This is a genomic window from Pseudomonas sp. NFR16 (assembly GCF_900108875.1).
Lineage (GTDB): Bacteria > Pseudomonadota > Gammaproteobacteria > Pseudomonadales > Pseudomonadaceae > Aquipseudomonas.
The window spans coordinates 169,350-225,644 of the sequence record NZ_FNYJ01000001.1; the positions used below are offsets into that span (position 1 = coordinate 169,350).

Below are 56,295 nucleotides of genomic sequence, written 5' to 3' on the forward strand. Positions count from 1 at the left end.
CCAGGGTGCCCAGCACGCGGTACCCGGTTTCAGTGATGACCACGGTTTCGCTGACGCCCACGGTGAACTCGCCGTAGATGCGCAGGGCAGGGGGAATGTGGAAACTCATGCCCGGCTGCAGCTCGGTTTTCACACCGCTGTACAGGCTCAGAATCGAGCCTTCGCCCCAGTCTGGCGCGAACGAAATACCCACCGAGTAGCCCGTGCGTTTCTTGAACGCATCAGTAAAGCCTGCACGGTCGATCACCGCCTGGCAGGCGATGTGCGACGCCTCGCAGGGCTCGCCCGGGCGCAGTGCATCCAGCGCGGCCTGCAACGCTTCCTGACAGACCTTTTCCATTTCGGCGGCGATGGCCGGCGGCTTGCCGAGCCAGGCGCACCGCATCAGCGCGGCGTGATAGCGATCGTGGCTGGCGGCCATTTCAAGAAATGCCGGTTCGCCGGCCTGCAGCACACGACGGCGCCAGGTGCCGTGGGGCACCCCGGTGCGAGGTCCGCTCGACACCAGCGGCTCCATGCCCATGTACTCGGAGCCCGCGGCAATCGAGGCCTGAAGCATGGCGGCAACCAGATCGTTTTCACTGGCGCCTTCGCGTACTGCGTTCATGCCTGCGCGCATGCCGGCATCGACATAACGGGCGGCGAACTCGAGCTTTTCGACCTCGGCGGCAGACTTCACCGCGCGCAACTTCTCGACCACGCCGGCGGCGTCATGAATGGCGCCGAGTTTGCCCTGCAGCGCTTCGTACACCGCAATCGGCAGGAACCAGCCGCGTTTGTCGATGGCAATACGGCGATTGCTCCAGCCCTTGCGCTCGATGGCCGCGACCAGAAAGCTCACCGGATCGTCGCCGTCCAGGTACACCGACGCGTCGCTGATGAAAGTGTTGGCAATGAAGTTGAAATACTCCAGCTGGCGGATGACGAACATCGGTTCGCCGTCCACCGGCAACACCAGCGCCTGGAAGGTGTAGTAACCCGGGGTTTGCTGACCGGTCAGGTAGAAAATGTTTTCCGGGCCGGTGACGATCATCACGTCGATGCCGGCGTTGGCCAGATTGGTCCGGGCGCGACGGATGCGCTCGTCGTATTCGGCCGCCGGGAAGGCGGACTCGCTGCCTTGACGGACGTTGGTTGGAGGCGTTGGGTTCATCAGAAACTCCGAATCAATTGAGTTTTTCCAGGATCAAGGGTGATCCCCAGTCCATGTCCTGCCGGCACCTGCACGGTGCCGTTGGCATACAGCAGTGGGCCGATGGGGTCATCGCTCAGGCCGTCGGCGCCATACAGCTCCGCGAAGCGCGGGTTGCTGGCGCACGCGACGTGCAGGGCGGCCGCCGTGGCCGCGGCGCCTTCGTTCATTTGTCCGATCATGCAGGGCACGCCCGCGCTTGCCAGCTGCCGCGCAGCCGCGAGACACGGCGCAATGCCGCCGACCTTGACGAGCTTGAGGTGCGCCCAGAGCTTGCCGCCCAGTGCGCAGAGGCGATCGACGTCGGCACGGCCGGCCAGACCTTCGTCGATCATCAACGGCACCAAGCTGTGCCGCGCCAGTTCCTCGATCGCCTGCCAGTCACCAGCGGCGATGGGCTGTTCCACATACGTCAGATCGAAAGCGGACAAGGCCTCCAGGTTCTTCGCCGCGGCCTCGCGGGTCCATTGACCGTTGGCATCCACGGCAATCTTGATGCGGGTGCCGAAGCATTCGCGCAGAGCCCGCAGACGCAGCAGATCCTCCTCAAAGGTGCTGACGGCGATGCGCACTTTCAGGTCGCGGAAGCCGCGGTCGACATAGGCTTGAGCCTGCGCGAGGAAGACGTCCATGGGCGACCAGAACAAGGTCTGGTTGCTGGCGTAACGGATGTCTGCTGCCGCAGCGCCCAGCCATTGCGCCAACGGCAATGCCGCTCGGCGCGCCAGAAGGTCGTGCAGCGCACAGTCGATCAGGGTGCGCACCGGCATGCTCAGGTTCGCGGCGCCTGTCGAGATCCGCGCCAGCATCTGCGCCGGGTCCTCTTCCAGGTTCAGCCCGTCGATCGCCTGCAGGGCCTGGGCGATCACCTGATCCGGGGTATAGCCGTTGAGGTAGGCGATGTTGATCCGGACCTCGCCGACGCCTTGATGCTGACCGTCGTCCAGGCACAGGTACAGCGATTGCAGCTCGCCGACACTGCCGGACGACGCCGTGTGCAGTTGCACGCCATTGCCGTAATGCAGATTGGCGCGGCGCAATGAGCCTGTGAGGATCATGCGTTTTTCTTCGCCAGCATCTGCAGGGCGATATCCCGGTAGATCAGGCTTGAGGCGATGAATTCATCGATTGGCACGAACTCATCCGGCTTGTGGGCGACGGCAAGGGTGCCGGGTCCGATGACCGTGCCGGTGGTGCCCAGGCTGCGGAAATGCACCAGATCGCAACCGCCCTGGAAACCGAACGGACCGGCGTTGCCGCTGTTGTGTTCGCGACAGGCGGCAAGGCTGGCCTGGACAATGGGTTCCGACTCTGCGGTTTCCGTGGCGCCGCCGGTGGTGGCTTTGTACTCGAGCACCTCGGCGCGCACGCCGAAGCGCTCATTTGCCAGGGCCAGCAGCTGATCGATCTCGGCCTTGACCTCGTTTTCGTCCTCGCCCGGCACCATGCGCCGATCCAGCAACAGGTCGCAGGCGCCCGGCAGCACGTTGTCGGCATGCCCACCGTTGATGCGGGTGACCGTCAGACTCGCTTCACCCACCAGCGCGTGACAGTGGCACTTCACCGAATGCTCGTGATGTTCCTCGATCAGTCCCAACAGCTGGCCGGCGCGGTAGATCGCGTTCTCGCCCAGATGCGGCGTGCCGGAGTGCGCGGTCACGCCATGCACGCGCACCAAGGGGCGCAAGCTGCCTTTGTGGGCAGTGAATGCGGCGTTGGAGGTCGGCTCGCCGATCACGGCGAAGTCGATGTGCGGCGGTTGATGAGCGACGTAGTGCTTGGCACCTTCGCTGGCGATTTCCTCGTCGGCGGCAAAGACCGCCATCAGCGTTCCGGACCAGCGTTCACGGCAGGCAATCAGCATGCGCGTGGCTTCGATCATCGCCACCATCGGACCTTTGGCATCGCAGCTGCCACGGCCATACAGCTTGCCGTCGGCTTCGTGCAGCACGAAGGGGTCAGTCTTCCAGCCTTCGCCGGCGGGCACAGTGTCGATGTGGGTGTTGAACGCGAACGTCGGGCCGGGGCCATTGGCGTACGTCGCGATCACGTTGACGCGGCCAGGCTTGTATTCCGACAGCGACAGGTCGAATCCTTCAGCTTCCAGCAGGACCTTGAGGTGTTGCGCCGCTTTCAGTTCATGACCGGGCGGGTTTTCAGTGTTGATTGCGACGAGGGCGGCCAGGTCGCGCTTCATGCGGGCGAAATCAGGTTGTTCGTTCATGGCAGGGTCTCAGTGCAGGATCTGATCAAGAAAGTGGCGGGTACGCGGATTGACCGTGCCGCCGAAGAAGTCGGCGTTGCTGGCGTTTTCGATGATTTCGCCTTTTTCCATGAACACGATGCGATCAGCTGCGCGTCGGGCGAAGCCCATCTCGTGCGTCACCACCAGGCTGGTCATGCCCTCGCTGGACAGGTCGGCCATCACGTCGACGACCTCGCGGATCATCTCCGGGTCCAGCGCGGAGGTCGGCTCGTCGTAGAGCATCACTTTGGGCTTCATCGCCAGAGAGCGGGCGATGGCCACCCGCTGTTGCTGTCCGCCGGAAATCTCGTCGGGATAGGCATCGGCTTTCTCGGGAATGCGCACTTTGCCCAGCAGCTCCAGGGCGATGTCATGGGCGTCGGCGCGGCTCATGCCCAGTACATTCATCGGCGCGAGCATGATGTTTTCGACCACGGACAGATGGGAAAACAGTTCGAAGTTCTGGAACACCATGCCGATGTCGCGGCGCAGCAAGTGCACCTGGCGACGGTCGTAATCGATGCGCCGGCCTTCGAAAAACAGGTCGCCGGCATCCGCCGGTTCCAGCTGGTTGACGCATCGCAGCAAGGTGGATTTGCCCGATCCGGAAGGGCCGATGATGACCACCGTTTCGCCGGAATGGACATTCAGCGAGCAATTCTTGAGCACCTGAAAAGGGCCGAAGTGTTTGTCGATGCCGATCAGTTCAAGCAGCGGTTTGCCGTTGACCGGAGGGGAGCTGGTTTTCTGCATGATCGTGTTCTCCTAGCGAACGGTGGCGCCGCGTGACGAGCCCAGCATGCGCTCGGTCAGGCTGACGCGCGGGCCTTTGCGGCGCTGTTTCGGGTCCAGGCGGCGTTCGATCAGGGCTTGTACGCCCATGAACAGCGTGGTCAGCACCAGGTAGTAGATACCGGCAGCTGTCAGCGCCTCGAAGTAGCGGAAGTTGGAACTGGCGGTCTGATTGGCGACCAGCATCAGTTCTTCGACGGCGACCACCGACACCAGCGCGCTGAGCTTGAGCATGCCGACCATCTGGTTGCCGATGGGAGGCAGGATCATGCGCGTGGCTTGCGGAATCACCACATGGCGCAGCACGGCGAAAGGCTTCATGCCCAGGGCCAGAGCGGCTGTGCGCTGACCTTTTTTCACAGCCTGCATGCCGGAGCGAATGATTTCGGCCATGTACGCGCCTTCGTTGAGCGACAGGGCCAGCACTGCGCTGACCATCGCTGTCAGGCGTATGCCGAATGTCGGCAGGACGTTGTAGATGAAGATGATCTGAAACAGCACCGGTGTGCCGCGAAACAGCCACAGGTAAACCAGCGCGACGGTACGGCCGACTCGCGTGTTGCTGTCCTGGAGCAGGGCGATGATCACGCCGACAGCCACACCGAAGATCAGTGAGTACATGGTGATCAGCAAGGTGGTGACGGCGCCATGGAAGAACGCCGGGGAAATCAGGTATTGCAGGACCAGGTCGAACGACATGATGCTTCCTCAGTGAGCGGTGCCGGGCGCCGAATCAACACGCCGCCCGGGCTTCTGGAAATGGGCTTCAGTCGAACAGCGAAACGCTTGCAGGGAACTTCCATTTTTCGATGATTTGCTTGTAGGTACCGTCGGCGACGATTTCCTTGAGTGCGCCTTGCAAGGCATCGCTCATGGCCGTATTGCCTTTGGCAACGGCCATCCCGATCTGAGTCTGGGATTCGAATTCAGGGCCTACGGTTTTGTAGACGCCCGGCACTTCGCGCAGCATCTGGACGACGCCCGGCGTCGAATCGAACGTTGCATCGGCGCGTCCCTGACGCAGGCTCAAGGCCGAAGCCTGAGCGGTCGGCAAGGTCTGCACTTTGATCGCCGCAAGCCCGGCGCTCGTGCAGCGTTTGTCATCTTCGCGGGCGTAGGTTTCTTCGATGCCACCCAGGGTGACCGCCACGGTCTTGCCGCACAGCGAGTTGTCGCGGCCGGTGATCTTGGCCGGGTTGTCCAGGGTGACCACCACCTGATTGCCGATGCGCAGGTAAGGGACGAAATCGACCTGAGTCGCGCGAGCTTCGTTCATGTACATCGCCGAGTTGATCAGGTCGACGCGCTTGCCCTGAAGCGCCGGGATCAGGCCCTGGAACTCCATGTTCATGGCCTTGGGCGTCAATGCCAGCTTCTTGCCCAGGGCCTCGATGAGGTCGATGTCGAACCCGGTCAGTTTGCCGTTGGACTGGAACTCGAAAGGCGCGAAGGTGGCCGCCGTGCCGTAGGTCAATTCACCGGCCGAGATCACCGGAGCCGTTGCGCCGGTCGCAGCGCTGACGAAAGGAGCGACCAGGAGTGAGGACAGTACTGCGAGGGCGCGCAGGTGGGTGGAAAGTGTTCTGGTCATAGCTGTCTCCAAGGTTCAAATTTATTGCACTATTTGTATCAAGTAGTGCAAATAAGTCTAAGGTCGTAGTGAGTCTTCAGAGGGCGTACCGCACTGAAGTGGTGCATTAGGTTGTTGGTTTTAGGTGCATCAAGCAGGGGAGGCGCAGCCCAGAGGGGCGTCAATCAAATGGAGCAAGATGTGTTCCATGTTGTTATACGTGTGTCGCAATCTACCGGGTGGCCTCGTCCTCAACGACGGATGGCGGAGCACTCGACGTCATGGCTGCGCGCATGAAGTCTTCGATCAGCGGGTGCGGCTTGCCGGCGGTGGAGCACTGCTCGGGGTGGCCTTGCATGCCTTGATAGAAGACGTGGTGCGGCCAGGCCATGGCGTCGACGACCTGTCCGGTGGCGTCGGTCGCCGTGATGATCATGCCTGCTGTTTCGAGGGGGTCGACGAGGTCGGGATTGAGGAAAAAACGGTGGTTGCAGCGGATCACCGGATGGCTTTGAAAGCGCTGCTCAGTGGCTGCCACCTTGAAGCTCAGGCGACGATCGCCGAGGCGATGTTCCTCGAGGCCCGGCAAACCGGCCATCGGCACGAAGCTCTTGATGGGCGCGTCCGGCGCGGCCTCGGCCATGTTGGCCTGTTCAAGTCCCGGAAGGCTCTGGGCCAGGGCGGTCGTCATCGACTGCATGCCCAGGCACAGCCCGAGCACGGGTGTGCCCGATAGCAGGCCATGGCGGGCCGCACGGATTTGCCCTGGCACGTTGTTCATGTCCGAGCCGCCGGGCAGGACGATGCCGTCCACGTCAGCCAGCGCCTGTACGTCCAGCGATTGCGGATCGACAAAGCGGACCTGCATCTCGAGGCCGCAGGCGTCGGCGGCATCGGCCAGTGCGGCGAGGGTCGCCGGATACACGTCCTTCTGATCCGCTTCGGCGCCGACAAGCGCCACGCGCAACAGCGCCAGGTCCGACGCTGTGGACGGCCGCGAATCGACCTTCATCCAGCGTCCGGACGCGTCCCGGCTCCAGCGACCGTGAGCGGTAGGGCGGCCGTGCTGATCCTGCAGATACCATGAATCGTGATCGTCTCGGACCGTCAGATGACAGACCGAAACCCCGGCGGCCTCGGCTTGCTCGACCAGGGTCTGCAGCGTTGCACTCAACTGGTGTGCGTCATCCCAGGGGACGACCACGTCGCACTCACCGGCCCGGGCAATGATCGCCTGGGGATCGCTGGCCGCCTCGATCTGGCGGTCGGTCAGCCGTTCGTACCAGAGCAGTCCGCTTGGGACCAGCGAGCCGCTGCTCGCCACCATTTGTACGCGGTCAGCGCCTTGGGTTGAGTCGAACGCGATCGGCAGATGCATCAACACGGCATTCTGCGCACAGGCGACGGTGGCAGCCATCGCGCCATACAACGCAGGAGAACAGGGCGAATGATGAACCAGCGTCAGTGTCATTGATGACTCCTCGGAAAAACCTGACCACAACAATGCTTGCATAGACTGTAGGTTTGCCGGCATTCGAGCTAGCATGTTTTTATTGTTTCAAAAAAAAGTATTTCTTATGGACACGCGTTACCTGAGCTGTCGTGGACTGCGGGTCGATCGTCGATGCCGCCCGTACAGAAGGCGTGACAGCTGCGGCTGTCAGTCAACGGATGCAGGTACTGGAGCGTACGCTGGGCTTTGCGCTGTTGTCCCGCGTCGGGCATTCCGTGAAAGCCACCGAAGCCTGCGTTGCCCTGTTGCCGCGGGTGCGTCATATCGTCGGGCAGGTCGCGCTGCTTGCCGGCGATGCCGACGCGAGCGGGTTGACTGGATCACTGCGCATCGGCGCCATCTCCACCACGCTCGCCGGGCTTTTACCCCGGGCATTGCTGGAGCTGAGTCGTCTTGCCCCAGGCATCAAGACCTCGATCTTGCCCGGGACATCGCGCTCTTTGTACATGGCGCTGCAAAATGGCGAACTGGACGCCGCCGTGATCGTGGCGCCGCCCTTTGACCTCCCGAAAATGTTTCGCCTGGCGCCGCTGCACGTCGAAAAGCTGGTGCTGGCCTCCAAAGCCCCGCCAGGGATGAGCATTTCCGAGGCCCTGCAGAGCTTTCCCTACGTCTGCTACGAACCCACTTCCTGGGGCGGGCTGCATGCCAAACGCTATCTGGACGATAACGGTCTGGCGGTGACGCCGCTGTTCAGCCTGGACGGCCTTGAAGCGATTGCGGCCCTTGTCGCCAACGGCATCGGCGCGAGCCTGATGCCCATGTGGTCGGGACTTGAGCAGCTCGCCAAGGACTTCACCATCACGCCCGTCGGTGACGGCTACGACCGCGAAATCGTGCTGGTGACGCTCGCCCATACGGACCGGCCGCGCATGCTCGAAGTGTTGCTGCAGGCACTCGCCAAGTGATCGGTGCGTTGCGCGTGCCGCTGATCGCGACGTCTCGCCTGGATGAAGGTCACGTATTGACATATCGATAAATCTCGATACGATCGCGGCATGGACCTGATCGAAATATTCAAAGCCCTCTCGAATCCCACACGCCTTCAAATCCTGAAAGGTTTGAAAGACCCTGTGAAGAACTTCCCCCCGCAGGATGAGGGTGACGTTCACACCGTGGGCGTGTGTGTCAGCAGTATTCAGGAAGGGATCGGACTGTCTCAGTCAACGGTCTCTGGCTACCTTGCCACCCTGCAGCGCGTGGGGCTGGTCGAGGTCAGGCGGATCGGTCAGTGGACTTACTACAAGCGCAATGAAGCTACGATCAGTGCGCTTGGCGAGGTCATAGGGAAAGAGTTGTAAGTTTTTTTTACCCTAACATATCGAGATATCTCGATATCCCTCTTTGTAGATTTGAGGATTCATGATGAAAGCGATGGTGCTTAACTCATTCGGCGGGCCGGCCTCGTTCGAGCTGTGCGATGTGCCCAGGCCAGTGCCTCAGGCCGGGCAGGTGCTTGTGCGGGTCCATGCAACCTCCGTCAACCCACTGGATTATCAGGTTCGACGCGGCGATTATCCCGATCTGGTGCCGCTGCCGGCCATCACCGGGCACGACGTATCCGGCGTGGTCGAGGCGGTCGGTCCGGGCGTGACGGCGTTCGTGCCTGGCGACGAAGTCTGGTACACCCCGCAAATCTTCGACGGTGCAGGCAGCTATGCCGAATACCACGTTGCCGCTGAAAGCATCATCGCCAAGAAACCTGCTTCCCTCAGCCACCTTGAGGCGGCGAGCCTGAGCCTGGTGGGCGGTACGGCATGGGAAGCGCTGGTCGTGCGTGCGGCGCTGAAGGCAGGGGAGAGCGTTCTGATACACGGCGGCGCGGGAGGTGTGGGCCACGTGGCGATCCAGCTGGCCAAGGCCATGGGCGCCAGAGTGTTTACCACGGTGCGCCAGGCCAACGCTGAATTCGTCCGCACTGCAGGGGCGGATGTGATCATTGATTACGAGAAAGAAGATTACGTCGATGCTGTTCTGCGGGAAACCTCAGGCCACGGCGTCGATGTCGTGTTCGACACCATCGGCGGCAATACCTTGTCGCGCAGCCCCGACGCGCTCGCACAGCTGGGCCGCGTGGTCTCGATCGTGGACATCGCTCAGCCACAGAATCTGATGCAGGCGTGGGGCAAGAACGCGAGTTATCACTTCGTTTTCACCCGGCAGAATCGCGGCAAGCTCGATGAGCTGAGTGCACTGGTGGAGCGCGGCCAGCTGCGGCCCCAAGTGGGCGCGGTCTACCCGCTTGCCGACATCGCGCTCGCCCATGCCCGGTTGGAAAGCCCGAATCACGGTGTTCAAGGCAAGATCGCGATTGCTGTCGAGCCGTCGCTCATCGCGTGAATGCAGCCCTTCATCCACCTGAATCGATTCCGAGGAACACCATGATTTACGAGATCGCTTTGCTCCCCGTTCATCCTGATCGCATCGACACGTTCAGGCATGCTTTCGCCGAGGTCGCGCCGTTGCTCACGCGTGCAAAGGGCTACATCGGTCACCTGCTCGCGCAGGGGATCGAGCGCCCTGAACACTTCAACCTGATCGTGCAATGGCGGTCACTCGAGGATCACTCGCCAGGTTTCGAAGAGAGCGAAGATCATCAGCGGTTCATGCAGGGGCTGGGGCATTACTTCTCGGCGGAACCGCAGGTCTACCACATCGAAGGCGCCGCTTTTTTCAACGGGGCATAGGCTGCCCGGCAGCACCGTCTGCTTGCCTGATCCCGCCTGCGCGCGTGCAGCGCCTCAGAGTAATGAGCAAACATTGAGCAGGATCGGGATCACCCCCGCAATCACCTCGACGCCATCATTGATTGAGCAGCCAGCGCAAAGGTCGCTGGCTTTCTCTTACTTGATGGACGTCGCAGGGCGGCGCAGGGTCAGACACGATGACAGAGAAACGGGCAAATACGGTGGCGCTCGTGACGGGTGCCTCGAGCGGAATAGGTCAGGCGATTGCGCTGGCGCTTTCCGGCACCGGTGCGAGCGTGGCATTGGTGGGGCGGCGTGCCGACCGACTTGACGCGTTGGCGGGCAAGATTCGCGATGCCGGCGGCACCGCGCTCAGCATCCCGGCGGACCTCACCTCCAGCGCAGACGCCGCGCAAGTCGTCGAACGCACGATTGAGGCGTTCGGCCGGCTCGACACGCTGGTCAACGCTGCTGGCCTGATGCTCAACGGGCCGTCGATCGAGTCGCCTCTGCACGAATGGGACCAGATGATCGACATCAACTTGCGTGGCCTGGTCTACATCACCAAAGCCGCGCTGCCGCACCTGGTTGCCGCCGTCGCGACCAGCCCGCGATCAGTGGTCGACGTGATCAATATCTCGTCCGTGGCCGGACGTGTCGCCGCTGCGCAGGTGGCGGTCTACAACGCCACGAAGTTCGCGGTCACGGCGGCAACGGAGGCGTGGCGACAGGAGTTCACCCGACAGTCCGTGCGCTTCTCGGTGATCGAACCTGGCGCGACCGCCACAGAGTTGTTCGATCAGAAGTCAGGGCAGTGGGAAGGGTTTACCTCGATGTTCGGCGAGGTCGAGCGGCTGCATGCTGAAGACGTGGCCAATGCGGCGCTGTTCATCGCCACCCAGCCACGCCGGGTCGCCATCAACGAAATCGTCATCCGTCCGACCGATCAGTCCTGAGTTGGATCAGGCACAGGCCGTCACATGCGCCGGCTTGCGGGTTGCCTTCACAGGCGAGGAAAATTTGCTCGTCGCGCCGTCTCTCGGCACTCTAAAGAAAGTACCGCTTGTGAACGCCTCGGGAGACACGGGCATGACCCCACATCAGGCAACGCATTGTCAGGAGGACACGTCGGCGGTTCGCTCCCGAATCGCCGCGACCATCGTCAGTTACCTCGACGGCCAGCAAGAGCGAGACACAACTGTCTCGGGCCTGACTCTGATTCAACGCACAGCCCCGGTTCCGGTGACCTCGTTTGTCTACGAGCCCTCGCTTGCGATGATCATGCAGGGGCGCAAGCACATATTCCTGGGACAAACGACCCATTCCTACGATGAGTCATTGTTCTTTCTGACCTCGGTGGGGCTGCCGACGATGACGGAGGTGGTCGAAGCGAGCGAGGAGCGCCCCTACGTTTCGGTGCTTCTCAACCTGAACATGGCGATGATCAGGAGCGTCATCGCTGAGATCGCCATCCACGATCACTACCCCCAGGGCGGCACGGCCCAGGCTTTTGGGCCTGCCGATCGCCGGTTGTTCGAAGTCATGGAGCGGCTGATCAATATTGCCGTCGCCCCATCCGCCAATGTTTTTCTCGAAAACCTGGCCAAGCGCGAACTGTTGTATTACCTGCTGACAGGCCCTGCAAGCCAGCGCGTGCAGCAAACTGCATTGCTGGGCACGCAGGGCAACAAAGCCAGCAAGGCGGTCGAGTGGCTGCATCGACATTATGCCGCGCCACTGCGCATCGCCGAACTGGCTGAGCTTTGCTCAATGGCCGAGTCGAGCCTGCACCATCGCTTCAGGGCGCTGACCTCCATGAGCCCGTTGCAATTCCAGAAGAATCTGCGCCTGCACGAGGCCAGAAGGCTGCTACTGTCCCAGGACATCGACACGGCGACCGCCGCCTATCACGTGGGTTATGAAAGCGTGCATCAATTCAATCGCGAATATAAACGCGCATTCGGCGCGCCTCCGAGGGCCGATATTCAGTCGGTGAAGCGCCTCGGCGCGAGCTGATCGAACCGTCGTGCGCTTCGTCCCGGAAAGTGCAAGACCGATCAAATACTTGATCCCTGATTTGATAACCTCATCCCCATTGTTCATGGAGCATGGTTATGAGGAATGTGGAAAGCGCCTTGTGGTTCATCGAGCGTGAACTGGGCTCGGAGCTGGATCTGGGAAAGGTGTCTTGCCACTGTGGGATCTCTCCTTTTGCAATGTCCCGTCTTTTCGCACTATCGACGGGGTGGCCGGTCATGAAATATGTACGCGCCCGTCGCCTGACTCAGGCGGCCTTGGCATTACGCCAGGGAGCGCCCGACATCCTGCAGGTGGCACTGGATGCCGGCTATGGCTCCCATGAAGCCTTTACTCGCGCGTTCAGCGAGCTGTTCGGTATCACGCCCAAACGCGCCCGCGAGACCGGGCATGACCTTCGGCTGGTGCAGCCTTTGCGCATGAAAGAGATGAAACCGGTGACATTGTCCGAACCCCGTTTCGAAAGCAGATCAAGCTTCCTGATTGCAGGCCTGGGCGATCGGTTCACCTTTGAAAAGAACGAGGGCATCGTGGGCCTGTGGCAAGCGCTGATTCCTCATCTGGGTAACTTGGCGGGCCAAGTGGGTGGCACAAGCTACGGGCTTTGTTGTAATCCTGGCGAAGATGGAAGCTTCGAATACATCGCAGGCGTCGAAGTGTCTGCGATCGACGGTCTGCCGCCGCACTTCCGGCATTTCCGCGTCCAGGAACAGTATTACGCCGTCTTTCGTCACTTGGGCCATCTCGACGATCCATCAGACCTTTTTCACCGTCTTCAACAGTTGGCTGCCTGAATCCAGCTATATGCTCGCGGACGCGCCTGAATTCGAGCAGTACAGCCCGGATTTTGATCCCTCACAAGGAAAGGGCCACGTCGACATCTGGATTCCGCTGGTCACGGCAAGCTGAACGTCACGCGCTGGCGCCTTCATCCAGGCCTGTGAAGTTCAAGGCACGTCTTGAGTACCGTCGTCCCGTCGCAAGCCGTGGCTGCTGTTGCCGCTAGATCCGATGATGCGCCACCAGAAAATCCACGAACAACCGCACCCGCGCCGGCATCGTGGCACCCCCGACGAACACGGCATGAATGGGCTCCTGGTCGCCGGGGTTCCAGCTTTCCAGAAGCGGCAGCAGATCGCCGCGTTGCAGGTCTTCACTGACGGTGAAACGGCCGATGCGCGCAATGCCGGCGCCGACTCGCGCAAGCTGCGCGAGCGCTTCGCCACTGCTGCATTCGATGTTGCCGCTGACCTGAAGGGAAAACTCTTTTCCGTCGCGCATGAACGGCCAGTTGGGTTCGGCACGCCGGAAATTGAAGCGCAGGCAGTTGTGGCGCAGCAGGTCTTCCGGTTCTTCGGGAATGCCGTGGCGCTGCAGATACTCGGGCGATGCCACGACCACCTGGCCGGTGTCGCCGATGCGTCGCGCGGTCAGCGGGCTGTCGGGCAGATGCCCGAAGCGGACCGCCACGTCGGCCTGGCCGCCGAGAATGTCCACCACTTCATCGCCGAGTGTCAGGTCGATGACGATGTTCGGGTAGCGGGCGCTGAACGCTGCCACCAATGGAACGATCGCCATCCGGCCGTGACCCAGGGCGGCGCTGACGCGCAACCGGCCTTTTGGAACGCCTTGGTCGGCGATGGCTTCTTCGACTTCCGCCATGTCGGCAAGAATGCGCATGGCGCCGCGCAGAAAGGCTTCGCCTTCGGCGGTGAAAGTGATCGCCCGGGTCGTGCGCAGCAGGAGGCGGGTGCCGAGGCGCTGCTCGGTACGCGCGATGATCCGGCTGACGGCCGAGGGTGTCAGGCCCAGTGCGCGTGCAGCGGCGGAGAGGCTGCCTTCCTGCGCGACAGTGGCGAACACCGCCATTTCACCTGACCTGCCATTGACGTCCATTCGTGCTCCTGGCGCAAAGGTGATTGCCAAAAATGCCGTCTACCGGCTTCAAACGCTGGATCGTAGCATTGGCGGCATAGATAAGGAGCCTTCCATGCGTATCAATCCACCACTTGTCGCACTCGCCATGGGTGCCTTCGGCATCGGCGTCACCGAGTTCGCCCCCATGGGCATGTTGCCGGGCATCGCTGCCGATCTCGGCGTTTCCATTCCTGCCGCCGGGCTGCTGGTCAGCGCCTACGCCTTGGGCGTGTTGCTCGGCGCGCCGCTGATGACCCTGACCACCGGCCGGATTCCCCGGCGTTATCTGCTGATCGGACTCATGGCGATCTTTACCCTCGGAAACCTGATGTCCGCACTGGCGACCGATTACTACGGCCTCATGGTCGCCAGGGTGGTGACCTCCCTCAATCACGGCGCGTTCTTTGGCGTAGGTTCCATTGTCGCTGCCAGCGTCGTCGCCCCGGAAAAACGCGCCGGGGCGGTGGCCGCCATGTTCATGGGGCTGACCGTCGCAACCATCGGCGGGGTGCCGCTCGCCGCCTGGTTTGGCGAATGGTTCGGCTGGCGCACGGCGTTCTGGGGCATCACCGGCCTGGGCGTGATCGCGATGATCGCGTTGTGGTTCGCGCTGCCCAACCTGCGGCTGCCGCAGAGCGGCGGCGCGCTGGCTGAAATCCGTGTGCTGGGCCGCGGCCCGGTGCTGGGCGCCCTGGCCCTGACGGTGGTGGGCTCGGGGGCAATGTTTACCGTGTTCACCTACATCGCGCCGATCCTCAGCAGCGAGGCCCACGCGTCCACCGCCTTCATCACGGCGATGCTGGTGCTGTTTGGTGTGGGCTTGACGCTGGGCAACGTCTGGGGCGGCAAGGCTGCCGATCGCTCGATCGACCGGACGCTGGTCGTCTCACTGAGCGTGCTGATCCTCGTCCTGCTGGCGTTCACGGTGCTGATGCAATGGCCGCTGCCCGCCGCCGTGGCGATCCTGATCTGGGGTATCGCCAGCTTCGCACTGGTGCCGCCACTGCAGATGCGCGTCATGGAAGCGGCCAAAGACGCGCCCAGCCTGGCATCGGCGGTGAACATCGGCGCTTTCAACCTCGGCAACGCCATCGGTGCAGCGCTGGGTGGCGCCGTGATCAACGCCGGCCTGGGATACCCGGCGATCTCCCTGGCCGGCGCCGCCATGGCGGCGCTGGGACTGCTGATGGTATTGGCCTTCGCCTGGCGCTCCAGAACGGTTGCCGCAGCGATAGTGTAACGAGAGGGCACCTGCGTTCCGGAGGTATCGCCCTGCGCTCACCCTTTCAAAAAGCGTTTCGGGCGGTCGGAGGGCGGCGTGCGGCTGCTGTCGTACCTGCCGAACAGACGGTAGCGATTTAGCGCGACTTTGTCGTACATCCAGTCGCGGACCTTGCGCGGAACACATTTCGCTACCCTGAGCCAGGACCACGGCGGCGGCAAGCGAGCGAGGATTTCGAACATCGCGTCCGAGCGGACGAAGAACCGGTCGTTGCTGATCAGCACAATGGTGTTGAACTGATCGGTTGGCAGCCCCGCCCATTTGAGCAGCGCCTGGCCTTGGGACGACTGCACCGTCGCGAGGAGAATCCGGACCGGACGGTCATGTTGAATGATGAATTTCGCCCACCCGTTACACAGCTTGCAGGTGCCATCGAAGAGCACCACCGTTTCGCCGGTTTGCAGGAACGGGGCAGAGCAGGAGGGCTGGTTGATCATCGCGGGTTCCCGTGGGTTTGCCAGGCGCAGTGATCGTCATTTCGCCACCTCGCAGATTTGCCATCGTCAATCAGTGCACCATAGTCGCATAACCATGGACACGCCGCCGGGCTGGAAGCACAGGAGGCCGATGTCCCTGTGTCTCCGGCGCCGCTCCGCTGGTAATCAGGTGCGGCCTCAGCGCTTGCGCATCATGAGCAGCGCGATGACGACCGCCATCGCTGCAATCACCGTCGCGATCCAGCCCAGTGCGCCCAGGCCGAATTGGCCGATGCCCAGACCGCCGAGGATTGCGCCTAGCCCGATGCCCGCGTTTGCCGCCGAAATGTTCAGCGACGCCGCGAGCGCCTGGGCTTTCGCGCCTGCCTGCATCACCCGGACCTGGCAGATGGGGAAGAGTGCCGTGTACGCCACGCCCCATACTGCCAGCGCGCAGATCAGCCAGGGATGATTGGCTGCCAGAGGCGCGGCGGCGCTCATGCCGACGCCCAGCACGATCAGGAACAAGACCATCGCCCCAAGCGGGTAGCGATCCACCAGCGTTCCGCCCCAGTGGTTGCCGATCATGCCCACGGCGCCGAACCCCATCAGCCACCATCCCACGTGGTTTGCCGGAACGCCGGCCAGGCTTTGCAGGATGTCGGCCAGGTAGGTATAGGCCGTGAACATCGCCGTGAACGTCAGCACCGACAACAGAATGTGGGCGAGAAAGCGTGGCTGTTTGAGGATGTCGGTCTGTTTCTCGCCTTGCTGTTTCTGCGGGGACGACGGAAGCGTGGGCATGCAGAGCTGCATGAGCGCCGCGATGATCAACGAGATGACGGCAAGCACCCAGAAGCTGCCGCGCCATCCGAGGGTGTCAGCCGCAACCGTACCCAACGGCACGCCGAAGACCAGCGCGGCGGAGATGCCCAGATAAACACGCGATACGGCTTTGCCAGCGTTACCCGGACCTGCGAGTTGCCCGGCGGTCTCGCTGGCGGTTCCCCAGAAGACCGGCAAGCCGAGCGCAGGGATGAACCGGGCCAGCGCCATTACCCAGATGTTGGTCGACAACGCGGCAAGCACGTTGGATGCCGCGAAAACCAGCAGGATCAGCGTGAACAGTTTCTTGCGTTCGACGCCGGCCAGTCTGGCTGTGAGGACAGGCCCGAACAGCATCACGGTGAACGCGAAGAGCGTGACCACCTGACCGGCGACGGCCACCGAGACGTTGAGGTCGCGCGCCATCGCCGGCAACAGCCCGACGATCAGGAACTCGGTGGTGACGATGATGAAGGCGGCGACCGCCATGATGAGGATCTGAACGGCGGATCGCGCGGAAGCTGAGGGCGCTCCCACCGCTTCTGTGGTCGAAGGATGCATGAAAGGTGACGCTCCAGGAGATTTTGGCATAGCCTATTGGAGATTTGCCGTCTCATCCGGGATATAAATGACCGGTCATGCGGAACTGGATTCAGTAATCGAGAGGTGCCATGTATTCTTCGGAGCGGCTCAAAGGAATCGATGTGTTCGTCACGGTCGCCGACGTGGGCAGCTTCGCCAATGCCGCGCTACGCCTGAATCTGACGGCATCGGCGGTCAGCAAGAGCGTCGCCCGGCTGGAGCAGCGATTGGGACAGCGCGTGTTCGCCCGGACCACCCGACGGCTTTCTCTGACCGAGGCGGGCGTCAAGTATTACCGAACCTGCACCGGCGTGCTGGCTGACCTGGAGGAATCGGAGCTGGAGATCGCTTCTGACCGGCACGAGCCCCATGGTCGGGTGCGGATCGACTTGCCAGCGTCCTACGGACGCCTGCACGTGCTGCCGTTGATACTTGAATTCGGTCGAGCGTATCCGTTGCTTCACCCGCACATTTCCTTCTCGGATCGCTTCGTCGATCCGGTCCATGAGGGGATCGACATCGTGGTTCGAATCGGTGGGCCGGACGCCTGGCATTCCGGTCTTGGCCACAGGTTCATAGGCGCTCAGCGTCTGGTGTTCTGCGCGGCCCCCCGTTACCTCAGTGAGTACGGCACGCCGCGTTCAGTCACGGAACTGGAGAACCATCACTGCATTGCATACGGGCTCACGGATGGGCAAGGTTGGCCCGTGGTTTCTCAAGGGCCGTCTGCCGGGCGATCAGGAGCGACGCGTCATCCATCCCCGCATCGCGGTGGGTGACGGCGAAGGCGAAGTGTCGGCAACACTGGCGGGCTACGGCATTGCGCAGTTGCCTACCTGGCTGGTTCAGGGGCATCTCGATGAGGGGCGCCTGGTTGAGGTTCTGCCCGAGCTTGCAACGGAAGGTCTGCCGATGAACCTTGTCTGGCTCAAGACCCGGGAATCCTTGCCGAAGGTGAGCGTCCTGCTGGACTACCTGAGTGAACATCTCGCGCCCCATGGAAGCGTATGAGCCGCTGCGGCGTCGGCCGGTCTGGCGCGCAGACTGCACTGTTCGACCGCTGTCGAAGTCAGGCCGACGGCGCTACGTAATCGCGCACATGACTGGCCGTTTCCGAACACCACCGGTTCCGGCCGCCGTTCTTCGCGGCGTACAAAAATGCATCCGCCGACTTGATCAGTCCTGCGGGCGTGGTCCCGTCCCTGGCCGGCGTGCCGCAGGCGACGCCCGCGCTCGCGGTCACCCTCCCGAGCGGATGATCGGCATGTTCGATGTCCAGCGCCCGAATGGCTTGCAATATCGCCTCGGCCAACTGCCCGGCGCCGCGTACATCAGTGTCCGGCAGCAGCACCGTGAACTCTTCACCACCGTAACGCACCGCCAGATCCGCTGGCCGCTTGAGGGCTTGCCTGATAGCCGAAGCCACGTGGCGCAGACACTCGTCACCGGCAGGGTGGCCATAGCGGTCGTTGAAGCGCTTGAAATAATCGACATCCAGCATGATCAGCGCCAGAGGCGTGTCTTGGCGCCGCGCCCGTTCCAGCTCCTGTGCCAATGCGATATCCAGCTTTCGACGATTCCCCAGGCCCGTCAGGCTGTCTGTCAGCGCCATGTCGTGAACCGTCTGATGCGCGATGCGAATCTGTTCCTCCAGTTCGATGCGCGCACGCAACTGGGTCAGCACCAACACACCGAAACCGCTGAGTCCGGCGATGAGCACGAGCAGCACCATGCCGGTCTTGAACAGATCATGGCGCCAAGGCCCGACGAAAGACTCCCGCGAAAGACCGGCTTCCACAACGAGCGGATACGACGTCAGAGCCCTATAGGCATAAAGCCTGTACGTGCTGTCGATGACCGCTTTGACCTCAGCGACACCTTCGTTCGAGAACGGAAGATAGCGGGTAAAGATCTCGCTCTGCGCAAGGCTGCGGTCTGTCGCCGGGGACACGAAAGGCCGCCTGACGAGCACTTCGCCGCTGCGCATCGCCAGCACCAGCGCGCCTTTGTCGTCAATCTTGAAATCCCCGTAATAGTCGAGGAAATAGCTGACCTTGATGGTGCCCAGAAGAACGCCGGCAAACGATCCATCGGGGTTGTCCAGCCGACGGGATATGGGAATGACCAGCTCGCGCGAGGAGCGGCTTCTCACAACGGTGCCAATGCGAACCTCTCGCCCGGGATGGGTGCGGTGGAAGGTGAAATATTCACGGTCGGCATTGTTGGCCGTTTCGGGGGTGATGTACTGATTGGTGACGACCCAGTCGCCGTTCGCCGCATAAATGAACAAGCCCTGGAGCTGCGGCATGATTCTGGTCTGCTGGTCGAGCAGAGCGCGGATCCGGGGGACATCGATGTTGCCGAGTCCGTCGCCTTCCACCCGCTCGCGCAATTCGGCGGTCAGCACATCGACCTGGCGGACGGCGTCCTCGGCATGTTGCGCCGTGGCCTGGGCAAGGTTTCTGACGGAGTCCTGGGCGGAGGCATAGGCATGACGATAGTCCCTCCAGGATCTCCACCCCTCGACGGCCAGAAATGAAACCACCATGAGTAGCATGAAGCTTAACGTCAGTCGAAAGACCGCGGCGCTGTTGTCACTGTTTAACGAAAGGCTTTCGCGGCCGGGATCGGCCGACGAAGGTCTCACGGGTTTGCGTCCACGCATTATCAATCCTCACTGGAGGCTTCCAGGCCGCATCAGACTACCGACACGGGTGCGTCTCGGTAGACATCAGCACAGGCGCCAATGATCGGTGAGTGGGGCGATTTGCTCAGCATCGTCGATCACCGGCCGTTTCCTGACCGTTCGCGGTTGAAGACAGGATCATCTGATACAGGCGCTCGGCGGCCGGGGAGAGCACGCGTCCGCGGCGCTTGATCAGCCCGCTGGTGCGGTTGAGCACGGGTTTGATCAACGGCACGGCGCATGATTCCGAGCGCATCAGGTGAGGCGGAATCGCCAGTTGCGGAACCGCCGCGACGCCCAGACCGGCGGCCACCATGTCGACCACAGTCCGGACGTGCCGGGCTTCGCAGATGGCCGTGGGCAGGTCGGGAACGTCCGCCAGTGCCAGATCCAGCAGCAAACGGTTGCCGCTGGCCTTGCTCACCGCGATGCAGTCGTGCCGGGTCAGCTCCGCCCAAGTGACTGAGCGCCGGGACGCCAGCGCATGGTCACGACGGCAGGCCACCACGAATCGCTCCTTGAAGATCGGGACGAGCTCCAGATTCGCTTCCTGCACACCGATGTAGTTGATGCCGAAGTCGGCCTCGTTGCGCGCCACCGTGGAAAGCACCTCACTGGCGCCTTCGTCCAGCACGCGGACCAGAATGCGCGGGTACAGCCGTTGAGAGTTGGTCAGTACCGTCAGCAGGCAATGATGCACGGCGGTCGGCACGCAAGCGAAGCGCTCGCGCCACTGGCGGCAGCCGTTGAGCTGGACGCCTTGGGCTCAGCCGAAAATGCCAGGCCCGAGACGGTTGCGGCGCCGGACCCGGATCTGCCCGCCAACGTGCGCAGGGAAGGCTGCCGCACGCTGACGAACTGGGTCGGTGTCGCGGTCGGCGGCTCCCATCATGAAACGGTGAGCGAGCGATCGTTGCGCTGAAGCCTTTTTCGGGGCCAGAACAAGCGAGTCTGCTGGGGCGCAGCGAGCGGTTCGACATCATGAACGCGGCGTTTCTAAGATTGCCACGTTGGCGACCTCAAAGGCCTGAGCCTTCCAGCGCGGTGCCGTTTCATCTCCCATGACAATAATCGTCCCGCGTCCATCACGACGGGACACTGGCGTGGTGCCTGAAGGCGGACGCGGCATTCGCTGACCCGGCTCGGGATTCAGCGGGCATGAACCCCGATCGGACGCGGTATGGCGTGCCGGATCTACCGAGGAAACCGGTTGTTGGTGGTGCCCTTGGCAGTGTCGACGAACCAGAAACCATGGTCGTCGGCTTTCACAATGTTGCATTCCTCGCCGTAGGCCGAATACGTCACGCAAATGACGTCGCCGGTGATCTTCCATTTTCCGGTTGCTTCAGGATTGCCGCTGATCTGAATCCTGGCGTTGCCGTCTGGGGACAGGACCTCGGTGAACGTCTGTCCGCTTGAGGTCACGCTCTGATGGGGGCGGCCAATGAATTGACCGGAGATTTCGGTGCCGCTGAGTTGCCTGGCGCCGGGTGGCGGTGGCGAGTGCGCGTCCTTTACCGGATTGTGTCCGTCGGACGCGCAGCCGATCAGCAATGCCGCGAATACCGCAACGTAAGTGGCTCTCATGAGTCATCCCTCTCGTTAATGAAGGTATGAGCCATTTGCAGCGGGAAACAACGTATCAACGGCACACGACTGACATTCCTTGACGACCTGCCTTGGAATAAACAGATGTTCAGGCAACTGACTCCCATTGAATCTAGCAGGTTACGTCGGGGCTGTTAGTTGGGCGAACGCCTGACGCCGCACTTGCCGGGATCAGCGGACTGCAACAGGCATGATGATCATGCCCGGACCGCTCTGCGACGGGGTCAGACACGCTGACGCGCCGCGCGCGGCCGGCCGCCGTTGCATCGCCTGAAAATGCTGCAGGCCGCGCCGTTCAAAGCTTTGCATCCCAATTTAATGCTATGAGCGGTATTCAGAAATGCCGTCCATGGCCGATTGATAAGGCAGGCGTAATAAGCGCTTTACTGCTGTGACCAACAGCATTCTCGTGATTTCGTGAGCGCTTGAGCATCAACCATGAAGATTTCCTTTTTGCACCGACTGAGGCCGTTGATCACGGTGCAGCGCGACAATCCCCGATTACTGAAAGCTCAATACGTCGCGCTGTCCCGGCAATTGCCGATCATGTACGCGATACTGTTGATCAATACATTGGCCCTGGCTGCCACGCACTACGCCATTGCGCCGCATTGGCTCGCGCTTTATGTACCGGCTGCGCTGACACTCCTGGGCAGTGGGCGCGCATTGATGTGGTGGCGCTTGCGAAGCCTGCCTGCCACGCCCGAACGGGTTTTCAAGACACTCACGCGCACTAACCGCCTGGCGTTTTTCATCGCCCTGAGTTTCACCGCGTGGGCGTTGGCGCTGTTCCCGTACGGGGACAGTTATACCCGCTCCCACGTTGCGTTTTACATGGCGATTACAGTCATCGCCTGCATCTTCTGTCTGATGCACCTGCGCTCTGCCGCGCTGACCATCACGGTGGTGGTCAATCTGGCGTTTGTGGTGTTTTTCCTGGCAGCGGGCAATCCCACTTACACCGCCATGGCGATTAACGTGCTGCTGGTGTCGGCGGCGATGATTCTGGTGATGCACGATCAGTATCAGGACTTCACGCGGTTGGTGAACACCCAGGCCCGCTCGGAAAAACTCAGCGAAGAAAACCAGCGGCTCGCCAACGAAGACAGCCTGACCGGATTGCCGAGTCGGCGACGGTTTTTCTCGCTGCTCGATCAGGGTTTGGCGCAAGCACGGCTGGATAGCACGAAACTGGCGATCGGCCTCATCGATCTCGATGGCTTCAAGCCGGTCAACGACGTTTACGGGCACCGGGTGGGAGACAAGCTGCTGTTTCAGGTCGGGCAGCGTCTGCTGGAATTCGTGACGGCGGATGTGCAGCTCGCGCGGCTCGGCGGCGACGAGTTCGGCCTGCTGGTTCAGCACGTCCGGTCAGAAGAGCATTTGATCGCGGTGGGTGACCGGATAAGCGAAGCGCTGCGCGAGCCTTTCATCATCGGCAACATCCAGATCGCGATCAGCGCGTCATTGGGGCTGGTCATCTTTCCGGACATGGCTGGCGATGCCGTCGAAGCTTACGAATTCGCCGATTACGCGCTGTACGACAGCAAGCGCGCGGGCGCCGGAACACTGTGTCTGTTTTCGACAGCGCACTACCGCGACCTCAAGCGCGACGGTGCGACCGAGCAGGGGCTGCGACGGGCGAACATCGTCGAAGAATTCGACCTGGTGTTTCAGCCCATCGTCGACGTCCATACGGGGCGTACGGTGGCGTTCGAGGCGTTGGCGCGCTGGGTCAGCCCCGAGCTTGGGCCCGTGGCGCCAGGCCTGTTCATTCCGGTGGCCGAGCGCATCGGCTTCATCAACCGGCTGACGCTGCCGCTGCTGAAAAAAGCGCTGGCCGGTGCTTCGTCCTGGCCCGACGATGTTCGGCTTTCGTTCAACCTTTCAGCCCATGACTGCGGCTCACGAGACGCCGTGCGCAAGATCATCGACGTCATTGAACGCAGCGGTTTCGCGCCGCACCGGTTGGATTTCGAAATCACCGAGACCGCGGTCATACAGGACCTGGATCAGGCCCGTTGTGCGATCAACGCGTTTCGCCAGCTGGGCTGCGGCGTTTCCCTGGATGACTTCGGCACGGGCTATTCCAGCCTGAGTCAGCTTCATGCACTGGCGCTGACCAAACTGAAGATCGATCGCACGTTCATCAGCGGGATCGAGGGCAATGCCGCCAGCTACAAGATCGTCAAATCACTGATCGCATTGAGTGCCGATATGGCCCTCGAGTGCGTCAGCGAGGGCGTGGAGCGCTGGGAAGAGCTTGAGGTGCTCAAGGCATTGGGCTGTTCATTCGTTCAAGGCTATCTGGTCTCCAGACCCATGCCTCTGGAACAGACCGCCGAATGGCTGGGCAGGCACTGGCGCGCAGAACCTGTCCTCCGTCAACCGGCCTAGACAACCGCAACCAGTGGCCACTCCGCCAGCACGCGGTACTGGCCTTTATGAGATTCGTAAAGCGTGAAGCGGTCCGCTCGCAGAACGAATTCGCAAGGATTGTCCGCCTCCGGCACCGAGCCCTGATAGTCACGTGTCAGCGTCAGGTGGGGACGAAATTCCTTGTGTTTCTGATCGCTCGTGAAAGCCAGCATCGCCTGTTCCAGCGCATAGGACAGGCGCAGCAGCTGGGGAGGGGCATCGTCCGGCGTCAGCACCAGCACTTTGGCTTGACGCCAGGCATCCAGCCGGTCGAGGACCACCGTCAGCGGCGTTCCCGGCACTTTGATCCTGGCTGCGGCGGCGCAAATCTGCGGTATCTGCGCCGTGTCGACGGATCCCACAAAGAGCAGCGTGAGGTGAAAGTTGGCGGTGGGCACCGGCCGACCGCTGCGCAGCGACAATGATGTTCGCCATTGAGAGATCGACTTCCTCAACGCCGGCGGGCAACCCAGGGCGAAAAACAGTCGCGATTGCGGTTCATGGCTCAACGTCTTCTCTCCTCACGTTACTGCTGCGGCTCGTCCAGGCCTGTCACCCGTCGAAATGTCATGCGCATGAGATTGACCGCAAGCGGCGTAAATCGTTAACTGTATATACATACAGTTATCCTGCACAAGGCTGCAACATGAGCATCACCTTTCTTGGGCCACTTTCGGCAGGCGGCGAAAAACTGCCGCTCTACTCGTTCCACGTTCCAGCAGGCTTCCCGTCGCCGGCCGCCGACCACATCGAAAAGCATATATCGCTGGACGAGCTTTTCGACATTCGTGCGCCCCATGTGTACCTGGTGAAGATCGACGGAGACAGCATGCAAGGCGCCGGTATCTATCACGGCGACATCGTGATCGTTGATCGCAGTCTCGACGCTGAACATGGCGACATCGTCATCGCCGCACTTAACACCGAGCCGCTGTGCAAGCGGCTGCACAGGCGTGAGAACGAATTGATCCTGATGTCGGAGAATCCGAAATACCCGCCGCGCCACGTGATGGAGGGCGACGAACTGGTGATCTGGGGCGTAGTGAAATACAGCGTTCGCGATCATGACAAACCCTGAGCCGGTCTTCGCGCTGATCGACTGCAACAGTTTCTACGCCAGCTGCGAGCGGGTCTTCAGGCCTGATCTGGCGAAAACGCCCATCGTTGTGCTGTCGAACAACGACGGTTGCGTCATCGCGCGCAGCTACGACGCCAAGCCTTTCGTGAAAATGGGGCAGCCGTACTTTCAGATCAGAGACCATCTGCGTCGCAACGGCGTGGTCGCGTTCAGCAGCAACTATGCGCTCTACGGCGACATGAGCGAGCGGGTGATGACGATCATCGAATCGATGGTGCCAGCACTGGAGGTGTACAGCATCGACGAAGCCTTCGCGGACCTGACCGGCATTCCCGGGGACCTGACGGCCTTTGGACGCAAGATTCGCTCGACCATCTACAAGCGCACCGGCATTCCCGTCGGGGTGGGCATCGCCCGCACCAAGGCCCTGGCAAAGCTCGCCAATCACACGGCCAAACGTCTTCTCGACAAGACCGGCGGCGTGGTGGACATCTGCGAGGCCTTCAAGCGCGACTGGACCTTGCGCAACACCGACGTAGGGGAGGTCTGGGGTGTCGGCAGAAGGATGAAGGCTCACCTGGAGGTGATGGGGATCAAAACCGCCATGGACCTGGCGAGGGCGGACGCCTGGACGCTTCGCCAGAAGTTCAGCGTGGTGATCGAGAAAACCGCGCGGGAACTGGCGGGTACTTCCTGCCTGGAATTGGCTGAGGCAGACGTGCCCAAGCAGGAAATCTGCTGCAGCCGGATGTTCGGCGAGCGCCTGACCGAGATCGAGCCGATCAAGGAAGCGGTGGCCACTTATATGCATCGGGCGGCGGAAAAGCTCCGGGCGCAGCACTCGCTCTGCAAGACGATCCGCGTGAGCATCCGTACCGGCATGTTCAATGTGCAAGAGGCCCGGTACGCCAATGGCGCGCTGATGGAACTGCCGTACCCCACCAACGACGTTCGCCTGATGACGAAACTTGCGACCGAGGCCGTCGATCGAGTCTTCCGCCCGGGCTACAAATACAGCAAGGCCGAGGTTCTGCTCATGGATCTGCGCCAGCCCGGCGAGTTCACCGACGACCTGTTCGCCCACGTCCAGACGCAGGCTGCCAGTCGAATCATGAGTGTGCTGGACGGCATCAACGGCCGCTGGGGCCGGGGCACGCTGCGGGTCGCCAGCGTGCCTCGAGACCCGGGATGGGCATGCGCCGGGACCTGATGAGCCAAAGCTTCACCACCCGAATCGATCAGCTGTGGACGGTCAAGTCGAGATGACCGTCGAAGCAGGGCGACGGCCTTTTAAACAACGACAACGGCGCAGGCGGTGATCGCTTTTGTGCATCAATAGATGAAAATTCAGCGATTATCGAATGCGTCCGTTTCCCACAGAATCTCCAGTTACAAGCGCTTACAAACACTCTAAAAAACGCTGGAGAACACAATGCAGCAGCCAAACCTCGCTTCCAGAGGCGCGTCGAAGGCAGGCATGGTCTTTCGGGTCACGTCCGGAAACTTCCTGGAACAGTTCGACTTTTTCCTTTTCGGCTTCTACGCCACCCATATTGCCGCCGCCTTTTTTCCCGCCTCCAATGAATTCGCCTCGCTCATGATGACCTTCGCCGTGTTCGGCGCGGGGTTCCTGATGAGGCCACTCGGCGCCGTGCTGCTTGGGGCGTACATCGATGATGTCGGCCGTCGCAAGGGTTTGATCGTCACGCTGGCAATCATGGCCAGCGGTACTTTGCTCATCGTACTGGTGCCCGGTTACGCCAGCATTGGGCTGTGGGCTCCGGCGCTGGTGCTGCTGGGGCGGCTATTGCAGGGTTTCTCCGCAGGCGCAGAAATGGGCGGCGTTTCCGTTTACCTGGCGGAGATGGCGACGCCTGGCCGAAAGGGCTTCTATGCGAGCTGGCAGTCGGCGAGTCAACAGGTGGCCATCGTCGTCGCAGCCGGATTGGGCTTCGCCCTGAATCTCTGGTTGACGCCGGTCGATCTGGCGCAGTGGGGCTGGCGGATTCCGTTCGGGATCGGCTGCCTGATCATCCCGTTTATTTTCCTGTTGCGTCGCAGCCTGCAGGAGACCGAAGAGTTTGCGAATCGCACGCATCGACCGACGATGAAAGATGTGTTCGGCACGCTCTACGACAATGCCGGCATCGTGTTCCTGGGCATGTTGATGGTCGCCATGACCACAACCGCGTTTTACATGATCACCGTGTATGCGCCGACCTTCGGTAAATCGGTCCTGCAGCTTTCCACCGGCGACGCGCTGATCGTCACGCTGCTGGTGGGCGTTTCCAACTTCATCTGGCTGCCCATCGGTGGTGCCCTGAGCGACCGCTTCGGGCGCAAGCCGCTCCTGGCTGCCATGTCGTTACTGACGCTGATCACGGCGTATCCCGCGCTTTCTTTCCTGGCTCAAGCGCCTTCTTTCGCCCATATGCTTGAGGTCCTGCTCTGGTTCTCTTTCCTGTACGGGATCTACAACGGCGCAATGATTCCGGCACTCACGGAGATCATGCCAGTGGAGGTTCGGGTCGCCGGTTTCTCCCTGGCGTACAGCCTCGCGACCGCGATATTCGGCGGCTTCACGCCCGCCGTTTCAACCTGGTTGATCCACATGACGGGTGATAAGGCAGCGCCCGCGTACTGGATGATCTTCGCCGCGCTTTGCGCGTTTATCGCGACGCTGGTGTTGTACCGCCGCCTGTCTGCTCAATCTCTTGCAACTGCTTAATCCAAGGAAGTGCTCATGCCATCGTTATTCAAAACTTGCCACGCGTTGTTACTGGCTGGATGGGCGTTCAGCGCCGCTGCCCACGCCGAGGAGCTGACCGTGATGACTTCTGGCGGCTTTACGGCTGCCTATCAAGGGCTGGCTCCCGCCTATGCAAAGAGCAGCGCCAACACGTTGAACACAGTGCTCGGTCCGTCCATGGGCAAAGCGCCGGAAGCGATTCCCAACCGACTGGCGCGCGGGGAGCACGCCGATGTGGTCATCATGGTGGGCTACGCCCTGGATGAGCTGATCAAGCAGGGCAAGGTTGACCCGGACTCGCGCGTCGAACTGGCCGATTCGCGCATCGGTATGGCAGTCAAGGCTGGCGCGGATACGCCGTCCATTGCCACTGATGCTGAATTGAAAAAGGTGCTCCTCAATGCAAGGTCCGTTGCCTATTCCGACAGCGCCAGCGGGGTCTACATCGAGAAAGAATTGTTCAAGAAACTCGGGATTCAGGATCAGCTTGCGCCCAAAAGCAAGATGATCGAGCGTATCCCGGTGGGCTCGGTCGTTGCAAAGGGTGATTACGAACTCGGGTTCCAGCAAGTGGCAGAACTGCTTCCGGTACCTGGCATTACCTTTGCGGGCAAAATTCCGGAAGACGTCCAGTCCGTCACCCGGTTCGCCGGTGGTATCCCGAAAAATGCGCAGCATCCGGCTGAAGCCAGACGGCTTCTGGAGTATCTGGCATCCCCGCAAGCTCAGGCCACCGTTCGCTCCAGTGGCCTGGATTCAGTCCCTCGCTAACCGCGCAGGCAGCTCGCATATAAGCTGCTCCAGCGCCAGCGCCGCAGGCGTCAAAGTACGCCCGCGGCGCTTGAGCAATCCCATTTGCCTCATCACTTCAGGCTCTGTGAGGGCGACGCTGGCCAGAATGGGATGGGTCGCCACCGGCATGGCGATGGAAGGCACTGCCGCCAGCCCCAGGCCTGCCTCGATCAGGCCGAGGACTGTCGTCACATGACGCGCTTCGCAGACGCTTTCCCTGGCAAACCGTACCGCCGGCAACGCCCGGTCGATGACCAGTCGGTTTCCGGAGGACTTGTCCAGGGTGATGTAATCGTGCTGATAGGCTTCGGCCCAGGTGATCGAGGTTCTCGAGGCGATGGGGTGATCCTTGCGGCAGGCGATCACATAGCGTTCTTCCATCAGCAGACTGAACTCGATCTCAGGGGCCAGGTTTCCGGTAAAGCTCACGCCGAAATCTGCCTCGCCCGACGCCACCGCTGCGCTGACTTCATTGGCCGAAGCATCGATGAGCCTGATCTTGATCCTGGGGTACTGCGCATGGAAATCCCGGATTGCATGGGGCATGAAGTAGTAGGCGGCGGAGGGAACGCAGGCGATCGTCAGCGTTCCGGTACGCAGGGCCCCGCCATCACCCACACTCAACAACGCCAGATCAAGATCGTCGAGCAGTCGTTCGACTTGCGGCAAAAATGCACGTCCGACATTGGTCAGCGTGACCCGTCGCGTCGTCCGCTCGAAAAGCTTGACGCCCAGCGCTGTCTCAAGCTTTTCGATCCGACGACTGAGCGCGGACTGCGTGATGCGGATCGAGTCGGCCGCGCGCCGGAAGCTGCCTTGCTCGACAACGCCGCGAAAGGCCAACAGGTCGTTTAGATCGAAGTTGATACTCACCGCTTAACCCGCATCTGATCGAATAGATGCATCAATGTTAAAGGGTTGCCGGACAGCTCACCATCCAACAGCCGCAGCAGATCCATTGGAGGCATCACCCCGGTCGGCACATTTCTGCCTCACTGAGCCTTCTGATCGGCGTCAAGTCAGGAGTCTGCCGCTTGCCGGGCAATGCTGCGGCTGATGGATCCCGCTCGACAAACTTGCTCGAGTGTCGCCATTGCGGCGCTGCTGCCTACAGATCGGCACGGCGCTGTTCGTGGATCAGATCAATCAGCGCTCGCAGTCCGGCGGGGATGTGTCGGTGGCCTGCGTAATAAAGCGACAGGCCGGGTAATGGCTTGGCCCATTGCGCTAAAACCTCGATCAGTCGCCCCTTACGAATATCGTTTTCCACATACCAGCGTGGCAACTGCGCCAGTCCAAGGCCGTTCCTGGCCGCCTCCAGCATCATCAGCGGCGCGTCGAGAATCAACGAGCCCTGCACCTCGACGATGATCGGCCTGTCGTTCTCGCTGAACTCCCAAGGTGCGGCCATGCCACCGGGATAGCGTGCGCGAATGCACGGCAGCGCCTGCAGATCCTCGAGTCGCGCGGGCGTTGCGTGGGTCGCTAAAAAGTCAGGGGAGGCCACGACGGCGATAGGAACACTGTCGGTGATCGCGACGCGAATCATGTCCCCCGGGACGTCCGAGCTCAGGCGCAAGCCGGCGTCGAAACCGTCGGCGACGATGTCCACCCGCTTTTCTTGCGTGGCAATTTCCAGCGTCATGCCAGGGTAGCGGCTCAGAAACTGCCGAACGAGCGGCTGAAACACCATCAGCGCGGCGCCGAGCGAGCTGTTTATCCGCAAGGTGCCAGTGGGCACGGGCTTGTGTTCCTGAAGGCTCGCCATCGCCGCGTTGATGTTTGCCACAGCGGGCCGTATCTGCTCGACAAAGCGCCGTCCTGCATCGGTCAGTGCAACGCTGCGCGTGGTGCGATGAAACAGGCGTTCACCCAGTCGCGCCTCCAGCCCCCGAAGCGCATTGCTCACGCCGGTGGTGGACATGTCCAGTTCTACCGCAGCGGCGCGAAAGCTCTGCTTGTCTGCCACCGCAAGTACAACTTCAAGTTCAACAAGGCCGTGCTTATACATTGTCCCGGTTTTCCAGATGATTCATCCGTATTTGAGCGCGTTATTTCGAATCGCTTCAACTGTTAGATTCTTCGCCTTCAGGACGCCACGAGAATCACCGCATGCGCAGTTTCAATCAGGCTTATATCGATGGGGCATTTGTCCAGGTTCAGGGCAATGAAACGCTGTCGATCATCAACCCCGCTTCCGAGCAGGTGATTGGACAGGTCACCCTCGCCAATCGCGCCGATACAGTGCTTGCCATCGAGGCTGCGACGCGCGCCCAGCCCACGCTGGCCTCCACCCGCAAGGCGGAACGGATCGACATGCTGCTGGCGTTGCAGCAGGCGGTGCTGTCGAACTCGGATCGTCTTCGCGACGCGGCCATTGAAGAGTACGGCGGCGTCCTCGCGCGTACCCAGTGGGTCAGTCAGTATGCGGCACAGTGCTTCAAGAACACCGCGCACGTGCTAGACGGTTATGAATGGGTGAGAACCATCGGGGAGGCATCGGTCATCATGGAGCCGGTCGGCGTCGCCGCGCTGATCGCGCCATGGAACAGCGTGGCCGGCACGGTCTGCAGCAAGCTGGCCTGCGCCATTGCCGCGGGTTGCGCATCAGTGATCAAACCCAGCGAACTCAGCCCGATTCAGACTCACGTCCTCGCGACGGCCCTCCACGAGGCCGGCCTTCCTGATGGGGTGTTCAATATCCTGCTCGGCCGGGGGCACGACGTCGGTGACGAATTGACCACCCATCCAGGCGTCACAAAGATTTCCTTCACCGGCTCGACCTCGACGGGCAAACAGATCGCGCGGGCGAGCATCGAGACGATGAAGCGCGTCAGCCTTTCGTTGGGCGGCAAGTCGGCGACACTGCTTCTGGACGATGTCGACCTTGCCACGGCCGTGCCGCTGGCCATGAGCGCGGCGTTCATGAACAACGGACAGGCGTGCGTCGCAGGCTCGCGCTTGCTCGTGCCGCGGGCGCGGTTGGGGGAGGTCATTTCTGCCGTTCGGCGCCACGTCGACACGATGCGCATCGGTGATCCATCTGACCCGCAAACCGCCATCGGGCCGGCGGTAAGCCAGGCTCACTACGAACGTGTCCAGACCTACATTCGTCGCGGCCTGGAGCAGGGGGCGACGCTGATCGCCGGCGGCACGGGTCGACCGCAAGGGCTGGAAAAGGGGTATTACGTCAGGCCCACCGTCTTTGCCGACGTCACTGACCGGATGGACATCGCCAACGAGGAAATCTTCGGGCCTGTGCTTTCCATCATGACCTATGACTCGCTCGAGCAGGCCATCGCCATGGCCAACCGCAGCGACTACGGCTTGCAGGCTTATGTCTTTTCCAGCGATCCGGACATGGCTCGGCGGGTAGCGCTCCGGCTGGAGGCGGGAACCGTGTTGATCAACCGACACACTTCCGAACTGATGGCTCCCTTTGGCGGCAGGAAACAATCCGGGCTCGGTCGGGAATTCGGCGTATTTGGCCTCGAAGCGTTTCTGGAGGCCAAGACTGTCGTCGCTGATTGAGAGGGGCGTGCCAAGGCCGGTACGCAGAAGCATCGGTGACGCGTGCGGCATTGCATAGGCGCCGGACGACGAATAGAACCCCTTGCAGCTGTCAGGGTCTGCTCATCTATTACTCTTGGAATGCAGCCCATGTCAGCGCAACACAGTCTGGTAATTCTTGCACGGGGAGGGTATGCGGCTCGCGGCGTGCTTTACCTGATCATCGGCATCTTCGCCTTGCTGGCCGCACAGGACTCGACCAGGCCCAAGGACAGCCACAAAAGCCTGGAAGCCTTGCTGGGTCAGCCCTTCGGCTACTTTCTGGTGGGGCTCGTGGTGGCGGGCCTGCTCGCATTCGCTGCGTGGCGCGTCCTGCAAGCGACGCGGGATGTTGACCACCACGGCAAGGACCTCAAAGGCGTGGTCATACGCGCGGGGCTGCTGGCGGGAGGTCTGGTCAACGGCGCTCTGGCGTTTTTCGCATTGGGCCTGCTGGTGAGCGGTATCGGAAGCTCAGGGGATTCCGGAGGACACGCCAAAGACTGGCTGGCTCATCTGCTGTCCTGGCGATATTCAAACGTGTTGGTGTACCTGATCGCGCTCGTGCCACTGGGTGTCGGCATCGCTCATATCATCAAAGGATGGAAGGCGTCGTTCGAGAAGTATTTCGAGGCCGACGAAGAGGTCATGCGCTACGTCCGACCGGTTTCCAGATTCGGACTGATCGCCCGTGGCGTCGTGTTCATCGAGATCGCGCTGCTGCTCGCCGTCAGCGGTTCTGCCTATCAGGCCGTGAACCCGCCTGGCATGAAAGAAGCCCTCGACGCCCTGCAGAATCTCCCGGCCGGCTGGCTGTTGTTGATCATGATGGCGCTGGGCCTGATCGCCTTCTCGGTCTACAGCTTTTCCGAAGCCTTCTGGCGGAAGATCAATATGGAAATTCCGGGAGTGTCGAGGGGGTAGTGGGGCTGTTAATCCTGCGTCCCATGACAGCGCGGGGTCCTTGCCATGCTGCTCAAGGCAGCCGATTACCGTGCTTTTCTGCAAATACCCCGCCTGCTGTTGTCCGGATAGCGTTGGGATTACGGGTGCCTGGGTTCTGAACGTGCGGCGCCAATCGCCACTGCGGCCAGAATGAGGAGAGTGCTGCCAAGTGCGAGCACGCCGACAATGCTGTAGGCGTCGAGGACGAGCCCGCCGACAAAGGCACCCAGCGATATTCCGATCTGGAAGACACTGACCTGCACGGCCTGGCCTGCTTCAGGGGAATCTGGCATGGCGTTGAGCATCCAGGTCGTCAGGGACACTGGAACCAGGCCGAATGCTGCACCCCAGACCCCTGCGGATACACTGCCGGCGATCAGACCGCTGACGCCAACGGCAGATACCGTCAGGACGGCCGCAATCATCAACACTGCCGCCAGCGCCGTACCGCGAACGCTTTTGGTCACCAGACGCCCACCCATGAAGGTACCAATGAAGCCTGCAACGCCATAGATAAGCAGGACAGTGGTCACCCCTTCGGGCGAGACGCCGTAGAGTTGCTGAAACATCGGTTTAAGATAGGAGTAGGTCGCGAAGTGCCCTGACACCAGAAGCAGCGTCACGATCAAGCCTGCTCTTGCCGGCGGCTTGGCAAACGGTGCTTTCAACTCGCGGATTTTGATAGCCCGTTCCGCAGGCATGGGCGGCAGGGTAAGGATCTGCAGGATGAGCACGATGAGGGCCAGGCCAGTGATGGCGAAAAATGTCATTCGCCAACCTGCGATTTCTCCCAGTAAAGCGCCGGCAGGGACACCTGCAATGGTCGCGACAGAAATGCCGGCCATGATGTATGACATAGCGCGAGGTTGCAGGGCTTCGGGCACGAGGCGACCTGTTGCGCTGGGTGCGAACGTCCAGAAGCCGCCAACGCAGAGCCCTAAAAGCATCCTTGCGACCAGTATGGTCGCCAGGTTCGGAGCCATCGCAGCGATCACGTTGGAAAGCACCAGCAGTGTCGCCAGCAACAGCAGAACGATACGTCGATCCAGTCGTCCCGCCAGAATGATGAGCAGCGGGCCGCTAGCGGCTGCCATCAGCCCGGGCGTTGTGATCATCAGACCGGCTGCGCCTTCGCTGACGTGAAGGCTGCTGGCGATGTTGGTCAGCAATCCGACGGGAAGGAACTCGGTGGTGACGCAAGTGAACGTACTGAGCGCAAGCGCGGCAACGGCTCGCCAGGCGGGTACTGTCCCGTTATTGCTCAGCCGGGGGAGGTCCTGCTCGATGCGCTCTGCAGTGCCCGTGTCGGCTACCATGGGCGGGCCTTCCCTGAATGGAACAATATGCCGGCGGCGCCACCTCTTGGCACGCTCATCCACTGAACGCTGATCTCGGCAACCCGATGACTGCCAGTCATGAACGTGACCCTCGTTTCTGCATGGATTGTCATACCGCGTCTCCCACGTTCCTGTAACGAAGCAGTTTCTTAATGTGCTAATAAAGACAACATTTAAAGGCAAAACAAATCAGCTTTTGTTCTCCACTCCGGTCACGATGTCCGCGAGCGTCTGTTCCGCCAGGCTCTGCTCAAATGACGCCTGAGCACGATCCAGAACCAGTGCCAGGCAGCCTTTGATATTCCTGCTGACATGACATCCTTCGGTCACAGCGTAGCCATGGACGGCGAACGCCTTGGGCGCTCCGCTTGCCTTATAGATATCCAGCAGTGTGATTTCTGACGGCGGTCGAGAAAGGGTGCACGAGCCAGACTTGCCTCGAATAGTGCTCACCAACCCCGCCTTGGCAAGCTTGGAAACCACACGACGCACGAAACTGGGGTCTGCATTAACGCTGCCCGCCAGATCGTTAGAACGCACAGGCGTACCGTAATGGGCGCCCAGCGAAGCCATGATGTGGGATGCGACGGAGAACTGAACGTTGGTCTGGGACATATTGTGAATCTAATTGACATAAATTTGGGCTGTCAAGTAACGCTTTCGTGCAAGACGCCCGCGGTGTCCGAATGGATCGTTCTCATCAGGCGGCTCAGATTCGTAGAGCGAGCTCTGCAGCGAAAAAATCCGTGACCGTTCTGACTCGTGCCGGAATGAACCGACGCCGGGGCCAGATCAGGCTGATATCCCTTGACGAACTGACGAACTCGTCGAGAACTGTCACGATATCCGGATGCTGCAGGTCCCCCACCAATGAGGCTCGGTTGAACATTCCAATGCCTACACCGGCCCGCACCCCCGCCAGAATGGTTTCCACACTGTTGGAATAAAGATTGCCCTGCACCTGGACAGTGAACGATCCATCCGGACCCTGGAATGGCCATTCCGTCATGTCTCCATAGATCAGGCAGTTGTGTTGCGCCAGATCGGTCGGCACGGCAGGCGTGCCATGGCGACGGAGGTAATGACGAGCGCCGACACATACCAACTTCGTCGTTGCGACACGTTTCACCACCGAGTCAGGATCGCGTACGGGGCTGACCCTGATCGCCAGGTCGACACCGTCATCAATCAAATCCCGGACAGCGTCGGACAGGCGCACGTCCAGCGTTATATTCGGGTGGAGCTCCAGCAGTTTCGGAATCAGCGGAACAATATGAAGTCGGCCGAACGTCGACGGTGCGGCGATTCGGACTAAGCCTCTGACATCCCCGGAACTGCTCGCAAGCTCCCCGTCGGCCTCTTCGATCTCCTCAAGGAGCGGTCTGGTCCGCTCGTAGTACTGGCGGCCCTGATCGGTGAGCGTAACGCTGCGCGTGCTCCTGCTGAGAAGTGTTGCGCCCAGACGCTTCTCCAGCGCGTTAACAGACTTGCTAATCGCCGATTGCGAATCACCCAGCCGGCGGGCAGCGGCGGAGAAGCCACCCGTTTCGACGACGGTGACGAACGCTGTCAGTTCACGAAAACGATCCATGGTCATTTCCACCCTGTATCGGTCATGAAGTACCCCTAATTATTCGAAAAGAGAATAGACCCTATACCAATTCGCCGGATTATCACCAGATAGCGACCCAATTACCATTCGTTTGCTGCTGACGGTCGGTCCAACAACCTCTCGCAACCCCGTGGCAGCGTCGGCATCCCGACATTCATCATCAAATGAGGAACATCATCATGAGCAACACAGTGAGCGATCAGCATCAAGGCAGTGCCCCTTCCTTGAGTCTTCAAGGTAAAAAAGTCGTCGTCGTGGGCGGAAAAACCGGCATGGGTCTGGGCATTGCTCAAGCGGCATATGCGGGTGGTGCATCAGTAGTAGTGGCCAGTCGGCGCATTGCATCCCTGTCAGAACGGCCGGATCTCGCAAATTTCGAACAGATCATTCTGGACATACGAGACGAAGCCGCTGTTCGTCAGGCGTTCGACAGCATTGGCGCCTTTGATCATCTCGCCGTAACGGCTGCGCCCGACTTTGGGACGTGGGGCGCCTTTATGGATTCAGACATGACCGGCGTGCGCAGTTACTTCGAAGGCAAGTTTCTCGGCAGTTGGGCCTGCGCTCGCTATGCCACGCCACATCTGAGCACGGGCGGCACGATCACCTTCTTCACGGGGGGCGCCGCGGTCCGTCCAAAACCCGGATTCACCGCACCTACGGCTGCTTTTGTCGCAGTAGAGGCGTTGTCAGGTTCACTTGCGCTGGAACTTGCGCCAGTGCGGGTGAACACGATCCGCCCAGGTTTTGTGGACACGGAGATGTGGAGCATTTTGCCTGCGGACGTACGTGACGGCCTGCGAGCGAAGGTTCGCGAGAATTTCCCGGCGCGTCGAGCAGGTACCGCCGCCGATATTGCGCACGCTGCGCTGTTTTTGATGACCAATCCTTACGTGACCGGCACCGTGATCGAGGTAACGGGTGGAGAGAATCTGGTGCCTAGCGTGATGTAAAAGGTGATGCGAAGTTTTGCAGAGACGACGACGCTGGTTTCCGGCGCCCCGAAGAGGCCATGTTTGTCGGCATCCTGACCGGCGCTCATCGACCGCTTCTGACGGGCGCCGTCAGCCTGACGAGGCTGTTGGCGGACGTCTGAGCCTTGCCGTGCGGGCTATCCGACGTTGCCCAGCGACGCTACTGTCGCCTGTGCGTCCACACCCTGGTCGCTCAGGGGCTCGTCGAAGGCCGACGGCGCTGCCAGCGCGTCCTTGTCGGGAAAGACTCAGCAAGTCTCCCCGGTTTCCAGCTACGCGAGCGTTCGGTTGTCGTCGCTTCGGGTCAGGCTCGCTTCTTCAATGTCCATCACTGCCTGGTCTGATCCTGGGTTCAATCTCGGGTTTCGCGAACGCCATGCGGCGCAGTCAGCTCATTAATTCAAAGCCCTTGAGCAGCTTGTCAGCGGCGTTTTTCGGGCAGCGAAACGCGAGCCCCGCAAGGTTCAGATCTTCACTATAAAACGCCGACACAGCCTGCCGGTTAGCTTCATCGTCGTAGGTCAGAAACAGCTCATCGGTGAAGATGGCGAATGGGATGTCACGCACCCGCGCCCGGTCAGCGATGGACCGCAGCCCCTCCAGCGGCGCGCTGTAGGTCATCACCGGTTCCTGAAACATCGGCAGGTACTTGTACCCCGACCTGTCGTAATAAGTCAGGCCCTGAACCATGGCCCCTGCGGTGACGCCGCTGACCAGAAACGCGGTGACATTGAGCTTTTGCCAGCCTTGCAAATCTTCGCGCAGAACGACAGCGATCTTGTATTTGGCTGACTTTTCCAGACTGTCCACTTGCGTCATGCAGAGGCGCCCTTCTGATGGATTAGAAAAGCGGCGTGCCCTGAAGGTCGCCGTCGTATGGGGAAGCAGGAGGCCACGGGATTCGCCTCCCAGGGATCAAAGGGTCAGGAACAGTTGGTCCGCGCTTTTGCGCACCTTCGCCAGGCCGGCCGCTGGATCGTCGGCCGCGCGATGGCCGATGACGGCGAACACCGTTGACGCCAGCCCTTGCTCTGTCAGCCCCAGAATCCTGTCCACTTGCGTGCGGTCGAAGCCTTCCATCGGGCAGATGTCGATCTGCATCTGCGCGGCTGCGCTCACCAGGACACCCATGGCGAGGTACGCCTGTTTTTGCGACCAGAGGATGCGCTCGGACGGGAGCAGTTTATTGACCGCGCCCTGGATATGCGTCTCCCGCGGCGCAAGGGTTTCGCGGCTCAAGCCACGGGTAATCGCGGCCAGGTCGATGTACTGGGCCACGGCTGCGCTATCGAGATCGGTGCATACCGCGAAAACCAGGAGATGGCTGCCTTCGGTGATCTGTGGCTGGCCGATGGCAGCTTCCCGGATTTGCGCGCGAAGTTCCGGCGTGCGGACATCGATGACCTTGAAAGGCTGCAGACCGTAGGAGGTAGGCGCCAGTTGGACATTGAGCAGCAGCTCTTGAAGCTCGGCTTCAGAGACCTTGGCGGACGGGTCGAATTTCTTGGTTGCATAGCGCCATTGCATGTGGCTGGAAAGCATGTGCAGCTCCTATGGATTATAGATGACATTTAATCGGGCGAATCAAACGCGACAAGCCACTGGCAGCCTTGCCTTCCGCTCATCTTTATTCCGCGTCGGCGGAGAAGGGCGAGCATTCGATGTCTCGCACGGCTCGACGAGAGCGCTGGTTTCAGCGAACTTCATAGCCGTCATTTGGGCAATGTAATTGCCTAAAATGATTATGGCCATTACAATCTCGGGGCGGCAAGTCTTTTTTGTAGGATGAGCTTTTGCAAAATGAGGAAACGCTATGCCAACCCAGCAGCACGCTTCGGCCATCAACCGTTTGTTAGCTCTTTTGAATTCAGGCGGAGTCGGGTTTGAGCGAGGTGTCGATCGGATGGAAAACGCCGAACGCTTCGACGCGTTTCGCCTGCCGCTGATCATGGGAACGGGCGAGAAGGCTGGGGAAGATTCGCTCCCCCTGGCCCGGCAGCTTCGTGATTGCCTGTTAAGGCTGGTCCAACACGGTGAAGACGATCCCGACGCATTGGCGATGCTCAATCAACTTTCGAAGCAGCAGTCTTTCCATTATTTTTTTGCTGAAGCGTCAGACGCAGATCTGCGAGAGCAGGGGGGCGAAACCCTGATTGGACTGGCGCTGCGTGATGTTGCGCAGCTTCGGCGAGAGGGAAAATGGAATCGGTTGAAGATCTGCGCCAATCCCGATTGCAAAGCCGCATACTTCGACACGACGCGGGCCCGGACTCAGCGGTGGCATTCCTATGCGGTTTGCGGGAACAAAGCGAACGTCGCGGCTTTTCGCTCACGAACCGCATGATCAGCCGCGATTTTTCTTCGCTGCGCACAGCTTGACAGAACCCCTCGTCTAAATATGATGGTCGACATTAAAAGTATTCGACGGACCCGATCGTTGTCACTGCTTCACGGTTGAGCGAAGCCCGCTTCTTGACGCGCCTCATGATCGGCACCTGTGCAACTGACCGTAGCGCAATCGTTGCTGGGAATTGTGCCGCAACGGCCTCGCATTCTGATGGCGGAACTTGCGCGATAACGGAAACGCACGACGATGATCCGGGCGCTCTAGACGCTTGAATGTGAGAGGAAGGCGGTGACCGCCTATTTTTTCAGACCAACGTGTGTAATTGCACACTGTTTGTCCGGCGAGTCTGCTCGTAAGGAAACCGCACCGAACTCCGCACGCCCTTTTCCATTGCACTCCACACATACTAAAGGTACTGAAATGAACGTCCGCAATTCCGTAGTTTTCGTGACTGGCGCCAACCGTGGCTTGGGCCTGGCCTTCGCCAAGGCTGCACACGCATTGGGCGCCTCCAAGGTGTATGTCGGCATGCGCAATCCGGAAGGATTCGAAGCGCCTGGCCTGACCCCGGTGAAGCTCGATGTGACGGATGAAGCCTCGGTCAAAGCCGCTGCCGCGCTGTGCAAGGACACCACCCTGCTGGTGAACAATGCCGGCATCGTCAGCTTGATGAACGGACCGCTCGACTCGAACATGATCGAGCTGTCGCAGACGCTGATGAACACCAATTACTACGGCATTATTCGGGTCTCGCAGGCGTTCGCGCCGATTCTCGCGGCCAATGGCGGGGGCGCCTTCATCAACGTGCTTTCCGATGCGACCTGGCTGAGCGTGCCAATGCTGGCCGCTTACGCCGCTTCAAAATCGGCGGCATGGAGTCTCACCAACGCCTTGCGCCTGCAGCTCAAGCCGCAGGGAACGCACGTTCTCGCATTGCACGTTGGCTTCCTCGACACCGACATGACCAAAGGTTTCGATATGCCCAAGTCGAGTCCCGACGTGGTGGCCAGAAAAGTCTACGCAGGGCTGGAGGAGGGCGCGCTGGAAGTGCTGGCCGACGAGGGCACTCTGCAGGTCAAATCCACGCTTTCCAGCGCTGAGCCGGTGTACTTCAACCCGCCGTCTTTCTGATCCGGCCACATCCTCGCGGAATGAAAAAGGCGCCCTGGACGGCGCCTTTTTTCCATATGTGAATTGTGGAGGTGAAGCGCATATCGGACCCTGCGACAATACGGCTAATCTGCGCCACTATCACGCCGAGGCGTTTTAGCCTGATCATCCACGTCATCCGTGAGAGCCTCATTTGGACGCTACTACCGATTTCTCGTCTCAAACCCGTGGCTCTTCCCTGGCCTCGAAGGTGTGCCGGCTTGCTCTGTTCGCAGGGCTCTCCCTGAATGGAGCTGCGTGTTTTGCTGCAGGCCCGTCCACTGCTTCGGTATTACCGCTGAATAAAGGCTTGTACGTCGACGCCTCCCAGACCTGTTCAGATCCGGCCAATGCCGGTATACGCAGCTACAACGGCGCCGGATTGAGCACGAGTCACACTCACGCGTGCAAGATGGCAGTGCAGTCGAAGGCCGGCAATGTTTACACCGTCTTCCAGCACTGTATCGACGCTGGGGTAGGGCCGGGGCCCGTATTCAAAGAGACCTTGAAGATTGAGGTTGTCAGTAACAGCCGGTTTCGGCTGAAACAATCGAAAAGCGTCACCACATACCACTATTGTTCGCCTGATCAGCTCCCGCCCGGGTTGGAGCCGCCGAGCGATGTTAATTGAGTGGCCTCCTTATCCGTTGCGGCGTCGCAGCGCAGTGGGCGCGACGTCCGGGAGTGGCCCGGTTCAGCTGGTAGGAATGCCGTGGTTTTGAACATCGGCCCAGGATTGCCACAAACGATTTGCGTTTGATCTGGTTAAGTAAAGGGCTGCCGCGAGCTTACTGAAATTGGACGCCAGCCAGACGCTCCGATTCTGCCCACAGCCGTGCTGCTGTTACGCTGTCAAGGGCCTGTGAGGGCAGGCTTGCAGGGCCGGGCGCGCCTCGGGTTTCTCCCAGGCGGGTCGGGCCATAATAGCTGCCGCCACTGGAATGCGGTGACGCCACAGCATACAGCGTTGGCAATACGCCCTGGGCGGCGGGTTGAAACAAGAACCACAGGCACGTGCGCAGCAATCCAGCCGGGCTCCAACGGCCTGCGCCATTAAGTAACAGATCGGTACGTGAGACCCCTGGGTGCGCCGCGAGACTCGCCAATCCCCAGCCATTAGCGTCACTGCGGCGTTGCAACTCGAGCATGAACATCAAGCAGGCGAGCTTGGACTGGCTGTATACAGACATCGGTCTGTAGGCGCGCTCGGCCTGTAGGTCGTCGAGGTCAATTCGACCGCTGCGGGCAGCGATACTGGATACAGTCACGACACGTGGCTCTCGTGCTTTGCGCAGCAGCGCTGACAGGTGAGCGGTAAGGGCAAAGTGGCCGAGGTAGTTCGTGGCGAATTGCAATTCGAGACCATCGTGCGACAGCTCACGCCTCGGCGGATTCATTACGGCTGCGTTGTTGATCAGCAGATCAAGTCGGTCCAGATCGGCTTCCATGCGCACGGCGAACGCCGCCACGGAAGCGAGATTTGCGAGGTCGAGCTCCTCGAAGCGAATCCTGGCCTGCGGCAATTGCTGTCGAATGCGCGCTACGGCGGCCGCGCCCTTGCTCGAATTACGACCGGCAAGTATGACGTCAGCCCCGGCTTGCGTCAGCGCCCGCGCGGCCTCAAACCCCAGGCCGCCGGTTCCTGTCACGATGGCGATTCGTCCTGCCTGAGGCGGCAGATCGGCGAGTGTCCAATGAGGCATTGAGATCATTCCTGGAATTTGCACTTGGTGTAAAATTATTATCGCACTCGGTGCGATTTTGCAAGGTTCGATCCCTGTGTGACAATGCGGTATGACTACTTCTCCATCAGGGCCACAAGGCCTACGTGCACGCAAGCGGCAAGAAACGCTGGAACGAATCGCCGAGACTGGCCTTTCGCTGTTTATTGAAAGGGGCTACGAAGCGACTACTCTGGATGCTATCGCCGAAGCTGCGGGCATTTCGCGTCGCACTTTCTTCTACTATTTCAAATCGAAGGAAGAAATTCTGCTGGACTGGCAGATGCGCGGATTCAGTGTCTCGCTGCACAAGGCGGTGTTGGCTCAACCGGCCGACAGGCTGCCGGTCGAGGTGGTCCGCGACGCGATGTTGCAACTGTCCTCGGGCTTTCGCACTCAGAAATTCATAAGTATCGACCGTATACTGCGCAGCAGCGAAACGCTCAAAGCTCGCAAGCAGGCGGCCTACGGAGTGCACGAACGGTTTCTGCATGAGGCGCTGATACAGCGATGGCCCGACCCCGCCCGCAGCGCACCCCTGCGCCTGGTCGCGATGGCCTCGCTCGGCGCCATGCGTCTGGCGATTGACGAGTGGATTCAAGCAGGCGGCGATCAGTCGTTGGCGTCCTTTCTGCAAACAGCGTTCGCGGACTTAACGGCAGAGTTCGGTGCACCCGGCCACTAGCCGATATCGGCTGCCATACCGGCATCGACCTTCACACGTGCTGCTCCACTCGGTGCCTTCATCGGCGCTCATCAAGCGGAATGCGCTCTATGACGTCGTCGAAGGGCGCGAGATCGAGAAAGGCGACAACCTCGGTTGCACGCAGATTCGCCATTCGGAAGATCCACACGTAACTGTTGCGATAGGGGACACCATCGGCTGCGGTGGCAACGCCGTCCCAATGAACGATTACATCATTATGGTCGGCCCATATGTTTTTCACCGTTGGTCGAACGGGTGACGAAAGACGTGCGGCGAATGGCGCTACTGCCCGCTTTAAAAAGTCATCGCGGCTTCTGTAGGTTCCGGCGACCGGACTGCTGCCTTTGATGGTCCAGATTACTTCGGGCGCTATCACGTCCTGAAAGAACGTTGTCCCTCCTGCAGCCCAATTGTCGAAGGCCTGTGCGACAACCTTTCGATTGCGCTCGGTTGTCGTTTCAGCTTTTTGAGCCACCGCAACGCCGCCAAACACGGTGTAGGCCAACATCGCTGCGGCGATGATGTATTTCTGAATCGTCATCATGTGCCCTCAATCTATCGATCTGTAAGATGGATAGCCAACTCTGGATTATGGACAGCGGGGCCTTCAGTTTTTGATATCCCGCCATTGCGCGTGCTTCCCCGCACTCATCTGAAAGTTCTTGAATGGAAGTGTGCCTTGGAGGCGGATCGCGGCTGTAACATGATCGGCCTGATAGCTTGTACGATTGTCCGCGCTGCCGAACTTTGAACCGTCCAGACTCGACGAAATGGAATGGGCATGGATCCTTTGACAAAACTTGTCGACATCATCAGCCGACACGCGCCAAGCGATGGCTTACATGGGACGCCTATTCCTGGCGTCGGGCTGATCCGATCCGGCACGCCGACTTTGCCGATGCCTGTGGTTTACGAGCCAACGCTGTGCCTGGTCGCTCAGGGTCGCAAACAAGCGATGCTGGGGACGTCGGCGTATGTTTACGACGCAGCCAACTACCTGATTGCATCGCTGCATCTTCCAGTGATGGGCTCCGTCATTGAGGCGAGTGAGATCGCTCCATATCTCTGCCTGGTGCTCGATCTCGACTTGACGGAATTGAGCGATTTGACGCTTCGTCATCCATTACCCGAAGAGGATGAAAGCGCGTCGTTGGCTGGGATTGCGCTGAACGAGACGACTCCTGATCTGCTGGATGCCTCCGTACGACTCGCCAGTCTGCTGGACAAGCCTGGCGATATCGGAGCACTCGCGCCACTGGTGACTCGCGAGATTCTTTATCGCCTTCTGACCGGGCCAGGCAGCAGCATCCTGCGGCAACTTACCCGGGCGGACAGTCGGCTGAGCCACATTGCCAAAGCAATTGCTTGGCTCCGTGCGCATTACGACGAAGTCTGCCGGATCGATGAAATCGCCGATATTGCTGGCATGAGCCGCTCGACGTTTCATGTGCACTTCAAAGCGGTCACGTCGATGAGCCCACTGGAGTTCCGCAATCAGTTAAGACTGCAGGAGGCTCGCCGGCTGATGGTTGCCGAAGCGATGGATGCAGCAGCTGCAGGGCATCAAGTCGGCTACGAAAATCCGTCGCACTTCAGTCGCGATTATGTCCGTATGTTTGGCATGTCGCCGGCCAGAGACGCTCGACTGCTGCGTCACATCTAATCAACGAGGGAACACAGTGGGCATCTCGTCACGATAAAAATCACTGGATCACCTGATTCGGCCTGGCACGAGCAACGCACCTGACAGGCGTCGGCGTACACGCGAAAGAACTCGTCAAGCAGGTCGCTGCTCATGGCCGCGCGGCTATGGATCAGTCAGCGACGCCTTGCGTCATTCAGCCCCGAGGCGCTTGTCCGATTTGTCGCGCAAAGCAGCAGACTCGGGGTGTTCATGACGAGCCCCATTTATTCAGGGGCTCGCTATACGGCCGCTGGCGGCAAATGGTGGCGCTTCAGTGGTCAGTCGAACGCTGGTCCTGAACCTCGGCAGCGCTGACCGGTGTGCCTGTGTTTCCCCACCCTGTGCGGATGAACGTGACCACATCGGCCACTTCCTGGTCAGACAGACGCCAGGCGAAACCCGGCATGGCAAACGCCGTGGGCGCGTGCTGGTTGCCAGGGAGATAGCCGCCGGCGAGCACGATGTGGATCAGCGACGTCGCGTCCTTGCCGTTGACGACCGAGTTTCCGGCCAGCGCCGGGAACACATGCGCGTAACCTTTGCCGTCACTGCGATGGCAAGCCATGCAGTTGTCTGCGTAGGTCCGGGCCCCGACCGCTTGAACGTCCAGGCTGGCCATCAGCGTAGCCGTGTCAGAGGTACCTGATGCTGCAGGGGAAGGGCCGGAAGCGGGCAGGCTTTTGAGGTAGCGAGCGATGGCCAGGCGATCCTCATCGGTCAGATATTGCATGCTGTGCTGAACCACATCGGTCATGCTGCCGAACACCGCCGTACGGTCGGTGCGACCTGTTTTGAGGAACTGGGCGATTTCCGCCTCGCCCCAGGCGCCCAGACCATCATGGATGTCGCCTCGCAGATTCTTGGCGACCCAGCCTTCCAGCGGGGCACCTCCCGAGAGGAACTCACCTTTCGCATCGGCCGACAGGGCTGTTTCCTGCATGCCGATGCCACGCGGTGTATGACAACTGCCGCAATGGCCCAGGCCTTCGACCAGGTACTGACCGCGTGCCACTTGAGCATCCGATGAGGCGGGTACCGTACTCGCGACCGCCGGTGCGAATGTCCAGCGCCAGATCGTCAGCGGCCAGCGCATGCTCAGAGGCCAGGCGATATCGGCATCACGGTTGGGCGTGGCGGCAGGCTTCACTGCATTCATGAAGTAGGCGTAGAGGTCGGCGATGTCCTGATCGGAGACCTTGGCATACGACGGATACGGCATTGCCGGGTACAGGCTCGCGCCGTCGCGTCGGATGCCGTGACGCACTGCCTTGTCGAAGTCCGCCAGCGTGTATTCCCCGATACCGTGCACTGGATCGGGCGTGATGTTGGTGGCATAGACCGCGCCGATGGGCGTTTCCAGGCCCAGCCCGCCGGCGTAGGGCTCGCCGCCCTTGGCCGTATGGCAGGCCACGCAGTCACCCGCGCGGGCCAGGTATTCGCCCCGCTGCAACGTCTGCGGATCTGCCGACGCGGCCATAGCGTGCAGACTGATCGAGCCCAGGCACAATGCGCTGCACTTCAAAAAATTGTTCAACCTCATCATCTCAGGCCTCCACCAACGGCTTGCCGGGGTTCTTCAGGTAGTGCTGCCTGATGGCATTGGCCGACCAGTAGGCGAGGGCACCGACGAGTCCCGTCGGGTTGTAACCGATGTTTTGCGGAAAGGCAGATGCTCCGATCACGAACAGGTTGGGCACATCCCAGGATTGCAGGTAGCGGTTGACCACGCTGCTGGACGGGCTGGTGCCCATGATGGCGCCGCCGGTGGTGTGCGTACTCTGGTAGAAGCGGGTGTCGTACAGCGTGCCAATCTTCTTGGCATTGACCTGATAGGACTCAGGATTCATGGCCTTGGCGATTTCCGCCGCTTTGCCTGTCACGTACTGGGACATCTTGATGTCGTTGTCATGCCAGTTGAAGGTGACGCGCAACAGTGGCTGACCGAACGCGTCGCGATACGTCGGGTCGAGATCCAGATACGTGTCCCGGTAGGCCATCACCGAACCCTGGGTGTAGATGTTCAGGCTGCGCTGATAGTTGTCGGCCACTGCGGCTTTCCAGCCTTTGCCCCAGTTCGGCGCGCCCTTGGCGACGCTGGTCTGCCCGATAGGCCGTCCGCCGGTACGGTGGTGACCGATGTTGGCGCCGCCGATGAAACCAAGGCCGGTGTGGTCGAAATTGTCACCGTTGTAGTTGTCGATGGCCGAACCGCCCGCGCCAGTGCCGATGAAGGGGTTCAGGTAGGTGCCCTTAGGCATGACCACGTTGACCGAGCCGAGCATCTGATAGGCGTAGTTCTTGCCGACGACACCTTCGCCGGTCTGCGGGTTGTAGGGCTTGCCGATCCCGGAAAGCAGCAGCAGACGCACGTTGTGTAACTGGAAGGCGCTGAGTATGACCAACCGGGCCGGTTGCTCGGTTTCGTTACCTTGCGCATCGATATAAGTGACGCCCGTCGCTTGCTTGCCGGTGGAGTCCAGATTGACCTTGGTGACGTGGCAAAGCGCGCGCAATTCGAAATTCTTGCGGCGGCGCAGAACGGGAAGAATGGTGGTCTGCGGCGAAGCCTTGGAATACATGTAGCAACCGTAGTTTTCACAGAAACCACAGAAGTTGCACGGCCCTAGTCGCACGCCATAAGGGTTGGTGTACGGAGCCGATGCGTTGCCGGCGGGGATTTTGAATGGGGAGTAACCCAGGCTCTTCGCGGCGTTTTCGAACAGCGAGTCGCCATACACCGGCTTGAGCGGTGGCAGCGGGAATTCCTGACTGCGCGGGCCTTCGAACTTGTTTCCGCCGTCAATGAGCTGACCCTTGATATTGCCCGCTTTGCCGGAAACGCCGGCGACGTTTTCGAAGCGGGTGAAGAAGGGTTCGAGCTCTTCGTAGCTCACTCCATGATCCTGAATGGTCATGTTGTCAGGAATCATGTTTTTGCCGTAGCGCTCGGTGTAATGGCTGCGCAGCTTCAGGTCACTGGGCAGCGGGCGCCAGGTCAGGCCGTTCCAATGGAAGCCCGCGCCACCGACGCCGTTGCCCAGCAGGAAGGTGCCTTGCTGGCGGTACGGGACCGCGACGTCGGAGGGTGTGTGCCGAATGGTGACGGTTTCCTTGGACAAGTCCTGGTACAGCTTGCCGCGCACCGTGTAGGCGAGTTCGTCGATGACTTTCGGGTAGCTCGCGTCGTCGGGAGTGTCTTGATCAGGTCCACGCTCCAGGGCGACCACGTTCAGCCCGGCCTCGGTCAATTCGGCGGCGAGAATCGATCCCACCCAGCCCAGACCCACGACAACGGCATCGATTTCCGGTTTCTTGACAGTCATCAGCGTTACCCCCTGAGTCCGTTGATGGACACAGGGCCGAGCGGATACCGCTCGTTCGGACGATCTACCCAATCCATGAAATCTGCGCGCGCACCGGGGAAGCCGATCATTTTCCACGCTGCCATGTGTTGGTTGCCGCCGTATTTGGGGTCGGCGAAATAGCCTTCCTTGACGTTTTTCAACAGCAGCGCGAAGAAACTTTCGCCCGGCACGTTATTGAGTTTGAGTTGGCCTTTTTCCAGCGCCGTCAGTGTCGCGATCCTGATCTGTTCCGGTAGCTCGGAGAAACGCTTGCCATGGGCGCTCTGGCAGACGGCGTCGACCTCCGCGATGCCCAGGCGATAGATTTCACGCGGCACCAGCTTGAACTGAAAGCCCATCTCCACAGGTTGGTTGGTGATGAAAGGGCCCTGCATGTACCAGAGTCGGCCATAGGCGTAAGGGGTCTCCATCTGGCGGTCGAGAAACTCGGGAACGCCCGCAGATACCGCACCAGGACCCTCTTCGTCCTCGGGAATGATGACCGCGCACGCTGCATTGACGAATTGCCACTCGGCCGCCGTGAAGTAGCTTGGTTCGTAGGTATTCGGTGCATGAGCCGGTTGGTCTTGCGCAACAGCGGCCTGTACCGGCGCCGGCGCCACTGTCTGCGTCACCGAATACCCGCCGAGGCTGACGGCGGGAATCAGAATTGCGCTTCGACGCAGGAATTCGCGTCGGGAATTGGGTGTATCAGTCATTGTGACTCCGTCAGGCGTGCGGCAGAAGGTGCTGGTGTAGTGGCCTGCTGACCATCTTGGACGTGTGGGTATTTCCGGAGGATGCAGGCGCTGTGGAGGCGTGCGTCAAACGACCACAGCGGCATCGGGCGAAGGATGGTATATCAGTCAAAAACCAAATAATAGAATGACATTTCAATAATATGCATTTTCAACGCCCGCTTACATTTTGAAATTGGCTACCAGGCGGGTGAGCGAGTGGCCCAGTTGCTCCAGTTCTTCGCTTGCCGAGGCGGTCTGCCTGGCCTGTTCGGTAGAGACGATCGACAGATTGCGAATGTTGATCAGGTTGCGATCCACTTCCCGGGCGACCTGAGCCTGCTCCTCAGAAGCGCTGGCGATCACCATGTTTTGCTCGTTGATCTGCAGAACACTGGTCATGATGTCCTGCAGGGCGTCGCCGGACTGACGTGCCAGGGTTCGCGTCTGTGTCGCTTGTTCGGTGCTTTCCTTCATCGCGGAGACTGCGTGATCGGAGCCCTCCTGAATGGTGGTGACCATCGATTCGATTTCGAAGGTGGACTGCTGAGTACGGGCTGCCAAAGCGCGTACTTCATCGGCCACCACCGCAAAGCCCCGACCTGCTTCACCGGCCCGCGCCGCTTCGATCGCGGCGTTCAGTGCTAGCAGGTTGGTCTGTTCGGCGATGCCGCGAATGACATCCAGCACTTTGGCGATTTCACGGACGCGTTCGGCCAGGCCTTCCACCCGTTCCGCGCCACGCGCCGCATTGCGCTCCATCGACTCGATCGCCTCGATGGTTTCACCGACGCGGGCGTTGCCTTGCTCGCTGGCCGAGCGGGATTCCCGGGAAGCCTGCGAGGTGGCCACCGCGTTGCGTGCCACTTCTTCCACGGCGGCAGTCATCTGCGTGACAGCCGTCGCCGCCTGCTCGATTTCATTGTTCTGCTGAGCCAGGTTCTGGTTGGACTCCGAAGTGACCGCCCGCAATTGGCTGGACGAAGCGGCAATGACTTCGGCTGACCGGGCGATTTCCTGCAAGGTGTTTTTGAGGTTGCCCTGCATGGTCAGCAGGGTGCCATTGAGCTGGCTTACTTCGTCTCGACCATCTGTGGCGATGGGTTGGGTCAGATCCCCAGCTGCGACCTTCTCTGCGGCAGACAGGGCATTGCCGATCGGCCGCACGATACTGCGGCTGACCAGCAGCGCGACGGCAATCGTGATCAATACCGCGAGCACGATGATCATCACGACGTTATTGCGGGAGGTGCTGTAGGTCTGGGTCGACTGGTCGAACAGCCCTTTCATGTTCTGTTCGTTCAACGCTGTCAATTCGTACAGCTTCGGAAACGACTGTTCGGAGTTCTGTCGCAGAGGGCCGTTGAGCAGTTCAATCATCTCCTTTTCACGGCCCTGTCTGCCCAGGTCGATCAATTGCCGGATACCGGGTTCTGTCGCTTGCAGTATCGGCTTGATGGTCTCGAACAGGGCGCGCTCGTCCGGCTTTTCGAGGCTGGCGGCATAAGCGGTCTGCGCTTCGCTGAGTTTCTTGAGCTGGATTTCCAGGCGCCGGTTGCTGTCTTCGCGCATGGCCGGGGAGGGATAGAACGCCAGCTTGAGCGAGTTGACGCGCAGACCCAATATGGCTTCGCGCATTGCGCCCAGTGCTGCCGACGACGGGATACCGGTCTGCTGGATAGTGCGATTGGTGTCGTCGATAAGGGACATCTTGAACAAGCCGTATAGGCCGACGATGACTACGATGGAGGCGATCAATGTGAAGCTGATCGCGGATCGTGCAGCGATAGAAATGTTGCGGATCATGGTGCAGACCTCTGCCATAGATGAAGGATGAACCTGCTACGAGTGTGGAAAACATCCTTATGTCGGCTTGGAGGCGAGACTCTTAAGGCATTAATGAAACGATGTTTCGAAATTCCATCTTGTTTCAGTGCGATGTGTTTGGACCAGAGCAGGAGCGCTTGGCGTATGACGGCGAGGTTTTCCCATTCAGTAGCTATCCACTTTCAGCTATCGGATAATGTCGACCCGTTTCGCTTTCGACGTTCAGTCTGTCGCCAAGGAGAGTCAACGATGGTCAAAACGCGTCCGCGCCCAGCGGTCAACGGCGTGGCATCTGCCGATCGGGTGCTCACCGTGCTGTCTGCATTCCGGATCGGCGATACCGCTTTGAGTCTTGTCGAACTGGTCGAGCGTACCGGGCTGATCAAGAGCACCATCATGCGGTTGATGGTCTCGCTTGAGACGTATGGCTTCGTCAATCGCATGGCTGACGGCCGGTACATGCTTGCCAGCGAAGTGATGCGACTGAACGCGGTGTATCAGGAGGCGCTGGATCTGGAGCGCCACGTCTTGCCCAGACTGCACCAGTTGACCGACGAAACGGGCGAGACTGCCTCTTTTTATGTGCGTCACGGCGCTTATCGTCTTTGTCAGTACCGGGTCAACTCACCGCACCGTCTGCGTTTGCATTTGCAGCAAGGGGATATGCGCCCGATGGATGGAGCGGCGAGCGCTGAGGCGCTGCGTACGCCGTTCAGCCGTGCGGAAGGCGGGATGGAGCCACTTTACTCAAGCGGCGCCACCGACCCGCACGCAGCGTCGATGGCCTTGCCGATCTACGGGCCGTTACAGGAAGTCATCGGTGCCCTGGTGCTATCCGGCCCGGCAGCCCGGCTGACCAGCGACTATGCCAAATCCATCCGGGACATATTTGTCGCAGTGGCTGAGGATCTGACTCGCAGCCTAGGCGGCAAGTCCATCCGAGAGGTAAAAGGCATGCATCAAGCGCCCGTCCCGGAAGACGTCAACTGAAGCCGTACAGGCTCACCGGATTGTCCCGCAGGATACGTGTCCGGTCGTGCTCTGATGGCGCCCAGTGGTAGAGCAGATCAAGAATGTCCGCATCGTTGGGCTTGTTTTCGGTCGCCGTGGGGTGCGGCCAGTCGCTTCCCCACAGCATTCTTTCCGGGTTTATTTTCACCAGCGCCTGCGCAACCTCTCCGACGTCGCTGTAGTTGGGAGCGCCCACCTTGGATCGAATGTACGGGCCTGACAGCTTGACCCACGTTCGCTGGTTGTCCAGCAGCCGAGTCACAGCAGCGAACGCAGCCGACTTAACGCCTTCTGGCTGAGGCACATGGCCCATGTGGTCGATGACCAGCCGGGATGGCAGCTTCGCCAGTCGGCTTTCCAGATCCGTCAGTTGCGTGCCAGGCGCAACGACCTGCACGTTCCAGCCCAGTTCGTTGACGCGCGCCGCCAGTTTTTCAAGTTCGTCAAGGTTGGCGCCGCCGTAGCTCAGGTTGAAACGAATGCCGCGAACGCCCGCAGCGTGGAGCTCCTCCAACTCCTTGTCGGAAATCGGGCCGGCGACCACCGCAATACCTCGAGCGTCGCCCTTGGCTTCCAGCAAACCATTGAGCATGACCCGGTTATCGATGCCATAGGTAGACGGTGTGACAATGACCATACGCCTGACATGAAGGCGTTGCTGCACATGACGATAATCTTCCAGCGAAGCATTGGGGGGCAGCAAAGTGGCCCCCAATGCTGCCGGATAACGATCATCGTACAGGTGCATGTGGCAATCCACGCTGCCTGGCGGAGGTTCTAGTGAAGAGCTGTTGTCGCCGGCGGAATAGCGGAAACCCGCGATTGCATTAAGTGACATGAAGGCCCCGAGTGAAACGCTACCTTGAACGAACTTGCGTCGAGTGATGGCCATGCTTGACTTCTCATTATTGTCGTGGATTTTGAAAGGAAAATGATGGTGCTCAAGCTCAGGCACAGCATCAGAGCAACCGGGTGCGTTGAGCCCCAACGCTAAGCAGAGGTATTTGATATTCAGATAGTCTTCATTGCACTTGCGCCTTTGCTCAGTGCATCGGCGATATGTTTTGAGTCAATCGAAATCAAGAGAGCGTTGCTGCGTCCGATCCATGGACGCAGCACAATGACTTTTCCAACTCAGTTGGCGTTGATCGAGCCGGGTTCTTCAACGGCCTGACGTCTGAGCTTGCGTCCCATCAGCAATACCGCAATACCCCCGCCAGCGCACAGGGCAGCCAGCGGCAACATCGCCAGCGCGTAACTGCCGGTAGCGTCATGAATCGAGCCATAGACGTTAACCATCACGCCCCCACCAATCAGGTTCGCCAGGGCACCGATGGCTGCCAGACCCGCCGCAGCCGTGGTGCTGGAAAGCCACGTCGATACCAGTGCCCAGAACGGACCTTTCATCGAGTAGGCGCCGATAAGCACCATGGTCAGTAACAGCACAGTGGCTGGCAGCGAGGAGGTCACCAGCGCCAATAGCAGGCCGGCGGCGATCAGCAGGAGCGTGAGCGAAGTGTGCCAGCGACGTTCGTTGGTACGGTCAGAACTGCGCCCCCAGATGATCATGGCGACCGAAGCGATACCGTAAGGAATGGCGTTGGTGAAACCGATTTCCAAATTGGACAGGCCAAAGGTTTTGAGCAACTGAGGTGCCCAGACGCTCATGGTGCTGCCTGCGGCGGACGCCCCGGAGTAGATCAGCGCGAGAACCCAGATGTCCTTGTGCTTGAGCAGTTTCCACAGCGACATGTGACCGATGTTGGTTTTACGTTGCTTTTCTTCATTCAATTGGTTGACCAGCCAGTTGCGCTGCTCGTCACTTAGCCACTTTGCCTGCTCCGGACGGTCGGTAAGCACGAACAGGCACGCGATCCCGAGCAACACGGCAGGGATTCCTTCCAGAATGAACAGCCAGTGCCACCCGCGCATTCCCATCCAGCCGTCCAGCGTCAGGAGAAAGCCCGACAGGGGCGAACCCAGGAAGTTGGCGCCGGGGATGGCAACCATGAAGATTGCCACCATACGAGCTCGGTAGGCCGACGGTAGCCAATAGGTCATGTACAACAGCACGCCCGGGAAAAAACCGGCTTCTGCAGCGCCCAGTAGAAAGCGCATGACGTACAGCGAGTTGGCACCCTGAACGAAAGCGGTACCTGCGGAAATGATGCCCCAGGTGATCATGATGCGGGCGATCCAGATTCTTGCGCCGAATTTCTGCAGCGCAAGGTTGCTGGGCACTTCGATCAGAAAATAGGACACGAAAAACAGGCTGCTGGCAAAGCCGAAGATGGCTGGCGTCAAGCCCAGGTCGTGGTTCATTTGCAGCGAGGCCATTCCGATGTTGCCCCGATCGATGATCGCGATCAGGTAGCAGACGATTAGAAACGGCAGCAGCCGCCAGGCGACTCGGTGCATGGTGGCGCGTTCGAGTTCGCTGACGGGGGCGGTGGCAGGCTTTACGGCCATTGTGCTCTCCTGTGCTTATTTTTTTGGAGAAACGATTCGGACCGAACTTGTGCCGTCGCGCTGCGGCACCATTCGATCGTGATGTCAGTCATTCATCAAGTGACGGTTTACGACGCATCGTGGGTCCACGGCTTCGCCTTCCCAGATACGAATGACCTGTTGCAGGGCCAGCAGGCCGACACGGTCGCGGGCTTCACTGGTGTTGGCGCCGACGTGAGGTGTCGCCACCAGGGTGGGCAGGGTCCACAGCTCGCTGTCCGCGGGTGGTGGCTCAGGGTGGAATGTATCCAGGCCCGCACCTGCGATCTGCCCGCTGCGCAGTGCTTCGACCAGAGCCGGTGTGTCGATCAGCTCGCCGCGAGCGGTGTTGATCAGGATGCTGCCCGGACGCATGCGCTTGAACTGAGCCGTGCTGAACAGGTTGCGATTCTGGTCGGTAAGCGGGCAGTGCAGGCTGATGATGTCGCTGATCTCGAGCAGTCTGTCGAAATCGTCTTCACGCTCGACATGGGCGCGAGCGGGCAGGGCTTTCAGGAAAGGGTCGTAGACTTTGACCTTCATCTGCAGCGGAGCCACCAGGTCCATCAGGATTCCGCCGATCGAGCCCAGGCCGATCAGGCCCAGGGTCTTGCCGAACAGCTCGGTACCATTGGCAATCGATTTGTCCCAATGACCGGCACGCAGTCGCGCGTCCTGGTAGGCGGTCTGGCGTGCAACGCTGAACAGCAGCGCGAACGCGTGCTCGGCCACCGACTGTGCGTTGGCGCCCACGGCGATTGTGACCGGTACGCCTCGCTCTGCCGCAGCCTGAATGTCGATGGAATCGTACCCCACGCCATGTTTGGCAACGGCTTTGAGATTGGCTGAAGCCTGAATCATTGCCGCTGTCAGCTTCCCTTGGCGAACGATGATCCCATCCGGCTGCTCCTCACGAATGATGGCGGTCAGGTCTTGCGCGGGCATATAGGGCGTGGTGGGAATGATCTGGATGCCCAGGCTGGCGGCGTGGTTCATGGCATCGACCGCCAGAGCAGGGCCTGTCAGCAAGATTTTGCGAGTCATGGATATCTACCTTGTTTTTATCGTGAATACCGACCCACGAGGTCGTCGTGTGCTCAGAGCCACCCTAGCACAATGAAATGCCATTTCAATAAGGAAAATATTTCAGCGATGAAGGGTATGGTAAATCAGGATAAAAACTGTTGAATGCGAAAAACTGAAATGCGATTCTATTATTTCAGTCGGGGACTTCCCGTCGGCACACCACAATTTCAAGAGAGAGATGCCATGTCTATCGGATTCCGAGTCCTGAATGCCGCTCGTAAAGTCAGCGCGGATTGGATTTCGCGCTACCGCGAAGTGCCCGTCGCCAACGTGAGCGATTCCATGCACCGCATGACTGCCGGTGGTGCACGTCTGCGTCCCATGCACCGTGCTGGCGTGCTGGCGGGAGCTGCGCTAACCGTCAAGGCGCGGCCCGGCGACAATCTGATGCTGCATTACGCAATCGACATCGCCCAGCCTGGCGACGTGATCGTGGTCGATGCAGGCGGCGATCTGAGCAATGCGCTGATCGGCGAGATGATGGTGGCCTACGCCGTCAAGCGTGGCGTCGCCGGCATCGTTATCAACGGGGCTATTCGTGATGCCGGCAGTATCGGCGCCGGTGATTTCCCATTGTTCGCGGCAGGCATTTCCCATCGAGGTCCGTACAAGGATGGTCCAGGTGAAATCAACGTGCCTATCGCTATCGATGGTATGGTCATCGAGGCGGGCGATCTGGTGATCGGTGATGAGGACGGTCTGCTCTGCGTGCCTTATGATCACGTGGCTGAGGTTTACGAGCGTGCCACCGCCAAACACCATGCGGAGCTCAAGCAGATGGATCAGATTGCCAAGGGCGAAAACGACCGCAGTTGGGTCATTGAAACGTTGAAAAAGAAAGGCTGTCAGCTGCCGGAATAATTCGGCGCACCTGCACGACGCTGTGCGAGCCGCCTGCTTCCTATTCATAGCGGGCGGCTTGAGGCCCGCGACAGAGGCCTGAATGACGTCCCATACGCTTTCCCGCAAAAAGTGGCCAACGCCTGTCCGGGCACTGGCTCATCGTGATTTTCAGGTTTACTTCTTCGGCCAGGCGGTTTCCACGCTGGGCAAATGGGTACAGCAGGTCGCGTTGACCTGGCTGGCTTATCACCTCACCGGTTCGGCCTCACTGCTGGGATTGCTGACCTTTCTGTCGTTGGCCCCGCAGCTGTGTATCGGTCCGCTCGCTGGCGCCTGGACCGATAAGCACGACAAGCGTCGACTCCTGTTGATCGCACAGGCTTTGCTCGCTGCCCAGTCGCTGTTTCTATCGGTAATGACCTGGCTGGGTTGCATGAATAGCTATTGGCTCATCGCGATGGCGCTCGTGCTGGGCGTGCTCAATGCGTTCGAAACGCCCCTTCGTCAGGCATTGATCGGCAGCTTCGTTGCCGATCCGGCGGATTTG

Annotated in this window: 51 protein-coding genes and 3 pseudogenes (2 of these 54 running past the window's edge); 24 read left to right on the plus strand and 30 right to left on the minus strand. The window is 60.4% G+C overall.

Annotated features, from left to right (window positions below):
* The 7 genes from BMZ10_RS00805 to BMZ10_RS00835 form a co-directional block, all read right to left on the minus strand.
* Window positions 1-1,153: the 5' portion of a M24 family metallopeptidase gene (locus BMZ10_RS00805; RefSeq protein ID WP_093458172.1), read on the minus strand. The gene continues 23 nt to the left of window position 1, outside the view; 1,153 of the gene's 1,176 nt are visible here — the first part of the coding sequence; the start codon lies at window positions 1,151-1,153; its stop codon lies beyond the left edge, outside the window.
* Window positions 1,153-2,250, minus strand: coding sequence for a mandelate racemase/muconate lactonizing enzyme family protein (locus tag BMZ10_RS00810; RefSeq protein WP_093458173.1), 1,098 nt, complete (start codon window positions 2,248-2,250; stop codon window positions 1,153-1,155). The genes BMZ10_RS00805 and BMZ10_RS00810 overlap by 1 nt, the downstream gene beginning before the upstream one ends.
* Window positions 2,247-3,416 (minus strand): M20 family metallopeptidase, encoded by a 1,170-nt coding sequence (locus BMZ10_RS00815; protein WP_093458174.1) that lies wholly within the window; start codon window positions 3,414-3,416, stop codon window positions 2,247-2,249. The genes BMZ10_RS00810 and BMZ10_RS00815 overlap by 4 nt, the downstream gene beginning before the upstream one ends.
* 9 nt (window positions 3,417-3,425) lie before the next feature.
* The gene (locus BMZ10_RS00820) at window positions 3,426-4,190 is read right to left on the minus strand and encodes an amino acid ABC transporter ATP-binding protein (RefSeq protein WP_093458175.1); all 765 of its coding nucleotides are present in this window, start codon (window positions 4,188-4,190) and stop codon (window positions 3,426-3,428) included.
* A 12-nt stretch (window positions 4,191-4,202) separates the two neighbouring features.
* The gene (locus BMZ10_RS00825) at window positions 4,203-4,928 is read right to left on the minus strand and encodes an amino acid ABC transporter permease (protein WP_093458176.1); all 726 of its coding nucleotides are present in this window, start codon (window positions 4,926-4,928) and stop codon (window positions 4,203-4,205) included.
* Window positions 4,929-4,995: 67 nt separating this feature from the next.
* The gene (locus BMZ10_RS00830; protein ID WP_093458177.1) at window positions 4,996-5,820 is read right to left on the minus strand and encodes an ABC transporter substrate-binding protein; all 825 of its coding nucleotides are present in this window, start codon (window positions 5,818-5,820) and stop codon (window positions 4,996-4,998) included.
* A gap of 211 nt (window positions 5,821-6,031) precedes the next feature.
* Window positions 6,032-7,270: a glutamine amidotransferase-related protein gene (locus BMZ10_RS00835; RefSeq protein WP_177182018.1), complete on the minus strand. Its 1,239-nt coding sequence runs from the start codon at window positions 7,268-7,270 to the stop codon at window positions 6,032-6,034.
* Between the two features lie 131 nt (window positions 7,271-7,401).
* On the opposite strand from BMZ10_RS00835, the gene BMZ10_RS00840 reads away from it, so the two are divergent.
* The 7 genes and pseudogenes from BMZ10_RS00840 (at window position 7,402) to BMZ10_RS27915 (ending at window position 12,945) form a co-directional block, all read left to right on the plus strand.
* The gene (locus BMZ10_RS00840; RefSeq protein ID WP_256214278.1) at window positions 7,402-8,220 is read left to right on the plus strand and encodes a LysR family transcriptional regulator; all 819 of its coding nucleotides are present in this window, start codon (window positions 7,402-7,404) and stop codon (window positions 8,218-8,220) included.
* A 90-nt stretch (window positions 8,221-8,310) separates the two neighbouring features.
* The gene (locus BMZ10_RS00845) at window positions 8,311-8,613 is read left to right on the plus strand and encodes an ArsR/SmtB family transcription factor (RefSeq protein ID WP_093458179.1); all 303 of its coding nucleotides are present in this window, start codon (window positions 8,311-8,313) and stop codon (window positions 8,611-8,613) included.
* Between the two features lie 64 nt (window positions 8,614-8,677).
* Window positions 8,678-9,652 carry a zinc-dependent alcohol dehydrogenase family protein gene (locus BMZ10_RS00850; RefSeq protein ID WP_093458180.1) on the plus strand — a complete coding sequence of 325 codons (975 nt, stop codon included), beginning with the start codon at window positions 8,678-8,680 and terminating at the stop codon, window positions 9,650-9,652.
* 41 nt (window positions 9,653-9,693) lie between these two features.
* Window positions 9,694-9,999, plus strand: coding sequence for an antibiotic biosynthesis monooxygenase family protein (locus BMZ10_RS00855; RefSeq protein ID WP_093458181.1), 306 nt, complete (start codon window positions 9,694-9,696; stop codon window positions 9,997-9,999).
* A 230-nt stretch (window positions 10,000-10,229) separates the two neighbouring features.
* On the plus strand, window positions 10,230-10,955 hold the full coding sequence (locus BMZ10_RS00860; protein WP_256214279.1) for an SDR family NAD(P)-dependent oxidoreductase: 726 nt from the start codon (window positions 10,230-10,232) through the stop codon (window positions 10,953-10,955).
* Entirely contained in the window at window positions 10,858-12,015 is a 1,158-nt protein-coding gene (locus BMZ10_RS00865; protein WP_143070237.1) for an AraC family transcriptional regulator, read from the plus strand. The genes BMZ10_RS00860 and BMZ10_RS00865 overlap by 98 nt, the downstream gene beginning before the upstream one ends.
* 239 nt (window positions 12,016-12,254) lie before the next feature.
* A pseudogene (locus BMZ10_RS27915) lies at window positions 12,255-12,945 on the plus strand (GyrI-like domain-containing protein).
* Window positions 12,946-13,038: 93 nt separating this feature from the next.
* Here the strand turns inward: BMZ10_RS27915 and BMZ10_RS00880 are convergent.
* On the minus strand, window positions 13,039-13,932 hold the full coding sequence (locus tag BMZ10_RS00880; RefSeq protein ID WP_093458184.1) for a LysR family transcriptional regulator: 894 nt from the start codon (window positions 13,930-13,932) through the stop codon (window positions 13,039-13,041).
* 94 nt (window positions 13,933-14,026) lie between these two features.
* On the opposite strand from BMZ10_RS00880, the gene BMZ10_RS00885 reads away from it, so the two are divergent.
* Complete coding sequence (locus BMZ10_RS00885; protein WP_093458185.1) at window positions 14,027-15,193, plus strand: MFS transporter; 1,167 nt, start codon at window positions 14,027-14,029, stop codon at window positions 15,191-15,193.
* 38 nt (window positions 15,194-15,231) lie between these two features.
* On the opposite strand, the gene BMZ10_RS00890 is transcribed toward BMZ10_RS00885, so the two are convergent.
* Together BMZ10_RS00890 and BMZ10_RS00895 are read right to left on the minus strand one after the other, a co-directional pair.
* Entirely contained in the window at window positions 15,232-15,672 is a 441-nt protein-coding gene (locus BMZ10_RS00890; RefSeq protein WP_093458186.1) for a thiol-disulfide oxidoreductase DCC family protein, read from the minus strand.
* 177 nt (window positions 15,673-15,849) lie between these two features.
* A complete protein-coding gene (locus tag BMZ10_RS00895) occupies window positions 15,850-17,037 on the minus strand; it encodes an MFS transporter (protein WP_093458187.1) in 1,188 nt (395 codons plus the stop codon).
* Window positions 17,038-17,147: 110 nt separating this feature from the next.
* Here BMZ10_RS00895 and BMZ10_RS00900 point away from each other — a divergent pair.
* Window positions 17,148-18,069, plus strand: a pseudogene (locus BMZ10_RS00900) (LysR family transcriptional regulator).
* 58 nt (window positions 18,070-18,127) lie between these two features.
* On the opposite strand, the gene BMZ10_RS00905 reads toward BMZ10_RS00900, so the two are convergent.
* From BMZ10_RS00905 to BMZ10_RS00920, 3 genes are all read right to left on the minus strand, one after another.
* Window positions 18,128-19,723 carry a sensor domain-containing diguanylate cyclase gene (locus BMZ10_RS00905; protein WP_093458188.1) on the minus strand — a complete coding sequence of 532 codons (1,596 nt, stop codon included), beginning with the start codon at window positions 19,721-19,723 and terminating at the stop codon, window positions 18,128-18,130.
* A gap of 106 nt (window positions 19,724-19,829) precedes the next feature.
* Window positions 19,830-20,456, minus strand: a complete 627-nt coding sequence (locus BMZ10_RS00910; protein WP_093458189.1) for a LysR substrate-binding domain-containing protein — start codon at window positions 20,454-20,456, stop codon at window positions 19,830-19,832.
* 482 nt (window positions 20,457-20,938) lie between these two features.
* Entirely contained in the window at window positions 20,939-21,331 is a 393-nt protein-coding gene (locus BMZ10_RS00920; protein WP_093458190.1) for a hypothetical protein, read from the minus strand.
* A 459-nt stretch (window positions 21,332-21,790) separates the two neighbouring features.
* On the opposite strand from BMZ10_RS00920, the gene BMZ10_RS00925 reads away from it, so the two are divergent.
* Window positions 21,791-23,749 carry a putative bifunctional diguanylate cyclase/phosphodiesterase gene (locus BMZ10_RS00925; protein ID WP_093458191.1) on the plus strand — a complete coding sequence of 653 codons (1,959 nt, stop codon included), beginning with the start codon at window positions 21,791-21,793 and terminating at the stop codon, window positions 23,747-23,749.
* Here the strand turns inward: BMZ10_RS00925 and thpR are convergent.
* The gene (thpR, locus tag BMZ10_RS00930; protein WP_093458192.1) at window positions 23,746-24,279 is read right to left on the minus strand and encodes an RNA 2',3'-cyclic phosphodiesterase; all 534 of its coding nucleotides are present in this window, start codon (window positions 24,277-24,279) and stop codon (window positions 23,746-23,748) included. The two genes, BMZ10_RS00925 and thpR, sit on opposite strands and share 4 nt — an antisense overlap.
* A 137-nt stretch (window positions 24,280-24,416) precedes the next feature.
* Between thpR and BMZ10_RS00935 the strand changes: the two genes are divergently transcribed.
* The 4 genes and pseudogenes from BMZ10_RS00935 (at window position 24,417) to BMZ10_RS00950 (ending at window position 28,368) form a co-directional block, all read left to right on the plus strand.
* Window positions 24,417-24,848, plus strand: a complete 432-nt coding sequence (locus BMZ10_RS00935; protein ID WP_093458193.1) for a LexA family protein — start codon at window positions 24,417-24,419, stop codon at window positions 24,846-24,848.
* A pseudogene (gene umuC / locus BMZ10_RS00940) lies at window positions 24,835-26,114 on the plus strand (translesion error-prone DNA polymerase V subunit UmuC). Before BMZ10_RS00935 ends, umuC begins: the two are co-directional and overlap by 14 nt.
* A gap of 166 nt (window positions 26,115-26,280) precedes the next feature.
* A complete protein-coding gene (locus BMZ10_RS00945) occupies window positions 26,281-27,576 on the plus strand; it encodes an MFS transporter (RefSeq protein ID WP_093458194.1) in 1,296 nt (431 codons plus the stop codon).
* A 15-nt stretch (window positions 27,577-27,591) separates the two neighbouring features.
* A complete protein-coding gene (locus BMZ10_RS00950) occupies window positions 27,592-28,368 on the plus strand; it encodes a substrate-binding domain-containing protein (RefSeq protein ID WP_093458195.1) in 777 nt (258 codons plus the stop codon).
* On the opposite strand, the gene BMZ10_RS00955 is transcribed toward BMZ10_RS00950, so the two are convergent.
* Window positions 28,354-29,262: a LysR family transcriptional regulator gene (locus tag BMZ10_RS00955; protein WP_093458196.1), complete on the minus strand. Its 909-nt coding sequence runs from the start codon at window positions 29,260-29,262 to the stop codon at window positions 28,354-28,356. The two genes, BMZ10_RS00950 and BMZ10_RS00955, sit on opposite strands and share 15 nt — an antisense overlap.
* Before the next feature lie 235 nt (window positions 29,263-29,497).
* Window positions 29,498-30,400 carry a LysR family transcriptional regulator gene (locus BMZ10_RS00960; protein ID WP_093458197.1) on the minus strand — a complete coding sequence of 301 codons (903 nt, stop codon included), beginning with the start codon at window positions 30,398-30,400 and terminating at the stop codon, window positions 29,498-29,500.
* A 101-nt stretch (window positions 30,401-30,501) separates the two neighbouring features.
* Between BMZ10_RS00960 and BMZ10_RS00965 the strand changes: the two genes are divergently transcribed.
* Both BMZ10_RS00965 and BMZ10_RS00970 read left to right on the plus strand, forming a co-directional pair.
* The gene (locus BMZ10_RS00965) at window positions 30,502-31,920 is read left to right on the plus strand and encodes an aldehyde dehydrogenase family protein (protein ID WP_093458198.1); all 1,419 of its coding nucleotides are present in this window, start codon (window positions 30,502-30,504) and stop codon (window positions 31,918-31,920) included.
* Window positions 31,921-32,049: 129 nt separating this feature from the next.
* Entirely contained in the window at window positions 32,050-32,862 is an 813-nt protein-coding gene (locus BMZ10_RS00970) for a DUF1206 domain-containing protein (RefSeq protein ID WP_093458199.1), read from the plus strand.
* A 119-nt stretch (window positions 32,863-32,981) separates the two neighbouring features.
* On the opposite strand, the gene BMZ10_RS00975 is transcribed toward BMZ10_RS00970, so the two are convergent.
* From BMZ10_RS00975 to BMZ10_RS00985, 3 genes are all read right to left on the minus strand, one after another.
* Window positions 32,982-34,262 carry an MFS transporter gene (locus BMZ10_RS00975; RefSeq protein WP_143070238.1) on the minus strand — a complete coding sequence of 427 codons (1,281 nt, stop codon included), beginning with the start codon at window positions 34,260-34,262 and terminating at the stop codon, window positions 32,982-32,984.
* A gap of 147 nt (window positions 34,263-34,409) precedes the next feature.
* Window positions 34,410-34,835, minus strand: coding sequence for an Rrf2 family transcriptional regulator (locus BMZ10_RS00980; RefSeq protein WP_093458201.1), 426 nt, complete (start codon window positions 34,833-34,835; stop codon window positions 34,410-34,412).
* Window positions 34,836-34,929: 94 nt separating this feature from the next.
* Window positions 34,930-35,811 (minus strand): LysR family transcriptional regulator, encoded by an 882-nt coding sequence (locus BMZ10_RS00985; RefSeq protein ID WP_093458202.1) that lies wholly within the window; start codon window positions 35,809-35,811, stop codon window positions 34,930-34,932.
* A gap of 200 nt (window positions 35,812-36,011) precedes the next feature.
* Here BMZ10_RS00985 and BMZ10_RS00990 point away from each other — a divergent pair, with 200 nt between their 5' ends.
* Complete coding sequence (locus BMZ10_RS00990; RefSeq protein WP_093458203.1) at window positions 36,012-36,785, plus strand: SDR family oxidoreductase; 774 nt, start codon at window positions 36,012-36,014, stop codon at window positions 36,783-36,785.
* 408 nt (window positions 36,786-37,193) lie between these two features.
* On the opposite strand, the gene BMZ10_RS00995 is transcribed toward BMZ10_RS00990, so the two are convergent.
* Both BMZ10_RS00995 and BMZ10_RS01000 read right to left on the minus strand, forming a co-directional pair.
* Window positions 37,194-37,625 carry a DUF2000 domain-containing protein gene (locus BMZ10_RS00995; protein ID WP_093458204.1) on the minus strand — a complete coding sequence of 144 codons (432 nt, stop codon included), beginning with the start codon at window positions 37,623-37,625 and terminating at the stop codon, window positions 37,194-37,196.
* Between the two features lie 96 nt (window positions 37,626-37,721).
* Complete coding sequence (locus tag BMZ10_RS01000) at window positions 37,722-38,348, minus strand: NAD(P)H-dependent oxidoreductase (protein ID WP_093458205.1); 627 nt, start codon at window positions 38,346-38,348, stop codon at window positions 37,722-37,724.
* Window positions 38,349-38,619: 271 nt separating this feature from the next.
* Here BMZ10_RS01000 and BMZ10_RS01005 point away from each other — a divergent pair, with 271 nt between their 5' ends.
* Together BMZ10_RS01005 and BMZ10_RS01010 are read left to right on the plus strand one after the other, a co-directional pair.
* The gene (locus BMZ10_RS01005; protein ID WP_093458206.1) at window positions 38,620-39,150 is read left to right on the plus strand and encodes a CGNR zinc finger domain-containing protein; all 531 of its coding nucleotides are present in this window, start codon (window positions 38,620-38,622) and stop codon (window positions 39,148-39,150) included.
* Window positions 39,151-39,573: 423 nt separating this feature from the next.
* The gene (locus BMZ10_RS01010) at window positions 39,574-40,284 is read left to right on the plus strand and encodes an SDR family oxidoreductase (protein WP_093458207.1); all 711 of its coding nucleotides are present in this window, start codon (window positions 39,574-39,576) and stop codon (window positions 40,282-40,284) included.
* 806 nt (window positions 40,285-41,090) lie between these two features.
* Here BMZ10_RS01010 and BMZ10_RS01020 read toward each other — a convergent pair.
* A complete protein-coding gene (locus tag BMZ10_RS01020) occupies window positions 41,091-42,005 on the minus strand; it encodes an SDR family oxidoreductase (RefSeq protein WP_093458209.1) in 915 nt (304 codons plus the stop codon).
* A gap of 91 nt (window positions 42,006-42,096) precedes the next feature.
* On the opposite strand from BMZ10_RS01020, the gene BMZ10_RS01025 reads away from it, so the two are divergent.
* On the plus strand, window positions 42,097-42,708 hold the full coding sequence (locus tag BMZ10_RS01025; RefSeq protein WP_093458210.1) for a TetR/AcrR family transcriptional regulator: 612 nt from the start codon (window positions 42,097-42,099) through the stop codon (window positions 42,706-42,708).
* Between the two features lie 58 nt (window positions 42,709-42,766).
* Here the strand turns inward: BMZ10_RS01025 and BMZ10_RS01030 are convergent, their stop codons facing one another.
* Complete coding sequence (locus BMZ10_RS01030) at window positions 42,767-43,273, minus strand: nuclear transport factor 2 family protein (RefSeq protein ID WP_177182019.1); 507 nt, start codon at window positions 43,271-43,273, stop codon at window positions 42,767-42,769.
* Between the two features lie 231 nt (window positions 43,274-43,504).
* Here BMZ10_RS01030 and BMZ10_RS01035 point away from each other — a divergent pair, with 231 nt between their 5' ends.
* Complete coding sequence (locus BMZ10_RS01035) at window positions 43,505-44,392, plus strand: AraC family transcriptional regulator (protein ID WP_256214280.1); 888 nt, start codon at window positions 43,505-43,507, stop codon at window positions 44,390-44,392.
* A gap of 292 nt (window positions 44,393-44,684) precedes the next feature.
* On the opposite strand, the gene BMZ10_RS01040 is transcribed toward BMZ10_RS01035, so the two are convergent.
* The 4 genes from BMZ10_RS01040 to BMZ10_RS01055 all read right to left on the minus strand — a co-directional run bounded on the left by BMZ10_RS01040 (window position 44,685) and on the right by BMZ10_RS01055 (window position 50,318).
* Entirely contained in the window at window positions 44,685-45,953 is a 1,269-nt protein-coding gene (locus tag BMZ10_RS01040) for a c-type cytochrome (protein ID WP_093459861.1), read from the minus strand.
* Between the two features lie 4 nt (window positions 45,954-45,957).
* Window positions 45,958-47,736, minus strand: a complete 1,779-nt coding sequence (locus tag BMZ10_RS01045; protein WP_093458212.1) for a GMC family oxidoreductase — start codon at window positions 47,734-47,736, stop codon at window positions 45,958-45,960.
* Window positions 47,737-47,741: 5 nt separating this feature from the next.
* The gene (locus tag BMZ10_RS01050) at window positions 47,742-48,476 is read right to left on the minus strand and encodes a gluconate 2-dehydrogenase subunit 3 family protein (protein WP_093458213.1); all 735 of its coding nucleotides are present in this window, start codon (window positions 48,474-48,476) and stop codon (window positions 47,742-47,744) included.
* 201 nt (window positions 48,477-48,677) lie between these two features.
* Window positions 48,678-50,318, minus strand: coding sequence for a methyl-accepting chemotaxis protein (locus tag BMZ10_RS01055; protein ID WP_093458214.1), 1,641 nt, complete (start codon window positions 50,316-50,318; stop codon window positions 48,678-48,680).
* Window positions 50,319-50,570: 252 nt separating this feature from the next.
* Here BMZ10_RS01055 and BMZ10_RS01060 point away from each other — a divergent pair, with 252 nt between their 5' ends.
* Entirely contained in the window at window positions 50,571-51,311 is a 741-nt protein-coding gene (locus BMZ10_RS01060) for an IclR family transcriptional regulator (protein ID WP_093458215.1), read from the plus strand.
* On the opposite strand, the gene BMZ10_RS01065 is transcribed toward BMZ10_RS01060, so the two are convergent.
* The 3 genes from BMZ10_RS01065 to BMZ10_RS01075 form a co-directional block, all read right to left on the minus strand.
* Window positions 51,304-52,080 carry an amidohydrolase family protein gene (locus BMZ10_RS01065; RefSeq protein ID WP_256214281.1) on the minus strand — a complete coding sequence of 259 codons (777 nt, stop codon included), beginning with the start codon at window positions 52,078-52,080 and terminating at the stop codon, window positions 51,304-51,306. The genes BMZ10_RS01060 and BMZ10_RS01065 overlap by 8 nt on opposite strands.
* Before the next feature lie 386 nt (window positions 52,081-52,466).
* A complete protein-coding gene (locus tag BMZ10_RS01070; protein WP_093458217.1) occupies window positions 52,467-53,801 on the minus strand; it encodes an MFS transporter in 1,335 nt (444 codons plus the stop codon).
* A gap of 84 nt (window positions 53,802-53,885) precedes the next feature.
* A complete protein-coding gene (locus BMZ10_RS01075; RefSeq protein WP_093458218.1) occupies window positions 53,886-54,863 on the minus strand; it encodes a hydroxyacid dehydrogenase in 978 nt (325 codons plus the stop codon).
* A 225-nt stretch (window positions 54,864-55,088) separates the two neighbouring features.
* Here BMZ10_RS01075 and BMZ10_RS01080 point away from each other — a divergent pair, with 225 nt between their 5' ends.
* Both BMZ10_RS01080 and BMZ10_RS01085 read left to right on the plus strand, forming a co-directional pair.
* Window positions 55,089-55,766 (plus strand): RraA family protein, encoded by a 678-nt coding sequence (locus tag BMZ10_RS01080; RefSeq protein WP_093458219.1) that lies wholly within the window; start codon window positions 55,089-55,091, stop codon window positions 55,764-55,766.
* Between the two features lie 82 nt (window positions 55,767-55,848).
* Window positions 55,849-56,295, plus strand: partial view of an MFS transporter gene (locus BMZ10_RS01085; RefSeq protein WP_093458220.1) — the start only. It continues 801 nt past the right edge of the window; the window shows 447 of its 1,248 coding nt (coding positions 1-447); its start codon is at window positions 55,849-55,851; its stop codon lies beyond the right edge, outside the window.

What these genes read in the sequence shown, in the direction of transcription:
- BMZ10_RS00810 (WP_093458173.1), bottom strand. Translation starts at nt 2,250, where the DNA reads ATGATCCTCACAGGCTCATTGCGCCGCGCCAATCTGCATTACGGCAAT.
- BMZ10_RS00815 (WP_093458174.1), bottom strand. Translation starts at nt 3,416, where the DNA reads ATGAACGAACAACCTGATTTCGCCCGCATGAAGCGCGACCTGGCCGCC.
- BMZ10_RS00820 (WP_093458175.1), bottom strand. Translation starts at nt 4,190, where the DNA reads ATGCAGAAAACCAGCTCCCCTCCGGTCAACGGCAAACCGCTGCTTGAA.
- BMZ10_RS00825 (WP_093458176.1), bottom strand. Translation starts at nt 4,928, where the DNA reads ATGTCGTTCGACCTGGTCCTGCAATACCTGATTTCCCCGGCGTTCTTC.
- BMZ10_RS00830 (WP_093458177.1), bottom strand. Translation starts at nt 5,820, where the DNA reads ATGACCAGAACACTTTCCACCCACCTGCGCGCCCTCGCAGTACTGTCC.
- BMZ10_RS00835 (WP_177182018.1), bottom strand. Translation starts at nt 7,270, where the DNA reads ATGACACTGACGCTGGTTCATCATTCGCCCTGTTCTCCTGCGTTGTAT.
- BMZ10_RS00845 (WP_093458179.1), top strand. Translation starts at nt 8,311, where the DNA reads ATGGACCTGATCGAAATATTCAAAGCCCTCTCGAATCCCACACGCCTT.
- BMZ10_RS00850 (WP_093458180.1), top strand. Translation starts at nt 8,678, where the DNA reads ATGAAAGCGATGGTGCTTAACTCATTCGGCGGGCCGGCCTCGTTCGAG.
- BMZ10_RS00855 (WP_093458181.1), top strand. Translation starts at nt 9,694, where the DNA reads ATGATTTACGAGATCGCTTTGCTCCCCGTTCATCCTGATCGCATCGAC.
- BMZ10_RS00865 (WP_143070237.1), top strand. Translation starts at nt 10,858, where the DNA reads ATGCTGAAGACGTGGCCAATGCGGCGCTGTTCATCGCCACCCAGCCAC.
- BMZ10_RS00880 (WP_093458184.1), bottom strand. Translation starts at nt 13,932, where the DNA reads ATGGACGTCAATGGCAGGTCAGGTGAAATGGCGGTGTTCGCCACTGTC.
- BMZ10_RS00885 (WP_093458185.1), top strand. Translation starts at nt 14,027, where the DNA reads ATGCGTATCAATCCACCACTTGTCGCACTCGCCATGGGTGCCTTCGGC.
- BMZ10_RS00890 (WP_093458186.1), bottom strand. Translation starts at nt 15,672, where the DNA reads ATGATCAACCAGCCCTCCTGCTCTGCCCCGTTCCTGCAAACCGGCGAA.
- BMZ10_RS00895 (WP_093458187.1), bottom strand. Translation starts at nt 17,037, where the DNA reads ATGCATCCTTCGACCACAGAAGCGGTGGGAGCGCCCTCAGCTTCCGCG.
- BMZ10_RS00905 (WP_093458188.1), bottom strand. Translation starts at nt 19,723, where the DNA reads ATGCGTGGACGCAAACCCGTGAGACCTTCGTCGGCCGATCCCGGCCGC.
- BMZ10_RS00920 (WP_093458190.1), bottom strand. Translation starts at nt 21,331, where the DNA reads ATGAGAGCCACTTACGTTGCGGTATTCGCGGCATTGCTGATCGGCTGC.
- BMZ10_RS00925 (WP_093458191.1), top strand. Translation starts at nt 21,791, where the DNA reads ATGAAGATTTCCTTTTTGCACCGACTGAGGCCGTTGATCACGGTGCAG.
- BMZ10_RS00935 (WP_093458193.1), top strand. Translation starts at nt 24,417, where the DNA reads ATGAGCATCACCTTTCTTGGGCCACTTTCGGCAGGCGGCGAAAAACTG.
- BMZ10_RS00945 (WP_093458194.1), top strand. Translation starts at nt 26,281, where the DNA reads ATGCAGCAGCCAAACCTCGCTTCCAGAGGCGCGTCGAAGGCAGGCATG.
- BMZ10_RS00950 (WP_093458195.1), top strand. Translation starts at nt 27,592, where the DNA reads ATGCCATCGTTATTCAAAACTTGCCACGCGTTGTTACTGGCTGGATGG.
- BMZ10_RS00960 (WP_093458197.1), bottom strand. Translation starts at nt 30,400, where the DNA reads ATGTATAAGCACGGCCTTGTTGAACTTGAAGTTGTACTTGCGGTGGCA.
- BMZ10_RS00965 (WP_093458198.1), top strand. Translation starts at nt 30,502, where the DNA reads ATGCGCAGTTTCAATCAGGCTTATATCGATGGGGCATTTGTCCAGGTT.
- BMZ10_RS00970 (WP_093458199.1), top strand. Translation starts at nt 32,050, where the DNA reads ATGTCAGCGCAACACAGTCTGGTAATTCTTGCACGGGGAGGGTATGCG.
- BMZ10_RS00980 (WP_093458201.1), bottom strand. Translation starts at nt 34,835, where the DNA reads ATGTCCCAGACCAACGTTCAGTTCTCCGTCGCATCCCACATCATGGCT.
- BMZ10_RS00985 (WP_093458202.1), bottom strand. Translation starts at nt 35,811, where the DNA reads ATGGATCGTTTTCGTGAACTGACAGCGTTCGTCACCGTCGTCGAAACG.
- BMZ10_RS00990 (WP_093458203.1), top strand. Translation starts at nt 36,012, where the DNA reads ATGAGCAACACAGTGAGCGATCAGCATCAAGGCAGTGCCCCTTCCTTG.
- BMZ10_RS00995 (WP_093458204.1), bottom strand. Translation starts at nt 37,625, where the DNA reads ATGACGCAAGTGGACAGTCTGGAAAAGTCAGCCAAATACAAGATCGCT.
- BMZ10_RS01000 (WP_093458205.1), bottom strand. Translation starts at nt 38,348, where the DNA reads ATGCTTTCCAGCCACATGCAATGGCGCTATGCAACCAAGAAATTCGAC.
- BMZ10_RS01005 (WP_093458206.1), top strand. Translation starts at nt 38,620, where the DNA reads ATGCCAACCCAGCAGCACGCTTCGGCCATCAACCGTTTGTTAGCTCTT.
- BMZ10_RS01010 (WP_093458207.1), top strand. Translation starts at nt 39,574, where the DNA reads ATGAACGTCCGCAATTCCGTAGTTTTCGTGACTGGCGCCAACCGTGGC.
- BMZ10_RS01020 (WP_093458209.1), bottom strand. Translation starts at nt 42,005, where the DNA reads ATGCCTCATTGGACACTCGCCGATCTGCCGCCTCAGGCAGGACGAATC.
- BMZ10_RS01025 (WP_093458210.1), top strand. Translation starts at nt 42,097, where the DNA reads ATGACTACTTCTCCATCAGGGCCACAAGGCCTACGTGCACGCAAGCGG.
- BMZ10_RS01030 (WP_177182019.1), bottom strand. Translation starts at nt 43,273, where the DNA reads ATGATGACGATTCAGAAATACATCATCGCCGCAGCGATGTTGGCCTAC.
- BMZ10_RS01035 (WP_256214280.1), top strand. Translation starts at nt 43,505, where the DNA reads ATGGGCATGGATCCTTTGACAAAACTTGTCGACATCATCAGCCGACAC.
- BMZ10_RS01040 (WP_093459861.1), bottom strand. Translation starts at nt 45,953, where the DNA reads ATGAGGTTGAACAATTTTTTGAAGTGCAGCGCATTGTGCCTGGGCTCG.
- BMZ10_RS01045 (WP_093458212.1), bottom strand. Translation starts at nt 47,736, where the DNA reads ATGACTGTCAAGAAACCGGAAATCGATGCCGTTGTCGTGGGTCTGGGC.
- BMZ10_RS01050 (WP_093458213.1), bottom strand. Translation starts at nt 48,476, where the DNA reads ATGACTGATACACCCAATTCCCGACGCGAATTCCTGCGTCGAAGCGCA.
- BMZ10_RS01055 (WP_093458214.1), bottom strand. Translation starts at nt 50,318, where the DNA reads ATGGCAGAGGTCTGCACCATGATCCGCAACATTTCTATCGCTGCACGA.
- BMZ10_RS01060 (WP_093458215.1), top strand. Translation starts at nt 50,571, where the DNA reads ATGGTCAAAACGCGTCCGCGCCCAGCGGTCAACGGCGTGGCATCTGCC.
- BMZ10_RS01065 (WP_256214281.1), bottom strand. Translation starts at nt 52,080, where the DNA reads ATGCACCTGTACGATGATCGTTATCCGGCAGCATTGGGGGCCACTTTG.
- BMZ10_RS01070 (WP_093458217.1), bottom strand. Translation starts at nt 53,801, where the DNA reads ATGGCCGTAAAGCCTGCCACCGCCCCCGTCAGCGAACTCGAACGCGCC.
- BMZ10_RS01075 (WP_093458218.1), bottom strand. Translation starts at nt 54,863, where the DNA reads ATGACTCGCAAAATCTTGCTGACAGGCCCTGCTCTGGCGGTCGATGCC.
- BMZ10_RS01080 (WP_093458219.1), top strand. Translation starts at nt 55,089, where the DNA reads ATGTCTATCGGATTCCGAGTCCTGAATGCCGCTCGTAAAGTCAGCGCG.